The organism is Alteribacillus sp. JSM 102045, from assembly GCF_041949975.1.
GTDB lineage: Bacteria > Bacillota > Bacilli > Bacillales > Marinococcaceae > Alteribacillus.
Window position 1 is genome coordinate 115,147 of record NZ_JBHFQG010000002.1, and the last position, 57,465, is coordinate 172,611.

66 protein-coding genes (2 of these 66 cut by a window edge) are annotated in these 57,465 nt (G+C 40.5%); all 66 read left to right on the forward strand.

Going from position 1 to position 57,465, the window contains the following annotated elements:
- Positions 1-3,491 carry the 3' portion of a chromosome segregation protein SMC gene (gene smc / locus ACE1TI_RS02080; RefSeq protein ID WP_375005912.1) on the forward strand. The gene continues 82 nt to the left of window position 1, outside the view, so the window shows 3,491 of its 3,573 coding nt (coding positions 83-3,573); the start codon falls outside the window, past its left edge; the stop codon is at positions 3,489-3,491.
- A gap of 73 nt (positions 3,492-3,564) precedes the next feature.
- Entirely contained in the window at positions 3,565-4,590 is a 1,026-nt protein-coding gene (gene ftsY, locus ACE1TI_RS02085) for a signal recognition particle-docking protein FtsY (RefSeq protein ID WP_375005913.1), read from the forward strand.
- Between the two features lie 93 nt (positions 4,591-4,683).
- Positions 4,684-5,031 (forward strand): putative DNA-binding protein, encoded by a 348-nt coding sequence (locus tag ACE1TI_RS02090; RefSeq protein ID WP_375006035.1) that lies wholly within the window; start codon positions 4,684-4,686, stop codon positions 5,029-5,031.
- Positions 5,031-6,377, forward strand: coding sequence for a signal recognition particle protein (gene ffh / locus ACE1TI_RS02095; RefSeq protein ID WP_375005914.1), 1,347 nt, complete (start codon positions 5,031-5,033; stop codon positions 6,375-6,377). Before ACE1TI_RS02090 ends, ffh begins: the two co-directional genes overlap by 1 nt.
- Positions 6,378-6,476: 99 nt before the next feature.
- Positions 6,477-6,749, forward strand: coding sequence for a 30S ribosomal protein S16 (gene rpsP, locus ACE1TI_RS02100; RefSeq protein ID WP_375005915.1), 273 nt, complete (start codon positions 6,477-6,479; stop codon positions 6,747-6,749).
- Positions 6,750-6,805: 56 nt separating this feature from the next.
- Complete coding sequence (locus tag ACE1TI_RS02105) at positions 6,806-7,036, forward strand: KH domain-containing protein (RefSeq protein WP_375005916.1); 231 nt, start codon at positions 6,806-6,808, stop codon at positions 7,034-7,036.
- 207 nt (positions 7,037-7,243) lie between these two features.
- The gene (locus ACE1TI_RS02110; RefSeq protein WP_375005917.1) at positions 7,244-7,663 is read left to right on the forward strand and encodes a YlqD family protein; all 420 of its coding nucleotides are present in this window, start codon (positions 7,244-7,246) and stop codon (positions 7,661-7,663) included.
- Positions 7,647-8,168: a ribosome maturation factor RimM gene (gene rimM / locus ACE1TI_RS02115; protein WP_375006036.1), complete on the forward strand. Its 522-nt coding sequence runs from the start codon at positions 7,647-7,649 to the stop codon at positions 8,166-8,168. The genes ACE1TI_RS02110 and rimM overlap by 17 nt, the downstream gene beginning before the upstream one ends.
- Positions 8,168-8,905 carry a tRNA (guanosine(37)-N1)-methyltransferase TrmD gene (gene trmD, locus ACE1TI_RS02120; RefSeq protein WP_375006037.1) on the forward strand — a complete coding sequence of 246 codons (738 nt, stop codon included), beginning with the start codon at positions 8,168-8,170 and terminating at the stop codon, positions 8,903-8,905. The genes rimM and trmD overlap by 1 nt, the downstream gene beginning before the upstream one ends.
- 118 nt (positions 8,906-9,023) lie before the next feature.
- Entirely contained in the window at positions 9,024-9,368 is a 345-nt protein-coding gene (rplS, locus tag ACE1TI_RS02125; protein ID WP_375005918.1) for a 50S ribosomal protein L19, read from the forward strand.
- A 262-nt stretch (positions 9,369-9,630) separates the two neighbouring features.
- Positions 9,631-10,185, forward strand: a complete 555-nt coding sequence (gene lepB / locus ACE1TI_RS02130; RefSeq protein ID WP_375005919.1) for a signal peptidase I — start codon at positions 9,631-9,633, stop codon at positions 10,183-10,185.
- A 15-nt stretch (positions 10,186-10,200) separates the two neighbouring features.
- On the forward strand, positions 10,201-11,073 hold the full coding sequence (gene ylqF, locus ACE1TI_RS02135; protein ID WP_375005920.1) for a ribosome biogenesis GTPase YlqF: 873 nt from the start codon (positions 10,201-10,203) through the stop codon (positions 11,071-11,073).
- Between the two features lie 56 nt (positions 11,074-11,129).
- Positions 11,130-11,903 (forward strand): ribonuclease HII, encoded by a 774-nt coding sequence (locus ACE1TI_RS02140; RefSeq protein WP_375005921.1) that lies wholly within the window; start codon positions 11,130-11,132, stop codon positions 11,901-11,903.
- Between the two features lie 52 nt (positions 11,904-11,955).
- Complete coding sequence (locus tag ACE1TI_RS02145) at positions 11,956-12,126, forward strand: hypothetical protein (protein ID WP_375005922.1); 171 nt, start codon at positions 11,956-11,958, stop codon at positions 12,124-12,126.
- Between the two features lie 49 nt (positions 12,127-12,175).
- On the forward strand, positions 12,176-13,015 hold the full coding sequence (locus ACE1TI_RS02150; RefSeq protein ID WP_375005923.1) for a hypothetical protein: 840 nt from the start codon (positions 12,176-12,178) through the stop codon (positions 13,013-13,015).
- A 25-nt stretch (positions 13,016-13,040) separates the two neighbouring features.
- Complete coding sequence (locus ACE1TI_RS02155; RefSeq protein WP_375005924.1) at positions 13,041-13,178, forward strand: hypothetical protein; 138 nt, start codon at positions 13,041-13,043, stop codon at positions 13,176-13,178.
- Between the two features lie 240 nt (positions 13,179-13,418).
- Complete coding sequence (locus tag ACE1TI_RS02160; RefSeq protein WP_375005925.1) at positions 13,419-13,586, forward strand: hypothetical protein; 168 nt, start codon at positions 13,419-13,421, stop codon at positions 13,584-13,586.
- A gap of 88 nt (positions 13,587-13,674) precedes the next feature.
- Positions 13,675-13,950: an EscU/YscU/HrcU family type III secretion system export apparatus switch protein gene (locus ACE1TI_RS02165; RefSeq protein ID WP_375005926.1), complete on the forward strand. Its 276-nt coding sequence runs from the start codon at positions 13,675-13,677 to the stop codon at positions 13,948-13,950.
- A gap of 43 nt (positions 13,951-13,993) precedes the next feature.
- On the forward strand, positions 13,994-14,173 hold the full coding sequence (locus ACE1TI_RS02170) for a hypothetical protein (protein WP_375005927.1): 180 nt from the start codon (positions 13,994-13,996) through the stop codon (positions 14,171-14,173).
- 1,355 nt (positions 14,174-15,528) lie between these two features.
- Positions 15,529-16,689: an ADP-forming succinate--CoA ligase subunit beta gene (sucC, locus tag ACE1TI_RS02175; RefSeq protein WP_375005928.1), complete on the forward strand. Its 1,161-nt coding sequence runs from the start codon at positions 15,529-15,531 to the stop codon at positions 16,687-16,689.
- 19 nt (positions 16,690-16,708) lie between these two features.
- Complete coding sequence (sucD, locus tag ACE1TI_RS02180; protein WP_375005929.1) at positions 16,709-17,620, forward strand: succinate--CoA ligase subunit alpha; 912 nt, start codon at positions 16,709-16,711, stop codon at positions 17,618-17,620.
- Positions 17,621-17,650: 30 nt separating this feature from the next.
- Positions 17,651-18,580 carry a DNA-processing protein DprA gene (gene dprA / locus ACE1TI_RS02185; protein ID WP_375005930.1) on the forward strand — a complete coding sequence of 310 codons (930 nt, stop codon included), beginning with the start codon at positions 17,651-17,653 and terminating at the stop codon, positions 18,578-18,580.
- A 374-nt stretch (positions 18,581-18,954) separates the two neighbouring features.
- Positions 18,955-21,027: a type I DNA topoisomerase gene (gene topA, locus ACE1TI_RS02190; protein ID WP_375005931.1), complete on the forward strand. Its 2,073-nt coding sequence runs from the start codon at positions 18,955-18,957 to the stop codon at positions 21,025-21,027.
- A gap of 88 nt (positions 21,028-21,115) precedes the next feature.
- The gene (gene trmFO, locus ACE1TI_RS02195; protein ID WP_375005932.1) at positions 21,116-22,420 is read left to right on the forward strand and encodes an FADH(2)-oxidizing methylenetetrahydrofolate--tRNA-(uracil(54)-C(5))-methyltransferase TrmFO; all 1,305 of its coding nucleotides are present in this window, start codon (positions 21,116-21,118) and stop codon (positions 22,418-22,420) included.
- Positions 22,421-22,490: 70 nt separating this feature from the next.
- Positions 22,491-23,417: a tyrosine recombinase XerC gene (gene xerC / locus ACE1TI_RS02200; protein WP_375005933.1), complete on the forward strand. Its 927-nt coding sequence runs from the start codon at positions 22,491-22,493 to the stop codon at positions 23,415-23,417.
- Between the two features lie 3 nt (positions 23,418-23,420).
- Positions 23,421-23,969: an ATP-dependent protease subunit HslV gene (gene hslV, locus ACE1TI_RS02205; RefSeq protein WP_375005934.1), complete on the forward strand. Its 549-nt coding sequence runs from the start codon at positions 23,421-23,423 to the stop codon at positions 23,967-23,969.
- A gap of 36 nt (positions 23,970-24,005) precedes the next feature.
- Positions 24,006-25,394: an ATP-dependent protease ATPase subunit HslU gene (gene hslU, locus ACE1TI_RS02210; RefSeq protein WP_375005935.1), complete on the forward strand. Its 1,389-nt coding sequence runs from the start codon at positions 24,006-24,008 to the stop codon at positions 25,392-25,394.
- Between the two features lie 22 nt (positions 25,395-25,416).
- A complete protein-coding gene (gene codY, locus ACE1TI_RS02215; RefSeq protein WP_375005936.1) occupies positions 25,417-26,199 on the forward strand; it encodes a GTP-sensing pleiotropic transcriptional regulator CodY in 783 nt (260 codons plus the stop codon).
- Positions 26,200-26,961: 762 nt separating this feature from the next.
- Positions 26,962-27,357: a flagellar basal body rod protein FlgB gene (gene flgB / locus ACE1TI_RS02220; protein ID WP_375005937.1), complete on the forward strand. Its 396-nt coding sequence runs from the start codon at positions 26,962-26,964 to the stop codon at positions 27,355-27,357.
- Between the two features lie 6 nt (positions 27,358-27,363).
- On the forward strand, positions 27,364-27,825 hold the full coding sequence (flgC, locus tag ACE1TI_RS02225; protein WP_375005938.1) for a flagellar basal body rod protein FlgC: 462 nt from the start codon (positions 27,364-27,366) through the stop codon (positions 27,823-27,825).
- A gap of 18 nt (positions 27,826-27,843) precedes the next feature.
- A complete protein-coding gene (gene fliE, locus ACE1TI_RS02230; protein WP_375005939.1) occupies positions 27,844-28,158 on the forward strand; it encodes a flagellar hook-basal body complex protein FliE in 315 nt (104 codons plus the stop codon).
- Between the two features lie 41 nt (positions 28,159-28,199).
- Complete coding sequence (gene fliF / locus ACE1TI_RS02235) at positions 28,200-29,789, forward strand: flagellar basal-body MS-ring/collar protein FliF (protein WP_375005940.1); 1,590 nt, start codon at positions 28,200-28,202, stop codon at positions 29,787-29,789.
- A gap of 12 nt (positions 29,790-29,801) precedes the next feature.
- A complete protein-coding gene (fliG, locus tag ACE1TI_RS02240) occupies positions 29,802-30,815 on the forward strand; it encodes a flagellar motor switch protein FliG (protein WP_375005941.1) in 1,014 nt (337 codons plus the stop codon).
- Positions 30,808-31,653: a flagellar assembly protein FliH gene (gene fliH, locus ACE1TI_RS02245; protein ID WP_375005942.1), complete on the forward strand. Its 846-nt coding sequence runs from the start codon at positions 30,808-30,810 to the stop codon at positions 31,651-31,653. Before fliG ends, fliH begins: the two co-directional genes overlap by 8 nt.
- Positions 31,604-32,917, forward strand: coding sequence for a flagellar protein export ATPase FliI (fliI, locus tag ACE1TI_RS02250; RefSeq protein ID WP_375005943.1), 1,314 nt, complete (start codon positions 31,604-31,606; stop codon positions 32,915-32,917). The genes fliH and fliI overlap by 50 nt, the downstream gene beginning before the upstream one ends.
- 2 nt (positions 32,918-32,919) lie before the next feature.
- Positions 32,920-33,357 carry a flagellar export protein FliJ gene (fliJ, locus tag ACE1TI_RS02255; protein WP_375005944.1) on the forward strand — a complete coding sequence of 146 codons (438 nt, stop codon included), beginning with the start codon at positions 32,920-32,922 and terminating at the stop codon, positions 33,355-33,357.
- 40 nt (positions 33,358-33,397) lie between these two features.
- Positions 33,398-33,967, forward strand: coding sequence for a magnesium transporter MgtE N-terminal domain-containing protein (locus ACE1TI_RS02260; protein ID WP_375005945.1), 570 nt, complete (start codon positions 33,398-33,400; stop codon positions 33,965-33,967).
- 29 nt (positions 33,968-33,996) lie between these two features.
- A complete protein-coding gene (locus ACE1TI_RS02265) occupies positions 33,997-35,322 on the forward strand; it encodes a flagellar hook-length control protein FliK (RefSeq protein ID WP_375005946.1) in 1,326 nt (441 codons plus the stop codon).
- Between the two features lie 9 nt (positions 35,323-35,331).
- Complete coding sequence (gene flgD, locus ACE1TI_RS02270; protein ID WP_375005947.1) at positions 35,332-35,853, forward strand: flagellar hook assembly protein FlgD; 522 nt, start codon at positions 35,332-35,334, stop codon at positions 35,851-35,853.
- A 126-nt stretch (positions 35,854-35,979) separates the two neighbouring features.
- Entirely contained in the window at positions 35,980-36,369 is a 390-nt protein-coding gene (locus ACE1TI_RS02275) for a TIGR02530 family flagellar biosynthesis protein (RefSeq protein ID WP_375005948.1), read from the forward strand.
- An 87-nt stretch (positions 36,370-36,456) separates the two neighbouring features.
- Positions 36,457-37,416, forward strand: a complete 960-nt coding sequence (gene flgG, locus ACE1TI_RS02280; protein WP_375005949.1) for a flagellar basal body rod protein FlgG — start codon at positions 36,457-36,459, stop codon at positions 37,414-37,416.
- 57 nt (positions 37,417-37,473) lie between these two features.
- Positions 37,474-37,686 (forward strand): flagellar FlbD family protein, encoded by a 213-nt coding sequence (locus ACE1TI_RS02285; protein ID WP_375005950.1) that lies wholly within the window; start codon positions 37,474-37,476, stop codon positions 37,684-37,686.
- A gap of 2 nt (positions 37,687-37,688) precedes the next feature.
- Positions 37,689-38,117 (forward strand): flagellar basal body-associated protein FliL, encoded by a 429-nt coding sequence (fliL, locus tag ACE1TI_RS02290; RefSeq protein WP_375005951.1) that lies wholly within the window; start codon positions 37,689-37,691, stop codon positions 38,115-38,117.
- Between the two features lie 33 nt (positions 38,118-38,150).
- Complete coding sequence (fliM, locus tag ACE1TI_RS02295) at positions 38,151-39,134, forward strand: flagellar motor switch protein FliM (protein WP_375005952.1); 984 nt, start codon at positions 38,151-38,153, stop codon at positions 39,132-39,134.
- Position 39,135: 1 nt separating this feature from the next.
- Positions 39,136-40,389: a flagellar motor switch phosphatase FliY gene (gene fliY / locus ACE1TI_RS02300; protein WP_375005953.1), complete on the forward strand. Its 1,254-nt coding sequence runs from the start codon at positions 39,136-39,138 to the stop codon at positions 40,387-40,389.
- 25 nt (positions 40,390-40,414) lie between these two features.
- Positions 40,415-40,777 (forward strand): response regulator, encoded by a 363-nt coding sequence (locus ACE1TI_RS02305; protein ID WP_375005954.1) that lies wholly within the window; start codon positions 40,415-40,417, stop codon positions 40,775-40,777.
- An 18-nt stretch (positions 40,778-40,795) separates the two neighbouring features.
- Entirely contained in the window at positions 40,796-41,464 is a 669-nt protein-coding gene (gene fliO / locus ACE1TI_RS02310) for a flagellar biosynthetic protein FliO (protein ID WP_375005955.1), read from the forward strand.
- Positions 41,464-42,144 (forward strand): flagellar type III secretion system pore protein FliP, encoded by a 681-nt coding sequence (fliP, locus tag ACE1TI_RS02315; RefSeq protein WP_375005956.1) that lies wholly within the window; start codon positions 41,464-41,466, stop codon positions 42,142-42,144. The genes fliO and fliP overlap by 1 nt, the downstream gene beginning before the upstream one ends.
- A 31-nt stretch (positions 42,145-42,175) precedes the next feature.
- Positions 42,176-42,445: a flagellar biosynthesis protein FliQ gene (gene fliQ / locus ACE1TI_RS02320; RefSeq protein WP_375005957.1), complete on the forward strand. Its 270-nt coding sequence runs from the start codon at positions 42,176-42,178 to the stop codon at positions 42,443-42,445.
- Positions 42,446-42,450: 5 nt separating this feature from the next.
- Entirely contained in the window at positions 42,451-43,230 is a 780-nt protein-coding gene (gene fliR, locus ACE1TI_RS02325) for a flagellar biosynthetic protein FliR (protein ID WP_375005958.1), read from the forward strand.
- 1 nt (position 43,231) lies between these two features.
- Entirely contained in the window at positions 43,232-44,314 is a 1,083-nt protein-coding gene (gene flhB / locus ACE1TI_RS02330) for a flagellar biosynthesis protein FlhB (protein ID WP_375005959.1), read from the forward strand.
- Positions 44,315-44,344: 30 nt separating this feature from the next.
- Positions 44,345-46,381, forward strand: coding sequence for a flagellar biosynthesis protein FlhA (gene flhA, locus ACE1TI_RS02335; RefSeq protein WP_375005960.1), 2,037 nt, complete (start codon positions 44,345-44,347; stop codon positions 46,379-46,381).
- Positions 46,378-47,517 (forward strand): flagellar biosynthesis GTPase FlhF, encoded by a 1,140-nt coding sequence (gene flhF / locus ACE1TI_RS02340; RefSeq protein WP_375005961.1) that lies wholly within the window; start codon positions 46,378-46,380, stop codon positions 47,515-47,517. The genes flhA and flhF overlap by 4 nt, the downstream gene beginning before the upstream one ends.
- Positions 47,510-48,388, forward strand: coding sequence for a MinD/ParA family protein (locus ACE1TI_RS02345; protein ID WP_375005962.1), 879 nt, complete (start codon positions 47,510-47,512; stop codon positions 48,386-48,388). The genes flhF and ACE1TI_RS02345 overlap by 8 nt, the downstream gene beginning before the upstream one ends.
- Positions 48,385-49,434: a protein-glutamate methylesterase/protein-glutamine glutaminase gene (locus tag ACE1TI_RS02350; RefSeq protein ID WP_375005963.1), complete on the forward strand. Its 1,050-nt coding sequence runs from the start codon at positions 48,385-48,387 to the stop codon at positions 49,432-49,434. Before ACE1TI_RS02345 ends, ACE1TI_RS02350 begins: the two co-directional genes overlap by 4 nt.
- Positions 49,435-49,458: 24 nt before the next feature.
- The gene (locus ACE1TI_RS02355; RefSeq protein ID WP_375005964.1) at positions 49,459-50,091 is read left to right on the forward strand and encodes a chemotaxis protein CheC; all 633 of its coding nucleotides are present in this window, start codon (positions 49,459-49,461) and stop codon (positions 50,089-50,091) included.
- The gene (locus ACE1TI_RS02360) at positions 50,088-50,588 is read left to right on the forward strand and encodes a chemotaxis protein CheD (protein ID WP_375005965.1); all 501 of its coding nucleotides are present in this window, start codon (positions 50,088-50,090) and stop codon (positions 50,586-50,588) included. Before ACE1TI_RS02355 ends, ACE1TI_RS02360 begins: the two co-directional genes overlap by 4 nt.
- On the forward strand, positions 50,588-50,920 hold the full coding sequence (locus ACE1TI_RS02365; protein WP_375005966.1) for a hypothetical protein: 333 nt from the start codon (positions 50,588-50,590) through the stop codon (positions 50,918-50,920). Before ACE1TI_RS02360 ends, ACE1TI_RS02365 begins: the two co-directional genes overlap by 1 nt.
- Positions 50,921-50,933: 13 nt before the next feature.
- A complete protein-coding gene (locus ACE1TI_RS02370; protein WP_375005967.1) occupies positions 50,934-51,704 on the forward strand; it encodes a FliA/WhiG family RNA polymerase sigma factor in 771 nt (256 codons plus the stop codon).
- Between the two features lie 52 nt (positions 51,705-51,756).
- Entirely contained in the window at positions 51,757-53,130 is a 1,374-nt protein-coding gene (locus ACE1TI_RS02375) for a flagellar assembly protein A (protein WP_375005968.1), read from the forward strand.
- Positions 53,131-53,279: 149 nt separating this feature from the next.
- Positions 53,280-53,447: a hypothetical protein gene (locus tag ACE1TI_RS02380; RefSeq protein WP_375005969.1), complete on the forward strand. Its 168-nt coding sequence runs from the start codon at positions 53,280-53,282 to the stop codon at positions 53,445-53,447.
- A gap of 53 nt (positions 53,448-53,500) precedes the next feature.
- Positions 53,501-54,016 (forward strand): DUF6115 domain-containing protein, encoded by a 516-nt coding sequence (locus ACE1TI_RS02385; RefSeq protein ID WP_375005970.1) that lies wholly within the window; start codon positions 53,501-53,503, stop codon positions 54,014-54,016.
- Between the two features lie 153 nt (positions 54,017-54,169).
- A complete protein-coding gene (gene rpsB, locus ACE1TI_RS02390; protein ID WP_375005971.1) occupies positions 54,170-54,919 on the forward strand; it encodes a 30S ribosomal protein S2 in 750 nt (249 codons plus the stop codon).
- A 166-nt stretch (positions 54,920-55,085) separates the two neighbouring features.
- The gene (gene tsf / locus ACE1TI_RS02395; RefSeq protein ID WP_375005972.1) at positions 55,086-55,967 is read left to right on the forward strand and encodes a translation elongation factor Ts; all 882 of its coding nucleotides are present in this window, start codon (positions 55,086-55,088) and stop codon (positions 55,965-55,967) included.
- 316 nt (positions 55,968-56,283) lie between these two features.
- Positions 56,284-57,003 (forward strand): UMP kinase, encoded by a 720-nt coding sequence (gene pyrH / locus ACE1TI_RS02400; RefSeq protein WP_375005973.1) that lies wholly within the window; start codon positions 56,284-56,286, stop codon positions 57,001-57,003.
- On the forward strand, positions 57,003-57,465 hold the 5' portion of the coding sequence (gene frr, locus ACE1TI_RS02405; RefSeq protein WP_375005974.1) for a ribosome recycling factor. 95 nt of this gene lie beyond the right edge of the window; the window shows 463 of its 558 coding nt (coding positions 1-463); the start codon lies at positions 57,003-57,005; its stop codon lies beyond the right edge, outside the window. The genes pyrH and frr overlap by 1 nt, the downstream gene beginning before the upstream one ends.

Consider the following 57,465-nt stretch of genomic DNA (forward strand, 5'->3'; position numbering starts at 1 on the left):
CAGTTGTCGGACCGAATGGAAGCGGGAAAAGCAATATTTCAGACGGCATCCGCTGGGTTCTCGGGGAGCAGTCGGCACGATCGCTCAGAGGCTCGAAAATGGAAGATGTTATTTTTGCAGGTAGTGATACACGCCGCTCCTTAAACCAGGCAGAAGTAACACTTGTGTTAGATAATGAAGATGATGAGATAAAACTTGGCTATAGCGAAGTCAGCGTAACACGTAAATTATATCGCTCTGGTGAAAGTGAGTACTTACTTAATCAGCAGCCATGCCGGAGAAAAGATATCGTAGAGTTATTTATGGATTCCGGTATGGGAAAAGAAGCTTTTTCCATTATAGGACAAGGCCGGGTGGAAGAAGTGCTTTCAAGCAAACCCGAAGACCGCCGCGCCATTTTTGAAGAAGCGGCTGGTGTGGTGAAATATAAGCAGCGTAAACAGCAGGCTGAAAAAAAATTAACGGAAACACAGGATAACCTCAACCGTGTAGAAGATATTCTCCATGAACTCGAAGGGCAAGTAGAACCCTTAAAAATACAGGCTTCGATTGCGAAAGATTATCTTAATAAAAAAGAAGAACTGGAAGAAAAAGAAATTGCTCTTACCGTGTGGGAAATAGAAGATAAGCATAAAAAATGGACATCGCTTCAAAGTGAATTAGAACACATTGAAGAGAAGAAACAAAATCTTGAAAACAAGCTGCATAAGGATGAAGAAACATTAAAAACTGTACAGGATGAAGCTGAAAAACTTGATGAGTCTATTAACATATTACAGGATAAGCTTATAGACACTAGTGAACGGCTTGAAAAAGAAGAAGGACACCGCCGTCTTTTAGAAGAAAGAGGAAAAAATGCCGGTGAGAAAAAAGAAGAATGGGAAAACCGTTTACAGGAAACAAAATATAAGCATAAACAAACAAGTGAAGAGCTTGAATACCAGCGAAGCAAATTGCAGCACAGCATTAGCAGAGTAAAAGAGTTAGAAGAAAAACTGAAAAGTAATCAAAAGGAATGGAAGCAGTTTAAACATAGTAAAGAATCGGAAATTGAGTCGTTAAAAAGTGAATATATTGAGCGTTTAAACGAGCAGGCAGCTATTAGAAATGAAGAACGGCACGTCTCTGATCAACAAGCCCAATTGAATAATAAGTCCGGCTCCCTTCATAAAGATAACGAAATATATGTGAAAGAAAGACAGCAGGCTGAAAAAAACATGGCAGAATGGCAGGAGCATACAAGGCTCGCTCAAGAAAAATATGAAAACACGAAAAACTCGTTTAAACAGCTGCAAAAGGAATGGAATGCCCACGCAGAAGAAGCAGACAAAAAAGAGAAGAAATTGTATGAAGCTTATCGTTATTTAGATCAGACCAAGTCGCGCATTAACGTACTAGAAGAGATGGAAGCAGATTATTCTGGATTCTTTCAAGGTGTTAAAGAAGTATTGAAAGCTAGAAGTATGAATTTAAGCGGCATTGTCGGTGCTGTAGCGGAATTAATAGAGGTTCCAAAAAAGTATGTAACGGCGGTAGAGACGGCACTTGGAGGAGCTCTGCAGCACGTAGTAACGCAAACAGAAAAGGATGCCAGACAAGCAATCCAATTTCTAAAAAGCCAGCAAAAGGGAAGAGCAACCTTTTTGCCTGCTGATGTGGTCCGCGGAAGACATCTTTCTTCTTCTATGAAACAAAAACTAGAGGCGGCAGAAGGATTTATAACGATTGGCTCTGAAGCAGTGAAAATACAAGACTCTTATCAGCATATTGCAGAAAACCTGCTCGGGCAGGTAGTGTTCGCTGAGACATTAGAGGCAGCCAATTATATGGCCAGGCTTTCAGGTTATAAAGTCCGTATTGTTACACTTGACGGTGATGTGGTGAACCCAGGCGGCTCAATGAGCGGAGGAGCTGCGAAGCAGCAAAAAGGACAGCTTCTTGGACGACAGCAGGAGCTTGAGGAATTAAAGAACAAGTTTGCTGTCATGCAGGAAAAAACAGAAGGGTTAGAGTCTGCCGTTAAGAAGATAAAAGAAAAGCGTGACCAGCTTACAAGTCAATTAGAAACATGCCGTCAAGAAGGCGAAGCTGCAAGAGATGAGCTTCAGCACGCAAAAGAAGAACTTGCAAAAGCGGAAGCAGAGCTTTCTAGAGCGAATTCCCGTCTGTCCCTGTTTGATAAAGAATCAGCTTCACTTGAAGAAGAAAAAAGAAAGCTGGAGCAGCGCCAGAAAGTACTTGGAGAAAATAAAGAATTGGTCAAAACAAAATTAAACCAACTTGAACAAAAAATTGCTGATATTGAAACCGAAGAAAAAGAACGCGGCCAAAAACTAGAACGATTAAAAGAAGAAGAAACCACCTGGAAAGTGGAACTTGCAGCTGCCAAAGAAACGATGACGCATGATAAAGCGGAGAAAAAACGGTTAGAATCTCTACACGAACAAGAAAAAAATGAAATGGAAACCCTACAAAACGACATTGAAATTCTAGAAGAACAGTTATCTTCACTGGATGGCGGGGATGGTGAACTTCAAGTAGATATTGAAGAAATGAAAGCAAAGAAAGAACAATTAACGGAGGAAATGACCGCCCTACGCCGAGACAGAGTGGAAGGATATGAGAAAGCGGAGCGTTTAAAGGTTGGTATTCAACAGCTTTCTTATGACCATAATGAACATCAGAAAACGTATCACAGTAAACAAGTAGAATTAAACCGGCTTGATGTCGAGCTCGATACAAGGCTGACCAACCTGCAGGAAACCTATGAGCTTACGTTTGAACGGGCAAAAGAAAAATACCCTCTCACTATAGATCCTGCAGAAGCAAAAAAGAAAATTAAATTAATAAAAATGAGCATTGAAGAATTGGGAACGGTCAACCTTGGTGCCATCGATGAATATGAAAGAGTGTTTGAGCGGGTATCGTTTTTAACGGATCAAAGAAGTGATTTGCTTCAAGCCCAGCAGTCTCTGCGTGATGTCATTCATGAAATGGATGAAGAAATGAAACGGCGGTTTTCAGAAACGTTTACTGCGATTCGGCATCATTTTCAGGAAACGTATACAGAACTGTTTGGCGGAGGAGATGCAGACCTTCATTTGACAGACCCGGAAAACCTGCTTGAAACAGGAGTAGATATTATAGCAAGACCACCAGGGAAAAAACGTCAGCACCTCTCTTTATTATCAGGAGGTGAGAAAGCACTAACAGCTATTGCATTATTATTTTCCATCATTAAAGTAAAGCCAGTACCGTTTTGTGTGTTAGATGAAGTAGAAGCAGCCCTGGATGAAGCAAATGTTACACGCTTTGCAAGATACCTGCGCACATTCAGTAAAACAACGCAATTTATTGTGATCAGCCATAGAAAAGCTACAATGGAAGAAGCAGACGTATTATACGGTATTACGATGGAAGAGTCAGGTGTTTCCAAGATGGTTTCTGTCAAGCTGGAAGAAACGTCGGAACTTATAGAAACAGCCAATTAATAATAGAAAGAACAGTCTGTAAACGAAAAATCTAAATTTCCAGGGAGAAAAGAAAGGAGTACACATATTAATCATGGGTTTTTTTAAAAAGCTAAAAGAAAAATTTACGGAGCAGACAGAAACAGTAACAGAAAAGTTTAAGGAAGGGCTGACAAAAACAAGAGACTCCTTTGTCGGCCGTATGAACGAATTATTTGCTCAATACCGGACGGTCGACGAAGAGTTTTTTGAGGAGCTGGAGGAGATTTTAATAGGGGCAGATGTCGGTGTTTCAACTGTCATGGAGCTGATTGATGAATTAAAAGAGGAAGCTAAACTCCGCAACATTAAAGAATCCAAAGAGATCGCGCCTGTTATTAGTGAAAAACTGGAGGAAAAACTGGATAAAAGTGGAGAAGATGCAGATCTTAACATGCAGGACGATCAAATGACCGTGATTCTTTTTGTCGGCGTAAATGGTGTCGGAAAAACAACGACAATCGGGAAAATGGCTCATTCCTTTAAAGAAGAAGGGAAAACAGTAGTAATGGCAGCAGGAGATACTTTCCGTGCTGGTGCGATTGAACAGCTTGAAGTATGGGGAGAGCGCGTAGGAGTCGATGTTATCAAACAGCAGGCCGGGTCTGACCCAGCTGCAGTCATGTATGACGCTATCCAGTCAGCCCGCGCCAAAAAAGCAGATGTGCTTTTATGTGATACGGCAGGAAGACTTCAAAATAAAGTAAACCTGATGAAAGAACTTGAAAAAGTAAAAAGAGTTATATCCCGTGAAATACCGGATGCCCCTCATGAAGTCCTTCTTGTCCTTGATGCAACCACAGGTCAAAATGCTATGAGCCAGGCAAAAACGTTCGGTGAAGCTACTGAAGTTTCAGGGATTGTGTTAACAAAACTTGATGGAACAGCGAAAGGCGGCATTGTACTAGCGATTAGAAATGAATTGGATATACCTGTAAAACTAGTAGGCTTAGGGGAAGGCATGGATGATCTGCAGCCATTTGATGCAGAACAGTTTGTGTATGGTCTTTTTAAAGAGCTGGTGGAAGAGGAAACAGGCGAAGAAACGGAAGAAGAAATGGAAAATACTCGTGAAATTTGATAGCGCGTAAAGATATTTTCTTGACAGATAGTCATAATTTTAGTATCATCCTTGTTTGTAAAGGGATTTGACTTAACATTAAGAGGGTGAACGATCATGCTCGAAAAAACAGTACGCATGAACGCTTTATTTGATTTTTATCAGCCCTTGTTAACGTTAAAACAACAGAAGTATATGGAGCTTTACTTTCTTGATGATTTTTCGCTCGGAGAAATATCTGAAACCTTTGATGTAAGCCGTCAGGCCGTTTATGATAACATTAAGCGCACTGAGGCGATGTTAGAAGAATATGAAGAAAAACTAGGTCTCTATCGAAAATATAACGAGCGGATGAAACGATACCGGCAGTTGAGAAAGTATGCAGTAGACAGCTCTCCTTCCCCCGGTCTGATGAAAACGATTGAGGCGCTTGAAAAATTAGAGGAGGAGGGGACAAAATAATGGCTTTTGAAGGTTTGGCAGAAAGACTCCAGGCAACCTTTGACAAAATGAAAGGCAGAGGGAAAGTTTCAGAGACAGACGTCAAAGAGATGATGCGTGAAGTTCGTCTGGCGCTGCTTGAAGCGGACGTTAACTTTAAAGTGGTGAAAAAGTTCGTAAACGACGTGAAAGAACGGGCTGTCGGCCAGGAAGTAATGAAAAGCCTTACCCCCGGGCAGCAGGTTATCAAGGTAGTGAATGAAGAGCTGACAAAGCTTATGGGCGGTGAACAAAGTAAAATTGCGCAGGCGCAGAAGCCTCCTACCGTGGTGATGATGGTTGGTCTGCAAGGTGCAGGGAAAACAACCACGACAGCGAAGATTGCCAATTACCTTCGCAAAAACAACAATCGCAAGCCGTTAATGGCAGCTGCTGATATATATCGTCCGGCAGCGATTGATCAGCTGAACACGTTAGGAAAGCAGCTCGACATCCCTGTTTTTTCACTTGGAGATCAGGTGAATCCTGTGGACATTGCAACAGGTGCAGTGAATCAGGCCAAAGAAGAGCACCAAGACTATGTTCTGATCGATACAGCCGGCCGCCTGCATGTGGACGAAGAATTAATGGGAGAACTCCAGGAAATTAAAGAATCTGTTAAGCCAGATGAAATTCTTTTAGTCGTAGATGCAATGACAGGTCAGGATGCTGTGAACGTTGCGGAAAGTTTCAATGAGCAGCTGGGTCTAACCGGCGTGGTATTGACAAAGCTTGATGGTGATACCCGGGGCGGTGCAGCTTTATCCGTTAAAGCGGTAACCGACACGCCCATTAAGTTTGCCGGGATGGGAGAAAAAGTCGACCAGCTTGAACCATTTCACCCTGAACGGATGGCTTCTAGAATCCTGGGAATGGGAGACGTTCTTTCTCTCATTGAAAAAGCACAAACCAATGTAGACGAAGAGCGTGCCAAAGAGTTGGAGAAAAAGATTCGTTCAGCTGATCTTACCTTTGATGACTTTCTCGAACAGCTTGAACAAGTGCGCAGCATGGGCCCCCTTGACGAACTGTTGGCAATGATGCCTGGTGCAAACAAAAAGGCAATGAAAAACATCCAGGTTGATGAAAGCCAAATCGGCCGCGTGGAGGCGATTGTACGCTCTATGACAACGCATGAAAAACAGAATCCTTCTGTGATGAATGCAAGTCGTAAACGTCGTATTGCAAAAGGCAGCGGCACGTCAATTCAGGATGTCAACCGCCTTTTAAAACAGTTTGAAGACATGAAGAAAATGATGAAGCAGATGACGTCTATGCAAAAAGGTAAGAAAAAAGGCAAAGGCGGTTTTCAATTACCTTTTATGTAGTGAAAAGGAAAAAACCTTTACAGGGAATAAAATTCCTATTATAATGTGCTATTGTGTGAAATAATTTATTGTTTTAAATAATCTTGGAGGTGTCTATAAATGGCAGTTAAAATTAGACTTAAACGTATGGGATCAAAGAAAAAACCTTTTTATCGTGTGGTGGTAGCTGACTCCCGCGCGCCGCGTGACGGACGTTTCATCGAAGAAATCGGAACGTATAATCCGCTGAGAGAGCCTGCGGAAGTAAACATCAACGATGAAAAAGCAGTGAAGTGGATGCTCGATGGTGCTAAGCCATCTGATACCGTGCGCAACCTTTTCTCTAGAGAAGGTCTTATGGAAAAGCTTCACAACGCTAAAAACGAAAAGTAATCGCACCAACCTGCTAAAAAGAGTGCTCATTACTTTAAAGGAGGCGGGGGAGAGCTATGAGAGAGCTTGTTGAAACGATGGCCCGCGCGCTCGTGGATTATCCAGACAGTGTTGATGTAGAAGAACGTCAGCAGGAAAACACCCTCGTCTTAACGTTGTCTGTCCATGAGAGTGATATGGGAAAAGTGATTGGAAAACAAGGCAGAATCGCTAATGCGATACGTTCTGTTTTGTATGCATCCGCTTCTCATCAAAAAAAGCGTGTTCGCCTTGATATTGTAGAATAATAGCAGACAGAAAAGGTGAGGATTCCATCCTTGCCTTTTTTGCACTGTTAGAAAAATGTGAGAGGTAAACACTGTAAGACAGAAGCTGCTTTCCCTGCAAGTACTTGACGGCTTTTACTAACACTTTTAACATTTAATCTGAGCATTACAGTTGCCTTTGTTAAAAAAACGGAGACATAGTATGGATGACCTTAAATGAGGTGGATCATGCGAATAATTAAAAAAGTTACGGTAAAGCATGTCTTAACAGAGTCATTAAAAGAAAAAATGACAGAGGAGTTTAACGAAGATGTGCATCGTTTAGAAAAAGAAATCGAACAGCTTCGGTTTCAAATGCAAAAACAGTGGAGAGCAGAGGAAACGTCAAGGCGGAAAACGGAGATTAAAGGTAGATTTGAAAAAGAAGTAGAAAAAAGAAGAGAAAAAATCAACAGAGTAATCTTTCAGCGTTCTCAGCTTGAACAGCTTCCGCTTTTTTCGGAAATTACATCCGGGCATGTAGATGCCATAGAAGAAATAGAAACAGGAGATGACTGGCCTTTAGCCGAACAGGAAATCATAGTAGAAGACGGCAAAATAGTTTCCATTAGAAACAATGAGGCGGATGATAATAATGGAATGGTTTAACGTAGGAAAAATTGTTAATACACATGGTGTCAGAGGAGAAATCAAGGTTCTTCCGATCACTGATTTTGAAGAGGAACGCTTCGCTCTCGGAAAAGAGCTTTATCTTTCTCACGAAAGGCAGCAAGATAAAGAAAAAGTTACCGTAAAAAATGTTCGCACCCATAAACAATTTGTTTTATTAACGTTTGAGGAATATTCTACACTCGACGAAGTAGAAAGATGGAAAGGCGGCTTGATTCAAGTTCCTGAAGAAGACCTGCTCGAACTTGAGGAAGGAGAATTTTATTACCACGAAATCATTGGCTGTCAGGTATACTCCGAGGACGGCGAATTACTCGGAGAAGTTCGGGAAATTATATCTCCGGGGGCAAACGATGTGTGGGTCGTTAAGCCAAACAAAGGGAAAAAAGATATTATGATTCCATATATTGAAGACGTTGTAAAAAGTGTGGATAAAGATAATAAAAAGATTATCGTTCATGTGATAGAGGGGCTGCTTCCATGATGAGAATGGATTTTTTAACTCTTTTTCCGGATATGTTCCCAGGGGTGCTTGGTTCCTCTATTTTAAAACAAGCTGCTGAGAGAGAGGCGGTTTCCTACCATGTGCATAACATTCGCGATTTTTCTTCAAACAAGCACGGCAAAGTAGATGATTATCCATACGGCGGCGGAGCAGGAATGGTTCTTACCCCCCAGCCTATTTTTGACGCTGCTGACTTTGTGAAAAAACAGACAGAAGAAACGAATCCGCGTGTTATATTGCTTTGCCCGCAAGGAAAACCATTTACCCAAACGGAAGCAGAAAAACTTGCGTCTGAAGAACATCTGATTTATATTTGCGGCCATTATGAAGGATACGATGAGAGGATCCGAGAGCATTTAGTGACGGATGAGTATTCGATCGGAGATTTTGTACTCACTGGCGGAGAGCTGGGAGCGATGGTCATGGCAGACAGCATCACGAGGCTGTTGCCAGGTGTGCTGGGAAATGATGAATCGGCAAAGAAAGATTCTTTTTCTAATGGATTACTAGAACACCCTCATTACACGAGGCCAGCTGATTTCAAAGGCTGGAAGGTTCCTGATGTTTTATTGTCCGGACATCACGGCAATATTGACAAATGGAGAAAAAAGCAATCTTTAAAACGTACGTACGAAAGACGGCCAGATCTTTTAGAAGACAGGGAATGGACAGATGAAGAAAAAAAGTTGATGGAAACATGGAAAAGTAGTAACTAGACATTGATTACAATGCGTGCGTATGCTATTATTTACGTTGTGGCGAAAGCCGTTACTACGATGTTCCGCTGCCATGATCAACTGGGCAAGAGCATTTGGAGAGAAGGAGGCGAATACGATGCAAGACCTTATTCGCGAAATTACAAAAGAGCAGCTTAAAACAGATCTTCCAGAATTTCGTGCTGGAGACACTGTACGTGTTCACGTAAAAGTTGTGGAAGGTTCCCGTGAACGTATTCAGGTGTTTGAAGGTGTCGTTATTAAGCGTCGCGGAGGCGGAATAAGCGAAACATTCACGGTTCGTAAGGTATCTTACGGCATTGGTGTGGAGCGTACATTCCCTGTACATTCCCCGCGTATCGACAAGATCGAATTGAAGCGTCGTGGAAAAGTCCGTCAAGCGAAGCTATACTATCTTCGCAACCTGCGCGGAAAAGCAGCCCGCATCAAAGAAATTCGATAGTAACAAAAACAAGAAAGACTGTGGCGGCCCACCAGCCGTTACAGTCTTTTTTTACACCGATAACTATAGATTCATTGATAATTGGTTATCGTCATCAATTGACTTGGAGGCTGTTCGAGTTTTTCATGCTTTTTAGGCAGCTGGTGAGCAGCAGAAACATAAGCAGTAGAGAGAAAGAAAAACCATCAGGAAGAGACTCTTAAAGGAAATGATTCATGATATAATAATAGGTATCGTTGAACAACCCTAAGAGGAGATACATATGTACATAAAGCAAGAAAGCTGGAAAGAATGGATACGTTTGTTATTTTTTACAGTAACCGTAGCTATTATCGCTCGTACTTTCTTAATCGCTCCCATCATTGTAGATGGAGAGTCCATGGTTCCAACTTTAGCAGATAACGACCGAATGATCATTAACAAATCCAGTTATTGGTTTTCGGACCCGGAGCGTTTTGACGTGGTAGTATTTCATGCCTCAGAAGAGAAAGACTATATAAAACGAGTCATCGGGGTCCCAGGAGATACGCTTTATTATGACAATGATTCATTGTATGTAAATGATCAAAAAATTGCTGAGCCACACTTGCAAACATTAAAAGAAGCTAATAATGGAGAACCGATAACAGCTGATTTCAGCTTAAGAGACGCTGCAGGGGTGAAAACTATTCCAGAAGGACACGTATTTGTTCTAGGAGATAACCGAAAGCACAGCTTTGATTCCAGAAGCATCGGCCTGGTATCGATGGAAGACATCGTTGGAGAAGCGGAATTAACTTTCTGGCCCTTCTCACACCTCAATTGGCTGCGTAATTAGAAAGGATGTGCGCAAATGAGTATACAATGGTACCCAGGACATATGGCAAAAGCGAAACGTGAAGTAACCGAACAATTAAAAAAAGTAGACATGGTGATCGAACTTGCGGATGCAAGAATTCCTTATTCTTCGCGAAATCCTATGCTTGATTCTATCCTTCAGGAAAAACCGCGTTTATTAGTGCTGACAAAAAGCGATATGGCTGATTCTTCCATGACAAACGAATGGCTTCAAACCTTTCAAAAAGAAGACATAGAAGCTCTTTCTATTAATGCTTTAAAAAATCAAGGAGCTAAACCAATCATTGAAAAGTCAAAAAAACTAACCGCTCCCATTTTTGAAAAAATGGCGAGAAAAGGGATACGGCCGCGCGCCATACGAGCAATGATTGTAGGTATTCCAAACGTGGGGAAATCAACTGTTATTAATCGGCTTTTAGGCAAAAAAAGTGCAAAGACCGGTGATAAACCAGGCGTAACGAAAGCACAGCAATGGTTGAAAGTCGGCCGCGATATGGAACTGTTAGATACACCGGGCATTCTTTGGCCAAAATTCGAAGATCAGCTTATTGGCTACCGGCTCGCAGCAACTGGAGCTATCAAAGATGAACTGCTTGATTTTGAAGACATTGCTTTGTTTGTACTCAACATATTAAAAGAAAGATACCCTGAAGCATTAAAAGCCCGTTATAATCTGGAAGAACCATTACCAGAAGACGGTGTAGAACTGTTTGATGAAATAGGCAGAAAAAGAGGATGTTTGCAAGCAGGCGGCTACGTGGACTATGAAAAAGCAGCGGAAATTATTTTAAGAGATCTGCGCAATGAAAAGCTCGGGAAAATTACGCTCGAAACCCCTGAAGACAGAGAAAAAATAGAAGCGGAATAAAAAATATACTATTGCATCAATAAAACTTACCGATAATGATTAATGAGGAAGATAACATGAAACAAAAGAAGCACACCATCCTGGAAATAAAACAAATCTTAGCAAACGGTGCTATGGAAGATTGGCAGCGCGAAGAGCTGAAAAAAGATGAACGCAAGGGTGTTCAGAAGCTTATAACTCAGTATGAAAAAAAGCTCGCTTACAAAAAGCAATTAGAAGAAGAATATATGACCCTTCTTCGTTACGAAAAAGAATGGCAGTCGTCGGGATATCAGTATATTGCAGGCGTGGATGAAGTAGGAAGGGGCCCGCTTGCCGGACCAGTTACAGCAGGAGCAGCTATACTGCCAGACAATGCGGTTTTCCCTGGCTTGACAGACTCAAAAAAGCTAAGTGAAGAAAAAAGAGAATATTATTATCAACTTTTAAAAGAACAGGCCCTTGCTTTTCATGTTGTCCATATTCCAGCAGAGAAAATAGACAGCATCAATATTTATCAAGCATCCAAAGAAGCAATGAAACTAGCAGTTGCTGGGTTAAGTATTAAAGCGGATGCTTTATTTGTAGATGCCATGTCCCTGCCGCTTCCCATGAAACAGCTGTCTCTGACTAAAGGAGATGCCAAAAGTGCTTCCATTGCAGCTGCCTCTGTACTCGCAAAGGTTGAAAGAGACCGTTATATGAAAAAAATGGCTGGCGTTTATCCGGCCTACGGATTTGATAAACATATGGGGTATGGAACGAAAGGCCACCTGGAAGCTCTTCGTACATACGGACCTACCCCGGAACACCGTAAAAGTTTTTCACCAGTAAAAGCTTGCCTAATTTAAAACAGACTGCTTTTAAAATTATAAAAGTAAATGTTGGGAGGAATGCTCCCTCATGGTACGACCAGAAATGATATTACCTGCTGCGGTAACAAAAACACAGCGTAACAGTGGAAATATGCTTCAATTAAAGCCAGGTCAGGTATTTGAAGGAAAAGTACTAAAATTATTTCCAAATCAAACCGCAGCCCTTCGTCTAGGAACGATGAATGTGACTGCACGCTAATCAGCCGTCTTTAACAAACCATACCGGCCAAACAGAAGTCTCTAAGATTTTGAAAGCATTAGGTCTTTCAGATAACAAACTGCATTATACAATGCTTCGCATGCTGCTGACAGAACAGATGTCTTTTTCAAAAAGTATGATTGCACAAGGAGGAGCCATCCTTAAAAGTGCCGGCGCATTGAATCAAGAAGGAGTCCAGCTTCTCCAGATGATGAACCAAAAGCAGCTGCCTCTGACGCAGCAAACATTTCAAGCCCTTTTTCAGGCGGTAAACGGTCCTTCTCTATCTTCACACATACAGGAGCTCTCGAATGCACTTGATCAAACGGCGACCAGCACAGCTTCAGAAAAAGAAGCAGGTGCTGTGTTACAAAAAAACCTTGCAAAAGCTATAGAAATGGGAGCAATGAGCAGCTCAGTTAAAGGGGAGCAGGTGCTGCAGCTGCTTCGGTTATCCGTTTCATCCAATGTCCCTTCCTCTGTACAAGATGGAGCAGCTTCATTGATCCAGAAATTAAGCTTCATGCCAGAAGATTTTGGTTCTGAATCTTGGCTGCAATTTTTTAAAGATACTATACTTCATCCGAATAATCGTTCAGTTCTTCAGCAATTATGGCCAGGTATTAGCGAAGGAGGTCCTGTTTTACTTTCTAATATGGAGCCAAAAGAGTTGTTTAAAACATTAATGAGCCGTTTGGCATTAGCTGAAGGAGAAGCTGGTCTGCAGCAGAAAAAGCAGGTGGTTGCTTTGTTTCAGCAAGCGGCTGGACAAACAAAAACGGAGGTTAAAAGCGGCGATATTTCAAAAGAAATTCAAGGAATGCAGGAAATGGTTCTATCTTCCCGAGAAAAGGTAAGCATTTACTGTCATTTTGCAAGGCTCGTTTAATAATGAAAAAGCAGGTAGTGCAGAAATGTCACCAGTAGCGAATCAGCTTTCTAAACTGCTGCTGCAGCTTGGTCTGCAGCATGAATCTTTCCTGGGGCAAAAGAGCAGCAGTACAACTTTTGTATCAGCAAACAGTGAGAACTCGGCTGATCAATTAAAATAAGCGCTGCTTCTGCACCTTTCTCAACTTCCACCTTCCGTAAGAGACAGTGCTGAGGCTTTACTAAACAGATTAACCGGACAGCAGCTCTTAGCACAAGAACAGCAAGGCCCCCTCCAGCAAGTCGCTGTACAGCTTCCGTTAGTCCTCGGGAAGCATTACACGGATTTAACCCTACAGTGGGAAGGTAAAAAGCAGGAAAATGGAGAACTTCATCCTGATCATTGCCGAATTCTTTTTTATTTGGAAATGGAGCGCCTTGGGGAAACAATCGCTGACGTACATATTCAAAACCGATACGTCACGGTCAATATATTTAATGAAAAAGAAAAGCTTTCATTGTTAATGGAACTGCTGCAGCCTTTCTTAAAAGAAAAGTTAGAAGAGTATGATTATACACTGAGCTCTTAAATTGGAATCAGATGAAAGAAAATGCACCGAACAAAAATGTAGAAGCATATCAGCCATATACCGGATTGGAAGGAGTGGATGTCCGGATATGAAACATGAAAATAATGAACGAAAATCAGCAGTGGCTCTTGGTTTTCAGCCGCATTCTCAATCAGCTCCTGTCGTAAAAGCGAAAGGAAGAGGATACATTGCAGATGAGATTATAAAAAGAGCGAAAGATAATAATATTGCGATTCAAGAAGATCCTTCGCTAGTTGAACTGCTTTCACAGCTTGAAATGAACCAGACCATTCCTCCCGATCTTTATGAAGTCGTAGCCGAAGTGTTTGCGTTTTTGTATCGAGTCGACCAGCATACGAATTGAAAAGCCATATTCAGGCCATTCTAATACAAAAAGGAGTATTAGAATGAGCGATGAAAGAAAATTAATGGTGAAACGGGCAAGAAATGGGCAGTACATGGAAGAAGCAGGACATGAACTAGGATTTTTTAGAAACCTTGCAGAACTAAAAGCTCTTGCTTCTATAGGAAAATGGTGGAAAAAACATAAAAATGAGTCAGATGACAATGAAGATAATGATAATTAGTTTGAAAAGCAGCTGTTTCTTGTAATACTAGAGACAGCTGTTTTTAGCGTGTGTGCATGAATGGTAAATCATGTAAATAATAGATAACGTGTTTTAAATTAGGAAAGTTCATAATATAATTAATAATTGGGGTAGCTGTTTTAGCAGTTTTTCCCGAGTCAAGTGAAATAAAAGAGTGGATCAATGAAAAATTCCCAGGCCCGTTTCACAAACGATTTACCGAGAACGCCGACCAATAAACTAGAAAAAAATGGAAAGAAGAAATTTTAATGGAAACGAGAAACGAAACTTCACAGCCTAAATAAAAGTTTAAAAGGAGCTGGTATTATTTGCTATCATTATATATTACAAAAATAAATGGGAAGCTTATGCAGGGATAGAGCCAGCGAAAGTAGAGCAGTTATTTCCTGAAATTTTTAAAAAATAAAACATAAAACACAGCTTACTGTATTAAAAACAAACCTCCTCATCGGTCTATGATCCCCGCCATGGAACAGAGGGTTTTAGAATCTCAAGTATTGCTATTACTTGTATAAACGTTTCTACTGACCCTATTACCCGCATATTTTTATCATTGCTAGATACAGCTATTCCAGCGGAAGCTATCGCGGATTTGTCTATCAAACATAATAGAGAGATAATTACAGGTGTAAAAATTATTCTATACTTTTGTACAACCTTGTTCAGGTGCTCCGTGGAAAATAACGTCTCATCCACGTTTTCAGTTTGCTTTTTTTGCTGCAGTTTCTTAACAAAAGAAAATGGCAAAAGCTTTGTAAACAATTCCAAACAAAGGAGGCGGTGCGGTATGAATAAAAAGAACCAATGGTACTCTCTTCCAAAAGGTGAAAGCTTGTTTTTGATAGGAATGTTTCTGCACGCCTTTATTTTTTTTTACCGTGGAGCTATAACATCACCATCTTAAATGTCACACTGGTGGCTTGGGGAGCTAATTCCGAGATTTTAATAACTTTTCCGCTTTCGATTGTTTCTATGTTTCTCGTTTCGTCTCTAACAGAAAAGTCTTCGAAAGAAGAATTGGAAAAGATGGACGTTTATATACCGACCCGCCGTCTTCCACAACCAGATAACTTTTGATACGCCCTTATTCCAAAAATTGGATATAAGAGCGTTTTTTGATGAAGAAAACTATAAAATTAGGAAAAATTTATAATAAAGTTTAAAGATTTTCATAAACTTTTTGACGAATTGTTGAATTTGTCGCGGTTTTTTTATACGATAATTGGTGTGTGCGAAACAATGGCCGCAACACAAGCCAATGATTCCACCCGATCCTTGCCCGCAGAATATACTGCAGGGTATTCGTATCGAATCGTTAGGAGGATGGAGAGAACATGAATATTCATGAGTATCAAGGAAAAGAGCTCCTCAGAGAGTACGGTGTATCCGTACCAAACGGAAAAGTAGCTTTTTCTGTTAAGGAAGCTGTCGAAGCTGCAAAAGAACTCGGATCTGACGTTAGTGTTGTAAAAGCTCAGATTCACGCTGGCGGCCGTGGGAAAGCTGGCGGTGTAAAGGTTGCCAAGAACCTTGATGAAGTACGTACATATGCTGATGAGATTCTTGGTAAAACACTTGTAACGCATCAAACAGGCCCTGAAGGCAAAGAAGTTAAGCGTTTACTTATTGAGGAAGGCTGCGATATCAAAAAAGAGTATTACGTAGGGCTTGTACTCGACCGTGCTACTTCTAGAGTCGTCATGATGGCATCTGAAGAAGGCGGTACCGAGATCGAAGAAGTAGCCGAAAAAAACCCTGAGAAAATCTTCCGGGAATATATTGATCCTGCTGTTGGTATGCAAGGCTACCAAGCACGCCGTCTCGCATTTAACATCAATATCCCGAAAGAACTTGTAGGACAAGCTGTGAAGTTTATGCTTGGACTGTACAAAGTATTTACGGAAAAAGACTGCTCTATTGCAGAAATTAATCCGCTTGTTACTACAGGGGACGGCAATGTTATGGCGCTTGATGCCAAGTTGAATTTTGACTCCAATGCATTGTACCGTCAAAAAGATGTTTTAGAATTTAGAGATCTAGATGAAGAAGATCCAAAAGAAATCGAAGCATCAAAATATGATTTGAGCTATATCGCTCTTGACGGCAACATCGGCTGCATGGTTAACGGCGCCGGTTTGGCGATGGCAACAATGGATATTATCAAACATTATAATGGCGATCCTGCCAACTTCTTAGACGTAGGCGGCGGCGCTACTGCAGAAAAAGTAACAGAAGCCTTCAAAATTATTCTTTCCGATGAACATGTTAAAGGCATTTATGTCAACATCTTTGGAGGAATAATGAAATGTGATGTCATCGCGGAAGGCGTTGTAGAAGCGACAAAGCAAATCGGCCTTGAAATTCCGCTTGTTGTGCGCCTTGAAGGTACAAACGTAGGACGAGGCAAAGAAATTCTAGAACAGTCCGGACTAAATATTACAGCTGCTGATTCTATGGCAGATGGGGCACAAAAAATTGTATCTCTAGTGAAATAGAAAGGCGGGACGAAGACAAATGAGCATCTTTATTAATAAAGATACAAAGGTGATTGTACAGGGAATCACCGGTTCTACTGGTTTATTCCATACCCAGCAGGCCGTCGAATACGGCACGCAGATTGTCGGCGGTGTAACGCCTGGTAAAGGCGGGACTGAAGTAGAAGGCATTCCTGTATTTGATACAGTAACAGACGCAGTGAAAGAAACAGGTGCTAACGCCTCTGTTATTTACGTGCCGCCTGCTTTTGCCGCTGACGCAATTATGGAAGCGGTAGACGCAGAAATGGATCTGGCTATTTGTATCACAGAAGGTATTCCTGTTATCGATATGTTAAAAGTGAAACGCTTTATGGAAGGCAAGAAAACTCGTCTTGTTGGACCAAACTGCCCGGGTGTTATCACACCGGAAGAATGTAAAATCGGCATCATGCCTGGTTATATTCATAAAAAAGGCCATGTGGGAGTGGTTTCGCGCTCTGGAACACTTACCTATGAAGCGGTGCATCAGCTTTCCACAGCAGGCATCGGCCAGTCTACAGCTGTAGGTATCGGTGGTGACCCTGTAAATGGTACAGACTTTATTGATGTATTAAAGGCGTTCAATGATGACGATGATACCGAAGCTGTTATTATGATTGGTGAAATCGGCGGAACTGCAGAGGAAGAAGCAGCAGAGTGGATTAAGGCTAACATGAAAAAGCCGGTAGTTGGCTTTATCGGCGGTCGTACAGCACCACCAGGGAAAAGAATGGGACATGCAGGCGCAATTATTTCAGGCGGAAAAGGTACTGCCGATGAGAAAATTTCTACGCTTGAAAAATGCGGTGTAAGTGTAGCTGATACACCTGCAGTAATTGGGGAAACCCTTATTTCTTCCTTGAAAGATAACGGCATCTATGAAAAATGCAAAACCCACGATCCACAATAAATAATGAAGTTATAAGTGAAGGGACAGGGAATGTATCCTGTCCTTTCCTTTCCTTCTATTTATTCACGTAAGAAAGGAATGATAAAAACGGTTACTTTTAAAGAAAAACTTCTTCATCTGCACGAAGCCCCTTTCATTCATTGGAAAAGGCTGCAGTCTTTTTATCAAGCTGATCCTTCCCTAACTATTCCTTTTCAATGGAATGCTTCTGACCTATCTTCTTTTTTACAGATCTCATCTTCTCAAGCTTCTCTTTTACACCGGTATTTACAAACCCATTCTCCAACAGGAAAATTGGCAGGTTATAAAAAACTAGGAATTCATATCATCACCCCTTTTGACAAAGCATACCCGGACAGATTGACTCATATCTATGATCCTCCCTGGGTATTGTACACAAAAGGAAACCTTTCCTTGTTTCACTCTCCTTTAAGTCTTTCTGTAGTTGGCACACGAACTCCCACCCAATATGGAGAAAAAGCTCTCCACCATTTACTTCCACCTCTTATTAATAAGAAAGTAACTATCGTAAGCGGTTTAGCCAGAGGTACTGACACTTTAGCCCACAGGATCGCTCTTGGGCACAAGGGAGCAACAATAGCTGTGTTGGGCTCTGGATTTCAACATATTTATCCTCGTGAAAACTATCCTGTTGCCTCAGAAATAGCTAAGCAGAACCTTTTGATTAGTGAGTACTCTCCAGCTGTCCCTCCGAGAAAATGGCAGTTTCCCATGCGAAATCGTATAATAAGTGCATTGTCAGATATAACGTTCCTGTCCGAAGCCGGAGAGCGAAGCGGATCTCTCATTACTGCCTACCAGGCGCTTGAGCAGGGAAAGGAAGTAAGGGTACTTCCTGGATCTATTTTTTCCACTATGTCTAAAGGTACTAATCAATTGCTCGCAGAAGGAGCTGCCCCGGTTCTCAGCAGCAATGATTTATGGCATGAACGCTGGTGAAAAAAAGGAAGCAAAGCCTATGAATTTTTACACTGTTAATAATTATTTTTCTATAGAAAGAGTATAAGTATAACTCTGAGATTTGCCATAAGGACTGGGTGACAATCTGAGGGTTTCTAAATAAAATAGAGATAATAAGAGAAACATAGACATTTTGGGTAGACAGGGCACATAAACTGTGAAAAAATAATTGTGATTTGTTTCCCAAAATCGATGCGATTTTAACTTTTAGCGGAGTATTAGAAGTATGAGGTAAACGACACAAAAGGTTTGTAAATTTATTTTGATGATGTATACAATTTGACAAAGTACCTTAAACTGGTTGATAATATTTAAAATTTCTTAAGTTTAAAAAGGGGGAGGAAACAAGAGATATGGCAGATTATTTAGTAATCGTTGAATCTCCCGCTAAAGCAAAAACGATCGGTAAGTATCTTGGGAAGAAGTATGCTGTAAAAGCTTCTATGGGACACGTTCGGGATTTACCGAAAAGTCAAATGGGAGTAGATACAGAAAATAATTATGACCCTAAATATATAACTATTCGCGGAAAAGGCCCGGTATTAAAGGAATTAAAGGCAGCTGCGAAAAAAGTGAAAAAAGTTTATCTCGCAGCAGACCCTGATAGAGAAGGGGAAGCTATTGCCTGGCATTTGGCTTACAGCCTGGGGATAGATGAAAATTCAAAATGCAGGGTTGTTTTTAATGAAATTACAAAAAGTGCGATAAAAGATGCTTTTAAAGAACCAAGACCGATTAATATGGATTTAGTGGATGCCCAGCAAGCAAGGCGAATTTTAGACCGTCTGGTAGGTTACAATATTAGTCCGTTATTGTGGAAAAAAGTAAAAAAAGGTCTAAGCGCCGGACGTGTACAATCGATTGCGGTTAAAATGATCATAGACCGCGAAAAAGAAATCAAAGACTTTGTCCCGGAAGAATACTGGAGCATTGATGGCTCTTTTATACGAGGGGATGATTCCTTTGAAGCCAAATTTTATGGAATCGACGGAAAAAAGAAAGACATTCGTTCTAAAGAAGATGTGGAGGATGTTCTTTCTAGATTAAAAGGAAAGGACTTCACCATTCAAAAGGTTACAAAAAAAGAACGAAAAAGAAACCCTGTTCAGCCGTTTACCACTTCATCTCTGCAGCAGGAAGCGGCCCGGAAGTTAAACTTTCGAGCTAGAAAGACAATGATGATTGCCCAGCAGCTATATGAAGGCATTGATATTGGCAATGAAGGAACGGTCGGTTTAATAACCTACATGAGAACAGACTCCACTCGTATTTCCAATACAGCAAAAGAGGGTGCAAAAGTATACATTGAAGAAAAATACGGCAGCGAGTACACGAGAAAAGGGAAAAGAGAAGCGAAAAATAGCAATAATGCGCAGGACGCTCATGAAGCTATACGTCCTACTACCGTAGAAAAAGACCCTAAAACCATTAAGCAATATTTAAGCCGTGACCAATACAGGCTGTATAAATTGATTTGGGAACGGCTGGTGGCAAGTGAGATGGCCCCTGCTGTCATGGATACTATGTCTGTAGACATAGAAAACGGCGGTGTGACATTTCGTGCAAACGGCTCCAAAGTGAAGTTCCCGGGCTTTATGAAAGTATATATAGAAGGCAGAGACGACGGGAAAATGGAGCAGGATAAATTCCTTCCTGATTTAAAAGAAGGGGAAATAGTACAAAAGGAGGAGCTGAATGAAAACCAGCATTTTACTCAGCCGCCTCCTCGTTACACAGAAGCACGTCTCGTAAAAACAATGGAAGAAATGGGAATAGGCCGTCCGTCTACCTATGCACCTACCCTTGATACAATACAAAGAAGAAACTATGTAGCTTTAGAAGATAAACGTTTTGTTCCGACCGAACTTGGAGAGATCGTCCTTGACCTTATCGTGGAGTTTTTCCCGGAAATTCTGGACGTTGAATTCACTGCAAAAATGGAAAACGACCTTGACTATATTGAAGAAGGGCGTCAGAATTGGATTCAGATCATTGATGAGTTTTACCATGGTTTTGAAAAAAGGCTGAAAGTTGCCGAAGATGAAATGAAAGAAGTGGAGATCCGTGATGAGCCGGCTGGTGAGGATTGTGAAAAGTGCGGAAGCCCAATGGTTTATAAGATGGGCCGCTACGGAAAATTCATGGCCTGTTCCAACTTTCCGGACTGCCGTAACACAAAAGCAATTGTTAAAGAGATTGGTGTAAAATGTCCAAAATGTAAAGAAGGAAATATTGTGGAGCGAAAGAGCAAGAAGCAGCGTAAATTTTTTGGATGCGACCGCTATCCGGAATGTGACTTTGTTTCCTGGGACAAACCGATCGCCCGTCCTTGCCCAAAATGCGAATCACTTTTAGTGGAAAAGAAAACGAAGAAAGGTGTAACTGTACAATGCACCGAATGCGACTATAAAGAAGAACCAAACTAACAATAACAATAAAAAGGCAGATCCCCTTTCTTTTCAAAAGGGGGTTTTCCTATGTCCGGTCGTGAAACTTTCGAGGAGGAATAGACGTATGACTACAGAGAAAGTAAATGTAATTGGGGCAGGTTTAGCCGGCAGTGAGGCTGCCTGGCAGCTTGCAAAAAGAGGAGTACAAGTCAATCTCTATGAAATGAGACCAAATAAACAAACCCCTGCTCATCATACAGATAAATTTGCAGAACTTGTATGCAGCAACTCTTTAAGAGGAAACAGTTTAACAAATGCAGTTGGTGTATTAAAGGAAGAAATGCGTCAAATGGATTCTGTTATCATCCGCGCGGCAGATGAATGTTCGGTACCAGCCGGCGGAGCATTGGCGGTAGACCGGCACGAATTTGCCGCCAAAGTAACAGATCTTGTAAAAGGTCATGAAAATGTCACCGTTCATCAGGAAGATATTCAGGAAATACCTGAGGGACCTACGATTATTGCAACGGGGCCTTTGACGACAGAAGGTTTGTCAAAACAAATTAAAGAATTAAGCGGGGAAGAGTACCTGTATTTTTATGATGCAGCAGCCCCAATCATTGAAACAGACAGCATTGATATGGACAGAGCATATGTGAAATCGCGTTATGACAAAGGAGAAGCAGCGTATATCAACTGCCCGATGACAGAAGAAGAATTTAATCGTTTTTATGAGGCATTGACGTCTGCAGAAACCGTGCCGTTAAAGGAATTTGAAAAAGAAATATTTTTTGAAGGCTGCATGCCTTTAGAAGTTATGGCAGCCCGTGGGAAGAAGACCTTGTTATTTGGACCGATGAAACCAGTCGGACTAGAACATCCGGAGACAGGAGAGCGCCCTTTTGCAGTCGTACAGCTTCGGCAGGATAATCAGGCGGGTACGTTGTATAATATTGTTGGTTTCCAAACGCACTTAAAATGGGGTCCTCAAAAAGAAGTAATACGAATGATTCCAGGGTTGGAAAACGCAGAGATTGTAAGATACGGGGTGATGCACCGCAACACCTTTATTAATTCACCAAAGCTGCTTCATCCAACGTATCAATTTAAAAAGAGAGATGATTTGTTTTTTGCCGGCCAGATTACCGGAGTCGAAGGCTATGTAGAGTCAGCAGCAGCCGGACTTATTGCTGGAAGAAATGCTGCTCTTTTAAGCGAAAGCAAAGAACCCGAAGTGCTTCCTCAGGATACAGTTATCGGCAGCCTAGCCCAATATATAACAACAGCAAACCCGGACAATTTCCAGCCAATGAATGCGAACTTCGGTCTGCTGCCGAAACTTGACAAAAAAATTAAAAATAAAAAAGAAAGAAATGAACAGTTAGCAGAACGGGCACTGGGGTCCATTCAGAATTTTATGAAAAGATAATTAATTCCCTTGCCTGCTCTTTGCGACTATGATAAAATTTAGTAGCTTTTGTGCAAAGGATGACCAAGAAATGGCGGAAAAAACATTTGCGTATTATTTAAGCGGTTTTAAAAGGTACTTACAAGTAGAAAAAAACGCTTCTGATTTAACGTTGCATGCATATGAGAACGATATTTTAGATTTTTATGAATTTCTGCATTCAGAAGGGTTGGTAAGCCCTGTGGAAGCAGGTACGCAGACAGCACGGGTTTTTTTCAGCCGTTTATATGAAAAAAATTATAAACGTGCGACCGCAGCCAGAAAAATATCTGCTCTTCGTACGTTTTACAAGTTTCTAAAAAGAGAAGGCTATATGGAAATAAATCCTTTTTTGTCAGCCAGCATGCCAAAAAAGGAAACGAAACTGCCTCGATTTTTGTATGAAGAAGAATTAATCCATCTATTCGAATCCTTTGATATTACAAAAGATCTTGACCAACGTGACCTGGCAGTGTTTGAACTTTTATATGCAACAGGGATGCGGGTAAGCGAATGCTGCCGTGTAAAAACAGAGGACATTGATAAAGATTTAGGAACTTTACTTGTGAAAGGAAAAGGTCGGAAAGAGCGCTATGTTCCAGTTGGAAGCTTTGCTATAGAAGCAATTGAATATTATATATCTCATGCGAGAAAAAAGCTTCTTCAAAAGAATAAAGACGGCCGGCCGAATGCTTTGTTTTTAAATAATAGAGGCGGTCCTTTGACGGAACGAGGCGTATATTACATGGTAAACAAACGGGTAAAAACAGTTTCACAAACGCTGCACATTTCTCCTCATGATCTGCGGCATACTTTTGCCACCCACTTGCTGAACAATGGAGCAGATCTGCGCAGTGTGCAGGATTTATTAGGGCATGAGCATTTATCAACTACCCAGTTATATACACATGTGACAAAAGATCGATTAAAAACAGTCTATGAATATGCCCACCCGCGGGCAGAGAAGAAAGGTGGATGACGATTGGATACATCCTTTCACGCAACGACGATATTTGCGGTGCGCCATAATGGAAAAGGGGCTATGGCAGGTGACGGACAGGTCACATTCGGGCAGGCGGTCGTCATGAAGCATACCGCAAAAAAGGTCAGAAAGATTTATAACAATCAAGTGCTGGCCGGTTTTGCAGGCTCAGTTGCTGATGCATTTACGTTGTTTGATATGTTCGAGGGCAAGCTTGAACAATGGAACGGTAATCTGCAAAGAGCTGCTGTTGAGCTTGCCAAAGAATGGCGAAGCGACAAAATGCTGCGCAGGCTCGAAGCAATGCTGGTGGTCATGAATAAAGATACCCTTCTGCTAGTAGCAGGAACCGGCGAAGTTATTGAACCTGATGACGGCATTATTGCAATTGGTTCGGGAGGCAATTATGCCCTTGCTGCTGGCAGAGCTCTTAAACAACATGCAAGCCACCTTGAAGCGAAAGAAATAGCAGAAGCTTCATTAAAAACAGCGGGTGATATTTGTGTGTATACAAATGACCAGCTTGTTGTAGAAGAGCTTTCCGAATAACTTTAAATTTATTTTTCAGAAAGGGGATTGCAAAAAATGGAAACCCCGCTTACGCCTAAACAAATTGTAGAGAAGCTTGATCAATACATTATCGGGCAGAAAGAAGCAAAAAGATCTGTTGCTGTTGCTCTTCGCAATAGATACCGGCGCAGTAAATTAGATGAAAGCCTTCGAGAGGAAATCACGCCGAAAAATATTTTGATGATAGGTCCTACAGGTGTCGGTAAAACAGAGATTGCAAGACGACTTGCAAAATTAACAGGTGCGCCATTTACAAAAGTAGAAGCGACAAAATTCACAGAAGTCGGTTATGTCGGACGTGATGTAGAATCCATGGTGCGTGACCTGGTTGATACATCTGTACGTCTTGTAAAAGAAGAAAAAATGCAGGACGTCCAAAAAGAAGCAGAAAGAGAAGCGAACAAAAAACTGGTTAAGCTGCTTGTCCCGGAAAGAAAGAAACAGCAAAATTATAAAAACCCATTTGAGATGATTTTTCAGCAGCAAAATCACGACGAAGAGGAGCAGCCGCAAGAAGATCAAAACCTTGCCCAAAAACGAAGACAAATGGAACATCAGCTTGCTCTTGGTGAGCTTGAGGATCATTTGGTAACGATTGAGGTGGAAGAGCAAGCGGCTAATATGATGGATATGTTCCAAGGCTCAGGTATGGAGCAGATGGGTATGAATATGCAGGAAATGCTCGGCAATATGATGCCCAAAAAGAAAAAAAAGCGCAGACTTCCTGTGAAAGATGCAAGGAAAGTACTAACGGAACAAGAAGCGCAAAAACTAATAGATATGGATGAAGTGGGACAACTGGCTGTTTCAAAAGCAGAGCAGTTGGGTATCATTTTTATAGATGAAATCGACAAAGTAACAGGGAAACAGCAAAACAGTGCGGATGTATCAAGAGAAGGAGTGCAGCGCGATATCCTGCCGATTGTCGAAGGATCTACGATTACGACAAAGCACGGCCCTGTCAAGACAGATCATATTTTATTTATAGCGGCTGGAGCGTTTCACATGTCTAAACCGTCAGATTTAATTCCAGAACTGCAGGGGCGGTTTCCGATACGAGTAGAGCTTAACAGCCTTGGGCCTGAAGAATTTAAACAAATATTAAAAGAGCCGGACCAGGCCTTATTAAAGCAATATGAAGCTTTATTGCAAACGGAAGGTATAAATGTGGAATTTTCTGACGATGCTGTGCATAAAATCGCTGAAATTGCTGAAGACGTCAACCAGCATACAGAAAACATCGGAGCACGCAGGCTTCACACATTATTAGAGCGGCTGCTCGAGGATCTTTCATTTGAAGCACCTGATATCACCATGGAAAAGATAACAATCACCCCAGAATATGTAGAAGAAAAGTTAGCAACCATTGCAAAAAATCGAGACATGAGCCGATATATTTTATAAGGAAACAGGAGGAGACATAAAAATGGATTTATTATCAAAAAGCCGAAAAATCAATGACATGCTTCAAAAAACTGCAGGAGATCACGTGAATTTCAAGGATATGGCTGAAACGTTACGTGATGTTATTTCTGCGAATGTGTTCGTAGTGAGCCGTAGAGGAAAGTTACTTGGTTATGCAATTAAACAAGAAATTGAAAACGACCGAATGAAAAAAATGCTAGAAGAAAGACAGTTTCCAGAAGAATACACTTCCGGATTGTTTAAAATCGAAGAAACATCTCCTAATCTAAGTATTGAAAGTGAATATACTGCATTTCCTGTAGAAAGCAAAGAGCTTTTCAGTTCCGGTTTAACGACAGTAGTACCGATTATTGGGGGAGGACAGCGCCTAGGAACTCTCGTTCTAGCAAGGCTGAATGATTCCTTCGATAATGATGATCTCATTCTAGCAGAGTATGGCGCTACCGTTGTTGGAATGGAAATCCTGCATGAAAAAACGCAGGAAATTGAAGAGGAAGCAAGAAGTAAAGCAGTTGTTCAAATGGCGATCAGCTCTCTTTCCTACAGCGAATTAGAAGCAGTGGAGCATATTTTCGAAGAGCTGGAAGGAAAAGAAGGATTATTAGTAGCTAGTAAAATTGCTGACCGTGTAGGCATTACGAGATCTGTTATCGTAAACGCACTAAGAAAACTGGAAAGTGCCGGGGTTATAGAATCTCGTTCTCTAGGAATGAAAGGAACATACATTAAGGTACTTAATGATAAATTCCTTTATGAACTTGAAAAAATAAAAACAAGCGGCTGAATAAAATATGAAGAAAAACGGGTTGTCTCTGAAGTAGAGACAACCTTTTTTTCTTAACACCCGATGGTAATTCAGGAAGGCTCTTGGCACACAGAAGTAGAGGAAGAAAGATGGAACGTATAACCAAGGATTTGGTTTGAAGACCGAAGTTGGAGGAAGAGAGGAAATGCGACAGACCGGGTTGAAAAAGAATCACATATACACCACTGCCAACTTTCTAAATAAGGCTAAATAGGCACCGCCTGTAATGAAAAGAGAAAATCAAGCAAAACAGCCGGTTGTGAAAATAAATGCGATCGGCTGTTTACTATCCAAGGACTTTTAAATAGCTCAATTTTTAATACTACTAGGGTTTTTTAAATAAAAAAGAAGAAAATACAAGAAGAAAGACCTATTAAAATTTTTTGTGAACATTACGAATAGAGAGTACTCCTAATCGTTATGATAGATAATCAAGGGGTATCTTTATAGAACAATAGAATGAACCTTGCCAAAAACAATGAAAATACAATTAGTTCAACAGAACTATATAGTTAAAAAGAATTAGTATTTATGAAAATTTCAGGGTAGTACTATGTTAATAAATTAAAAAAGTGTTTAGACAAGGTTAGACAAATGTCGCATATTTTTATACAATTTGGGTAGTAATGGCTAAATATTTGTAGAATTAGGAAGTAACTGCCCAAATGTAATACATATTTAGTATCAACGACTAAAGTTTAATGTCTAAAGTCGCACAAAAGGGGAGAGGAGGATACAAATTTGGGATTATTTGATTCTAGTAATTTTCAAAACCTGGAGAACGGGATGAAAGGTGCTGCTCTAGAACAAAAAGCAATATCGCAAAACATTGCGAATATCGACACACCTAACTATAAGGCTAAACGTTCTCACTTTCAGCATACCCTTAATGAAGCCATTCAAAACCAGCAACTTCAAGCAAATCGCATGAATAATAAACATCTTCCATTTGGTAGTCAGCAGGAGGCGGCGTATGTAAGCGAGGATAATTCGACAATGTACAACCATAATGGAAATAACGTCGACATTGACAAAGAAATGTCGAATCTTGCAAAAAATCAAATCTATTATAATGCACTCATAGATCGGTTAAGTGGAAAGTTCAACAGTTTAAAAACAGCGGTGAGAGGTGGATAAAACAGTATGGGGATTTTTAATGGTATTAATGCTTCATCTTCTGCCCTTACAGCACAAAGGCTGCGCATGGATGTTACTTCATCTAATTTAGCTAATGCAGATTCTACCAGAGGCCGACTCGTCGACGGAGAATGGGAGCCTTACCGTAGGAAAATGGTCAGTATGTCTCCTAATCAATCAGAGTTTTCTTCTTTTTTACAGCAGGCAAAAGCGAAAAGTTCTTCAACAGCCGGAGAGGGCGTGAAAATAGATGGAATTATTGAGGATCAATCGCCATTTAAACAGGTATACGAGCCCGATCATCCAGAGGCAGATGAGGATGGCTTTGTTGAAATGCCAAATGTTGATCCCTTAAAAGAAATGGTCAACATGATGAGCGCAACCCGTTCCTATGAAGCAAACATTACCAGTATGAATGCTTCCAAAAATATGATGCTGAAAGCTCTGGAAATCGGAAGAGGGCAATAAAAACAGGGAGGTTAGCCTATGAGTAATCATCTAATAAACTCTTCATATGCCAATACATTAAACCAAGAACCATTGCGAACAAGTGAGAATCAAAAAACACCTGCAGAGGTGCAGGAAAATTTTAAAAATGCATTAAATAAGGCGCTTTCGGATATGAACGAATCACTGTTAGATTCAGATGAAATGACATCTAAGCTTGCGAGCGGAGAAGTGGAAGATCTACATGAAGTGATGGTTACAGCGGAAAAAGCAAGTGTATCACTTCAAACAACAGTAGAAATAAGAAATAAAGCATTAGAAGCCTACCGGGAGATTATGCGGATGCAAGTTTGATAGTGCATACCTGGTTTTGAGTTCAGCAGTCGGGAGGACCCATGAAAGAGAAGTTTATCACAATTAAAAATAAGACAATGGAATATTGGCGCAATCGAACAAAGGGGCAGAAAACTCTGATCATCGGATTTATTATACTTTTTCTTCTCGTTATATTTTTAACTGTCTTTTTTGGAACCCGTACTAATTATGCCCCTTTATATTCAGATCTTTCACCGGAAGAAACCGGCCAGATTAAGGAAACTCTTGACACTAGAGGCGTGCCATCTCAATTAATAGATGATGGCTTAACGATTCAAGTACCGGAAACACAAGTGGATGCTTTAAAAGTTGAACTAGCATCAGAAGGCATTCCCGAAAGCGGTTCGATTGATTATACATTTATTGAAGATCAGATGGGCTTTGGAATGACAGATAATGAATTTGATGTGTTGGAGCGTGCTGCTATGCAGACCGAGCTTGAAGGTCTCATACAGAACATAGAAGGGGTAGATGGGGCAAATGTCATGATCACGCTCCCTCAAGAATCAACATGGGTAGCTGAAGAAGATGAAGGAGCTTCTGCCTCTGTTGTTATTGATACCGGCGGAAGAAGCAGCATGGACCAGGTTCAGGTGAAAGCATTATATCACCTGGTTTCTAAAAGTGTGCCAGATCTATCTGTAGATAATATCGTCATCATGAATGAAAGGTTTGAGCATTTTGATTACGAAAATCAAGATTCCTCTCATTCGACATTAAACGCCTATGAGGAGCAGCGAAGCATTCAAGACGATATTGAAAAAGATATACAGTCTCAGATCCAGCAAATGCTTGGCACTATAATGGGCCCTGACAAAGTAGTCGTTTCAGTAACAACAGATATTGATTTTACTCAAGAAAATCGAGAAGAAGCTTTGGTGGAGCCCGTAGACGAAGAAAATATGGAAGGCATTGAAATCAGTGCCGAACGGATTACAGAAACGTATGAAGGTGCTTTCCCAGAAGAAGGCGGCGTCCCAGGAGCTGGAGAGGAAGGCGTAGCCAATTACCCTGCTGGCTTCGCAGCAGGAGATGGTGATTATGAACGAACCGAAGACAGAATTAACCATGAAGTGAATCGAATTCACCGGGAAATTGTCGAAAGCCCTTATAAAATTCGAGATTTAGGCATTCAGGTTATGGTAGAACCGCCTGACCCGGAAGATCCTGATTCATTAGCCCCGGAAAGCATTAATGACATCGAACAAATTTTAAGCACGGTGGTCAGCACTAGTATTGATGACTCATACTTAGATGAAGTTACAGAAGATCAGATTAATGACAAGATCTTCGTATCGGCTCAAGAATTTGCTGGGAAAATAGTTCTTGATTCTGAAGAAGGTACATCGATTCCGTTATGGATGTATATTTTGGCAGGGGTTATGGCTGCTGCAGTAATTGTACTGCTTATTCTTCTGCTTAGAAGAAGAAAAGACACAGAAGAAGACGATTTTTATATGGAGCAGATGACTGCAGAAGAAGAAGTCCCTAATTTACCAGAAGGTGAAGATTCAGAACAGACAACAAGACGAAAACAGCTGGAAAAGCTTGCAAAGGACAAACCAGAAGAATTTTCAAAATTATTACGGACCTGGCTGTCCGATGATTAGGAGGTTATCGTATTGCCAAAAGCTAGAGATACATTAAGCGGAAAACAGAAGGCTGCGATGCTCCTGATTTCCCTTGGTCCAGATGTTTCTGCTCAAGTATATAAGCACCTGAGCGAAGATGAGATCGAAAAACTGACTCTTGAAATCGCAAATGTGAGAAAGGTAGACAGCAGCACCAAAGAGAGTGTACTCGAAGAATTTTATCAAATTGCCGTAGCTCAAGATTATATAGATCAGGGCGGTATCGGTTATGCAAAAAGCGTGCTCGAAAAAGCCCTGGGCGAAAATGAAGCGATGCAGGTTATAAATAGACTCACTTCTACTTTGCAGGTAAAACCTTTTGATTTCGCCAGGAAGGCTGACCCGTCTCAAATATTAAACTTTATACAAAACGAACATCCGCAAACAATCGCCCTCATTTTATCTTATTTGGAATCAGTACAGGCTGGACAAATTTTATCTGAACTGCCCCAGGAGGTGCAGGCAGATGTGGCGAAGCGTATTGCGGTCATGGACAGTACCTCGCCTGAAATTGTGAATGAAGTAGAAAATATTTTAGAACAGAAGTTGTCAGCAACGGTAACTCAGGATTATACAGAAGCGGGCGGCATTGAGTCAGTGGTTGAAGTTTTAAACAGTGTAGACCGCAGTACAGAGCGAACAATATTAGATTCTCTTGAAATACAGGACCCTGAATTGGCAGAGGAAATTAAAAAGAGAATGTTTGTATTTGAAGATATTGTTACACTCGATAATCGTTCCATCCAAAGAGTCATCCGTGATGTAGAAAATGAAGACTTGCAGCTTGCATTAAAAGTCGCCAGTGAGGAAGTGCAAGATTTAGTATTTAATAATATGTCTCAGCGTATGGCTGATACCTTTAAAGAAGAAATGGAATTTATGGGACCGGTCCGCCTTCGCGATGTGGAAGAGTCTCAAACTAGAATTGTTGCTGTCATCCGAAAGCTTGAAGAATCCGGAGAAATCGTCATTGCCCGCGGCGGAGGGGATGATATTATTGTCTAGACTTATTAAGGCTCCCAATGCTTCTTCAGAGGTTTCAGCGAAACGTTCCATTCAATTAAGACCGGTAACTTCTCGTTTTAAAGCAGGGGAAGATAACGCTATTCATACAGAATACAGCGTAGAAGAGGTCAGGCAGCACGAATTAGAAGAGCAAACAGAAAAAGCAAAAGAAGAAAAAAAAGCTGCAGAAAAGCTGAAAGAACAAGCAGAAAGAGAATTAGAGCAAGCCAGAAAACAGATCAGTGATGAGGAAGAAGAATCTAAACAACGAATCGAACAAGCTTTTTCAGAAGCCCGGGACAATGGGTATAAAGAGGGGTTTGCGCAGGGTGTAAAAGACGGAAATGCGTCCTTAGAAGCAGCAGTAGAAGAAGTGCAGTACATTATTACTTCGGCAAAAGAAGAATATAAAAATTACCTTGAAAAAGCAGAACCAGTGATATTAGAGCTTGCTCTTGCAGTAGCCAACCGGGTCATCTATAAATCTTTAAACGATGAAGATGGTACTTGGCTTGAAATTGTAAAAAATGCAGTTCAAGAAGTAAAAGAGCATGAGGAAATTGCAATACATGTACCCGTATCTCGTTATGAAGAAACAAATCAACTGCGGCAGGAAATAGAAAATTTGCTGACTCACTCTGAAGACTTACTCCTTTTACCAGATAGTCAGTTAGAGGATGGCCAGTGTATTATTGAAACTTCTTACGGACGAGTAGATGCATCACTAGACAGTCAGCTGCAAGAATTAAAAACGAAGCTACAAGAAAGATTGAAAGAAGGCAATGAAAATGAAAGCAGTACATTTAACGGAGCTGGTACCCAGCATCAATCCATATAAACAATATGGAAAAGTGACGAGAGTAGTAGGTCTTACTATTGAATCCAAAGGTCCTAAAACATCTGTTGGGGATATTTGTCTTATTCATTCTCATGAAAAAAACAAACCAGTTACAGCTGAAGTTGTCGGGTTTAAAGATAAAAATGTTTTATTAATGCCTTTAAAACAAACGATGGATATTGGTCCTGGGTGCCTGGTAGAAGCAACAAGAAATCCTCTTCAAATTAAAGCCGGCAACGGCATTATTGGCAAAGTAATTGACGGCACCGGACAGCCGCTTGATGGTTCAGCTCTCCCAGAAGGGCTGGTTCGGGTAGGAACGGAAGCAGATCCACCGAACCCAATGCTAAGACCCAGAATAAAAAACCAGCTGTCATTGGGCGTTAAAGCCATTGACGGACTTCTCACCGTCGGGAAAGGACAGCGGGTTGGGATATTCGCAGGAAGCGGTGTTGGAAAAAGTACCCTTCTTTCCATGATTACCAGGCATTCCGAGGCGGATGTCAATGTTATCGCTCTTATTGGAGAAAGAGGGCGTGAAGTAAAAGATTTTATAGAGCGCGACCTTGGAGAAGAAGGTATGAAAAATTCAGTCCTGGTAGTAGCTACATCGGATCAGCCAGCTCTCATGAGGATAAAAGGAGCAATGACTGCTACGGCTGTTGCGGAATACTTTAGGGACCAAGGAAAACACGTCAATTTAATGATGGATTCGGTGACAAGATTTGCGATGGCACAGCGTGAAATTGGTTTGGCCATAGGAGAGCCTCCGACTACAAAAGGGTACACTCCATCTGTTTTTGCCCTTTTGCCAAGGCTGTTAGAACGCTCAGGCACGAGTGAAAAAGGTTCTATTACTGCGTTTTATACAGTTTTAGTAGATGGGGACGATATGAACGAGCCAATAGCAGACGCAGTAAGAGGGATACTCGACGGTCATCTTGTATTAGATCGAAAGTTAGCAGATAAAGGTCATTATCCAGCGATTAATGTCTTAAAAAGCGTCAGCAGAGTAATGAGTGAAATAGTAAGTGAAAAACACCGTCAGGCTGCAGAAAACTTTCGCCGGTATTTAGCAACATATTACGAATCAGAAGATCTCATAAGCATAGGAGCGTATAAAAAAGGTTCCTCAAAAGAAATTGACAAATCCTTAAAATTATACCCGGTTATGAAACGTTTTCTACAGCAAAACACCGATCACAGTCTTTCTTTTCAAGAAACCAATCAACTGCTGCAGGAGCAATTTTACAAAGGAGAATAAATATGGCCTTCCAATATTCTTTTCAAAAAATCTTGGAAATCAAAGAACGAGAAAAAGAAGAAAAAGAACAAGAATATCAACAATCTGTAGAGCAGTTTGAGAGTATGGCTACCGCTCTTTATGAACTTTTAAAACAAAAAGAACAAATGGAAGCTGTGTATCAAGAACGGATGAACAAAGGAATCTTAGTCAAAGAGCTTCAGATGAACGAAAAATTGGTGTTTCAGCTGCAGCAGGAAATACAACAAGTAAAATATAAAACGGACCAGGCAAGAGACGTTATGTACCAAAAAGAAAAAGAAATGCAGCAAGCTTCTATTGAATGGAAAAAATATAAAAAAGTAAAAGAATGGAAAAAAGAAGAATACGAACACCTTGTTAAAAAAGAAGAAGAAAAACAGATGGATGAAATTTCCAAAAGGCGATTCGCTAATATATAAAACATTATCATTAAGCTAGAGCTTGAAAATAGGTGAAGGTATGCCGAAAAAAACAACTGAAAAAAAGAGTGGAAAACTGCAATGGTTTTTTCTGATCATTTTTATTCCTACATTGTTTGCTGCCATTATTGCGGGTGTCCTTTTATCTATTTTAGGAGTAAATGTATTGGATTTAGGAAAGAATGCAGCATCTGACCTGCCGGTTGTATCATCCTTTTTTGAAGAAGAAGAGAACGAGACGGAAAATGAAATGTCAAGCAGGCCGACAGAAAAAGTTCTAAACGAAAAAGATCAGGAAATAACAGAGTTAGAGCAAGAGTTAGAAGATAAAGAAGAAGAGATTAGAAGTTTGGAAGAAACGTTAGAAGACCTGCAAATCGAAATGGAAACGGAAGAAGAGAATACAGAACAAACAAATATGGAATTAAAAGAGCTTGCTCAAGTCTATGAAAATATGTCAGCTGGAAAAGCGGCTGATATATTAGCTGAATTGGAAACAGAACAAATTTTGAGGCACATGGCTGAAATGAATACAGAAAGCAGAGCAGCAATTATTTCAAAGATGGAAGCAGAGCGGGCTGCTGAACTAATAGATGCGTTAGATGAATAAAATCTACGCTTTGAAAGGAAGTGAGATAGATGCAAATGATGCTTCAGGGGTTGTTGTCGCATAAATTAACAGAATCACAAGCTGCTTTACCGCAGAAGAGTGCCTCTAAAAACAATGATGGTGATGCTTTTTTGAAAGTGTTAGGAGATGTTATGCATCCGGAGATGAAAGAAAGATTTCTTGATGTGACAGCTGTGGAGGAATTAACTGTTGAAGATTTGCTTGCTGCATTATTTCAGAATGGAGAAGCACTGATTGAAGAATTTAAACAAGAATTAAATACTTTGTTTAAAAAAGAGTCGTTTGAATGGAGTGGCGAACTAGCAGCTCTTCTTAATAATTTCCCGAAAGAAGTACAAGATGCAGCAGAATCTTTGAACGATTTAAGCGGGGATGAAGCGTTGCAGCAAATTGAAAATTGGCTTTCGGGTGACATTGAAATATTACCTGCTGAAACGAAAGAACAGGAAAAGCTCTTTGCTGAATCCATAGCTGGCCTGTTTGGGGTTTTAAACCAGGTGCAAAACAATAAAAATCTCAGCTCAGCAGATAATCAAAAAGCAGTACCGCCTGAATTAAACCGAGCTATTACTTCCCTTGCCAATACCATTTTTCAAGGAAAGACAGGAGAGTTTACAGATATTAAAAAAGCAGTTGAGCAGCTGACCCGCTGGACAGAAAATCAAATGAATTCAAGCAGTAAACAGTCAGTTGAGCAATTTGTTCAGCAATTAAATAAGATCTCAGAAGCTGAAAGCTCCAATAAATCGAATTTTTTGCAGCAGCTGCTGCAAAGAGGAATCCCCTCTTCCGAAAGCAGCCTTAATAATACTCTCTCCGCTGCGTCTTCCCAGGATAACAGTGGAATGATGACAAAAGTTAAGATGATGGTAATGCACTTAGGAGAAAACAAAACAGAACATGCAAGAGGACAGGAATTTGTAAAGCAGCTGCAAAATTTGCTGGGGAAAAGCAGTTTGCAGTCTTTCAAAAATGGTACCCAAGAGCTTTCATTAAAGCTGCATCCTGAACATCTTGGCCGTGTGGACATTAAATTAGTCCAGCAAAATGGGCAGATCAATGCTCAGCTGTTGACTACGACAAAGACAGCAAGAGACATAGTAGAAAGTCAAATTCAGCAGCTACGCCATACATTGACACAGCAAAACATTCAAGTGGACAAAATAGAAATTACGCAGCAGCAGCCTTCTTATTTACAGCAGGAAGACCAGCAAAAAAAACAGCGTAACCATGAACCTCCTTTATATGAACAGGAAGAAGATCAATCAGAGGGGGAAAATAACCATTCTTTTGCTGAAATGTTAGAAGAGATGACTATTAATGAACAAGCGTAGGTGATAAATATGTCGAACACCATTCAAGAGACATATGCACTTCCATCAAAGGAAGAGTCTTTAATGAAGGAAAAACAAGACAGCAATATCTTGGGAAAAGATGATTTTCTTAAGATTTTAATGGCTCAGCTTCAAAATCAGGATCCGCTCAATCCAATGGAAGATAAAGAATTTGTTGCTCAAATGGCTCAATTTTCTTCCCTTGAACAAATGACGAATATGACATCAGCCATTGACAAGTTTGTAAAAGCACATGAAAGCGGCTCTCTTGTTCAACATAGCGAACTGATTGGAAAAAATGTAATATGGGAGCGTCAAGTGGAGAAAAACGGACAGCCGGCTGGAACGGAAGATGTTGAAAACATTGTAAAATCTGTAAAGCGCGATGGTGACGGAAATATTCGTTTACTTTTAGATGATGATCGATGGATTAATAGTGAACAGCTTGTACAAGTCGGAGATGTCCCATCTAGCGGAGGCAGGGAAGAAGACTTTGTGGATGAAGAGGAGAATGTACAAGATCCCCAGTAGATGACGGGATAAACGGCTCCCGTACAAGATATGGAAGAAGCGCAGTCTTCCCAAATAAATGAAACCGAAGAAGAGTTTTTGGGTTGATAAAAGTGAGAAAGGTTTGGAACACGGGAGGCGAAACATATGAATTCAACCATTCATACGAACGGCCTTCATCAATTGCCTCATCCTGGAACCTCACACCAAAAGCCAAAGACTGCAAACGATCAGACCTCCTTTAAAGATGTTTTGCAAAAGCAGCTTCAGACAAATGGAGAGCTGAAAATTAGTAAACATGCAGAAAAAAGGCTCCATAACCGAGATGTGGAGGTTACCAATGCAGAATGGAAGAAAATTTTTGAGAAAGTGGAAGAAGCAAAAAGCAAAGGAGTTACAGATTCGATTGTAATAACAAATAACGCTGCATTGGTGGTGAGCGCCAAAAATAATACGGTCATTACAGCGATGAACCGTGATGAGGCTTCTCGGCATATTTTTACAAACATTAATGGAACTATTGTGATAAAAGAATAACCGGCTCGACCTGATAAAGGAAGCCGCGGTACGGCTGAAGGAAAGACGCTGTACAAATGATTTTGATTAAAAGGGAGGATAAGGCACATGCTTCGTTCCATGTACTCCGGTATTTCCGGTATGAAAAACTTTCAACAAAAATTAGATGTTACAGCCAACAACATTTCTAACGTGAACACGTTCGGCTTTAAAAAAGGCAGAGCAACCTTTAAAGATATGGTCAGTCAGCAAATAGCAGGGGCAACTGGTCCAACTGACACGAGCGGCGGTTCCAATCCAAGACAAGTCGGTCTCGGCACTCAGCTGGGAAGTATTGATACGATCCACACCCAGGGAAGTCTGCAAAATACTAACCGGGAACTAGACCTCGGAGTTTCTGGAGATGGATTCTTTATGGTAGGGGAACACGCTGAAGGTTGGCCCGATGGTGATTTAGAAGATATTAATCTAGCAAATGAGGGAGCCAATGATGTAGAGGAGGCCTATGAAGGATTAAATATTAATTACACTAGAGCCGGTAATTTTTATTTGGATGAAGAAGGATATATTGTCAATGGTGATGGCAGGTATTTAATAGGGAAAACTAGTACTGAAACTGCCGATTTAGATGACGATGGTGAAGATGAATTAGTTGGAGTTGAAGATGTTGATGATTTAAATGAAGAGGAAATTGGGAGAATCCAGATTCTAACAAATGCTGAAAGCTTTAGTATAGGCGGAGATGGAAGTGTCAGCTTTGTTAATGCTGAAGGTGATTTACGAGTGGCCGGTCAAATCCAGTTGGCACAATTTCCTAACGCAGAAGGCCTTGAGAAAATAGGGGACAATCTTTATCAGGAAACAGATAACTCTGGAGAAAGATTAGAAAGCAACCCTGGAGAAGATGGGTCGGGTGAACTGGTAGCTGGTACGCTTGAAATGTCAAACGTAGACCTCTCGGAAGAATTCACCGAAATGATCACAGCCCAGCGCGGTTTCCAGGCCAATACACGCGGTATCACGACAGCAGATGAAGTACTTCAAGAGCTCATGAATTTGAAACGGTAAGCTTGCCATCAAAAGGAGGTTTGAGCCGGGACCGTCCTCCCGGCTCATCCAATATATATGATTCAACTTACTAAGTTAAATGATCAGACATTTTTGCTTAATATTCCGCTGATCGAACAGGTCGAAGCATTGCCGGATACGACGATTACCTTGATAAATGGGAAAAAGCTGGTCGTAAAAAAAAGCTTAAAAGAAGTAAACGACCTCGCAAGTGAATTTTACCGTCGAATCGGGTTAATGGGGGTATCAGCCAGGGAGGAGGATGATTAATATTGTTTCAAAATAGATTAGTGAACATTATGCTCATTATGATTATATCTATTACTCTTATTGGAGTAGTAACACTGGTGCTTTTCAATTATTTTTCCACACCGGAAGCTGGAGCTGAACCTACGATAGATGAAATTATTGAAAACTCATGGGGAACAGAAGAAATAACTACCAATCTTGATGACAAAACCTTTTTAAAAACTCAGTTCCGCATTCACGTAGACTCTGCCAAAGCAAAAGACGAACTGGAAAAACGCGATTTTCAAGTTAATAACCTAATTATTCATCAACTGGCGGGGATGAATTCTTCGGATATAAAAAGCCAGGAAGGGCTCGAGGAATTAGAATCTACTCTTCGTTTAAAGATAAACGACATTATGAAAGAAGGCAAAGTCATTCGCATCTATACAACAGAACGAATGATACAGTAATTTGCGCATGAAGGGGAAGGGAGGTGAAAAAGAGTGGCAGATGTTCTTTCACAAGGTGAAATAGATTCCTTATTATCCGCCCTGTCAACAGGGGAAATGGATGCGGATGAATTAAAAAAGGAAGAGTCCGAGAAAAAAGTAAAATCCTATGACTTTAAAAGAGCCCTTCGTTTTTCCAAAGACCAGATTCGGAGTCTATCCCGTATTCATGAAAATTTTGCTAGGCTCTTAACGACAACTTTTTCCGCACAATTGAGGACATTTGTACAGATTTCCGTTGCATCGGTTGATCAGCTTCCTTATGACGAATTCATTCGTTCGATCCCAAAAATGACATTACTTAACGTATATGAAGCTTATCCCCTGGATGGACGTCTGCTTATGGAAGTAAATCCAAACATAGGTTATGCCATGCTGGACAGGCTTCTCGGCGGAAAGGGCACAAGCATTAATAAAGTAGATAATTTAACAGAAATAGAAACGAAAATAATGACCCAGATGTTTCAGCGAATGCTTGAAACGTTTCAGAGCGCCTGGGAATCTGTTTTAGAAATTGACCCGGTTATGCAGGATATCGAAGTAAACCCCCAGTTTTTGCAAATGGTATCCCCAAACGAAACGGTGGTGGTTATTTCTTTATCAACTACAATTGGAGAAACAACCGGAATGGTGAATATATGCCTTCCTCACGTTGTTTTAGAAGAAATACTGCCAAAATTGTCAGTACATTACTGGATGCAGACAAAGAAAAAACAACGAGATGAAACCGAAGTAGTGGCACTCGAACATACGGTTAAATCTGCACCGTTAACTTTGCAGGCCATCCTTGGGAGTTCCGAGATCACCATTGAAGAGTTTTTACATTTAAACGAAGGAGATGTCATTGAACTCGACCAAAATATTCACGATCCGCTGCTTCTTACAGCTGGTGGAGAGCCAAAGTATTACGGACAACCAGGACAATTAAACCGCCATATGGCGATGCAGATCACTGAAGAATTGGAGGAGGGGGATTAGCATGAATGATGATATGCTCTCTCAGGAAGAAATTAATGAATTACTAAAAAGTGTCGGCGGAGATGACGATGATGATACAAATCAAGAAGAGCCGCAGTCTGCTGAGGCAGCAACACCCTCGCAAAGCAGCAATCAATTGAACATTGAAGATTATTTGAATTCTATTGAACAAGATGCACTGGGGGAAATAGGAAATATTTCTTTTGGCAGTGCAGCAACCGCACTATCTCAGCTTTTAAATCAAAAAGTTGATATCACGACACCAAGAGTATCACTCGTGCAGCAGGAAGAGCTCGATGAAGAATTCCCACAGCCGCATGTAGCCGTTCATGTCCAGTACACAGATGGATTTGAAGGTACTAATCTGTTAGTTATTAACACAACAGATGCAGCAATTATTGCAGACTTAATGCTTGGAGGAGACGGAACCAATCCATCAGGGGATATGGGTGAAATGCATATTAGTGCTGTGCAGGAAGCAATGAATCAAATGATGGGATCCGCCTCCACGTCCATGTCTACGATATTCAATAAGAGAGTAGATATTTCACCGCCCGGCATTGATCTTATGGATGTAAAAGAATCACGAGGTACAAGCAACATTCCAAATGATGATATGCTTGCCAAAATTTCGTTTCATTTGAAAATCGGCGACCTTATTGATTCATCTATTATGCAGCTTGTTACCATTCCATTTGCAAAGCAGATGGTTGATGATTTAATGAATCCCCCTTCTGAAAAAGAAGAAGGACAAATAGAGGAAAAGCCAGCGTCCGAAAAACCTTCCCCTTCTGATAGAGAGAATGTACGCCATGCTTCTTCACCTGCGCCTTCCAAGATAGGACCAGCTGCAACTTATCCGTATGAACAGCATAAAGAAAGGCAGCAGGATCAGCAGTTTTTAGGCGGCGGCAGTACAGAACAGCAGCGTATGAAAAATATTCAATCAGCCGAATTTTCTTCATTTGATGCACCTTCTTTAAACGAACCTGAATCAAAAAATCTTAATATGCTGCTCGATATTCCGCTTGACGTAACAGTTGAACTAGGGAGAACACAACGTTCTATTAAAGATATTTTAGAATTTTCTCAGGGCTCTATTATCGAGCTGGACAAACTTGCTGGAGAGCCTGTCGATATTCTTGTTAATCAAAAATTAGTGGCAAATGGCGAAGTCGTTGTCATCGATGAAAACTTTGGAGTTCGGGTTACCGACATTGTCAGCCAGGCAGACCGAATCAAAAAATTAAAATAAACAATTACTCAAGGAGGAACGAAACGTGGCACATTCTGTGTTAATTGTTGATGATGCATCATTTATGCGAATGATGATTAAAGATATCCTTGTAAAAAATAACTATGAAATAGCCGCTGAGGCGAAAGACGGTCAGGAAGCGGTAGAGTTATATAAAGAATTGTCTCCTAACCTCGTAACGATGGATATCACTATGCCGGAAAAGGATGGAATTGCTGCTTTAAAAGAAATAAAATCATTTGATCCAAATGCAAAAATCATTATGTGTTCAGCGATGGGCCAGCAGGCAATGGTGATTGATGCCATTCAAGCAGGGGCCAAAGATTTCATTGTGAAACCTTTTCAGGCAAACCGGGTGCTTGAAGCAATAAATAAAACGCTGGGTTGATTAGCGGAGGGTATGAAGGTGAAGAGGAAAACATCACGATGGAAAATCTTAATTGCTATTGGGATTTTGATATGGGCTGGTTTGGGGCAATCTACAGCAGCAGAAGAAGAGGATCGAACGATAAGCGAGGCACTGCAGCAAGATAATGAAGCAGAAGGTACCACTAACACCGAAGCAGAAGCCGCTAATAATGAAGACAGAGCTTTAAATGAAGACACACAGCTGGTAGAGGACCGAAGTGCATTTGCTATACTACTTCAATTAGTTCTTGCTCTCGGAGCAGTAATAGCTATTATGTATTTTCTCTTAAAGTTTATAAACAAAAGAACACAGAGGTTTCAATCTAATCAAACGATGCAGAATCTCGGAGGTGTTCCGCTTGGGCAAAACAAATCGGTTCAGCTCATTAAAGTAGGAGATCGTCTTTTAGTAGTTGGTGTAGGCGACTCTATTCAACTATTAAAAGAAATAGAAAACGAAGAACTAGAAGAGCTGCTTTCTTCGTATGACGGTTCGGAGCCATCCTGGGGAGAAAAAGGAGCATCTTACTTAAGCAGACTGCTAAAGAAATCTCCTTCTCATGATGAATCAGAAACTTCTTCGTTTCAGAAAGTGTTTAAGGACCAGCTTGGCGAAATGAAGCAAACAAGAAAGAAAGCTCGTCACCGTTTAAAGGAGTATGACTAATGATTTTTTTTATACCTGGTGTGGACTTTGGCAATTTCATAAGTGAGGATCCATCTGATCTTGCTACAACACTGCAATTAGTACTACTGATCACTGTCCTTTCCCTTGCGCCAGCCATTTTAGTATTAATGACGAGCTTTACTAGAATTGTTATTGTTCTATCGTTTGTACGAATGGGGCTTGCCACCCAACAAATGCCACCCAATCAAGTATTAATCAGCTTAGCACTATTTATGACCTTTTTTATTATGGCTCCTGTTTTTTCCGAAGTGAATGAAGAGGCGCTGACACCAATGCTTGAGGGGGAAATGAACCAGGAGGAAGCGTTTGATGAAGCAGCCCGTCCAATGAAAGAATTCATGTCCGATCATACTCGGGAGAAAGATTTGGCATTATTTATGGGATACGCTGGAATGGAGAGACCTGAAACCCTTGAGGACATTCCATTAACAGCTTTAATTCCGGCATTTGCTATTAGTGAATTGAAAACGGCCTTTCAAATTGGGTTCTTAATTTTCGTGCCTTTTCTTGTAATTGATATGATCGTGGCAAGTGTGCTTATGTCCATGGGGATGATGATGCTCCCGCCGGTTATGATTTCGCTTCCTTTTAAAATATTATTGTTTGTGCTTGTGGATGGATGGTATTTAATTGTCGAGTCGCTCTTAATAAGTTATTAGCGATGTAATTTTTCTAGTAGGTGATTTATAAATGACAGCAGAAACAGTCATTAATCTGGCAGAAAATGGGGTGTGGACCGTCTTTTTTGTAGCGGGGCCTCTTCTTGTTGTTGCGCTCGTGCTCGGGTTTGGTGTAGCCATTTTTCAAGCAACCACCCAAATCCAGGAACAGACACTTGCGTTTATACCGAAAATATTAGGAGTGCTTGCTTCATTAGTTATTTTTGGGCCATGGATGTTATCTCAGCTTATTAATTTTACGTATCAGATATTAAATAATCTTCATGAATTTATAGGGTAGTAATGATGACTTTAGAATGGATGAACCAATTACCAGTATTCTTACTGGTTTTAATCAGGGTACTGGCGTTTTTTACTAGCATGCCTCTCTTTTCCTATCGGACAATACCTGCTTCTTTTAAAGTAGGACTTGGTGTTTTTTTTGCATTTATTATTGTTTTTACGATTGAAACGCCAGACATGGAAGTAGACAGCACTTATATTTTATTAATTTTTAAAGAATTGCTTGTAGGCCTAAGCATTGGTCTTTTAGCAGGAATGATCATTTATGCGGTGCAAGTGGCTGGTATGTTTTTAGATATTGCTTTTGGTTTTTTAATGGCAAACGTGATTGATCCGCAAACAGGAGCCCAAAGTCCTCTTATGGGCGGGTATTTGTACAATTTTACATTACTGTTTTTGCTGGCGGTAGATGGCCATCATCTCATTTTGGACGGGATTTATTATAGTTACGAATTTATTCCATTAGATCAGCTTGCACTCCCTTTTGGGGAAGAGGCAGTTGCATATCATATCCTTACCTCTTTTAGCACAATGTTTATGATAGCTTTTCAAATGAGTTTTCCGATTATAGGCTCTCTTTTTCTTGTGGATGTAGCTCTTGGCATGATGTCGAGAGCAGTTCCGCAAATGAATATATTTGTTGTCGGTCTTCCACTTAAAATATTTGCCGGACTGCCGATTTTAGCCATTACTATGCCGGCTTTTTTCATGGCAGCGGACCGGCTTTTTGATGAAATGTTCACGGCCATGCGTACGTTAATGGAAATGCTTGGAGGAGCATAATATGAAGCTTAGATTAAACCTCCAGTTTTTTGCTCAGGAAAAAACGGAAAAAGCTACACCAAAAAAGAAACAGGAAACGCGAAAGAAAGGACAGGTGCCAAAGAGCACAGATGTTAATACGGCGCTGATATTGCTGGCAATCTTTCTGTTTATGTTTCTCTACGCTGGTGTACTAGGAACTCACATATTTACTATGATGGAGCATGTTTTTCAAGAATATATACAATGGGATATCAATGAGAGCACGATTCCTGCCATTTTTAAACAACTAAGCATGGAAACGGCTATCGTGATACTTCCGATTATGCTTGTGGCACTGGTGGTCGGTATGGGGGCTTCTATGCTCCAGGTCGGCTTTATGTTTACTCCTGAAGCCATCAAATTTAAATTGGAAAAGATCAACCCTTTAAGCGGGTTTAAACGAATTTTTTCTTTAAGAGCACTGGTAGAATTCCTGAAATCGATGTTAAAAATATCTTTTGTTGGCGTGCTTGTCTTCACGATCATTTGGCTGAGCTTGGACTCATTAATGTTTTTATCTCAAAAAAGCGTGTCAGATGGTTTTGGACAAATAGCAAGACTGACCGGGATTATCGGGGTGTCGGTGGCACTTCTTCTCCTTTTTTTGTCTATCCCGGATTATATCTATCAAAGGTACGATCATGAAAAACAAATCCGGATGTCCAAGCAGGATGTAAAAGATGAACACAAAAAAATGGAAGGCGATCCTCTCATTAAGTCCAAACGCCGAAAAAAACAAATGGATATGGCGATGCAGCGCATGATGCAGGAAGTGCCAAAAGCAGATGTAGTCATTACAAATCCTACGCATTTTGCGATTGCTCTTACATACGAAGAAGAAAAAATGGCAGCCCCTAAAATTACGGCCAAAGGAGCAGATTTCATTGCTCTTCGGATGAAGACCATTGCAAAAAACAACGATGTGATCATGGTTGAAAATAAACCACTGGCTAGAGCTCTGTATCAGCAGACAGATTTAGGGGACGAAGTACCGGAAGAGTTATTTAAAGCAGTAGCCGAAGTACTCGCTTATGTCTACCGGTTAAAAAATGAACTTATATGAAAATAGGAAGAAATAAAAGGAGTATTATTTATGGGAGCAAGAGAGTTTTCTGTATTACTAGGTGTTATCTTAATCGTTATTATGCTTATTATACCGCTGCCAACGGTGATGCTGGATATTTTGATTATTATTAATATTTCTCTTGCTCTTGTTATCATTTTAGTTTCGATGAACACCAAAGAGCCTTTGGAATTTTCGATTTTTCCAACATTGCTTTTGCTTGTTACCTTGTTTCGTTTAGGTCTTAATGTTTCGACTACTCGGTCCATTCTAGGAAATGCCGAAGCAGGCAATGTTATTGACACCTTTGGTAATTTTGTTATTGGCGGCAGTGCATTAGTCGGTTTTGTCGTATTTTTAATTTTAATTATTATTCAATTTGTCGTTATTGTAAAAGGTGCTGAACGTGTTTCTGAAGTTGGGGCGCGTTTTACATTAGACGCCATGCCCGGTAAGCAAATGAGTATTGATGCGGATTTAAATGCCGGCATGATATCAGAGCAGGAAGCAAAAGGACGACGCGAAAAAATTGAACAAGAAGCTGATTTTTATGGTTCTATGGACGGCGCTAGTAAGTTTGTAAAAGGGGATGCGATAGCAGGAATTGTTATCGTCATTATAAATATGATTTTTGGCCTTGTGATCGGAATGGTAGAACATGGCATGGGGGTTGGAGAGGCAGCGAATACATACACTCTGCTCACAGTCGGTGACGGCCTTGTCAGTCAAATACCTGCCTTACTCGTCTCAACGGCAACAGGGATTGTCGTTACCCGGGCAGCATCAGAAGGCAACCTCGGTCATGACGTAACCAAACAGCTTTTTGCTTATCCGACGATGATTTTTGTTGCAGCAGGAGTTATTTTTCTGCTCGGTGTTTTTACGCCTATTCAGATTTTGTTAACAACTGCTATAGCAGCTGCACTTGTATTAATAGGGTATGTCCTTAAACAAGCGGAACAAAAAGCAGTACGCGAAGAAAAAGAGCCCGAAGAAGAATTGGAAGAAGATGATATGAAATCGCCTGAAAATGTGGTTAATTTGTTAACGATAGATCCGATAGAATTTGAGTTTGGCTACGGATTGATTCCATTAGCTGATGCAAATCAGGGCGGTGACCTGCTTGACAGAGTTGTCATGATCAGACGTCAGCTTGCTCTTGAAATGGGGATGGTGGTCCCGGTCATCCGTATACGAGATAACATTCAGCTGCAGCCAAATGAGTATGTCATTAAAATGAGGGGAAATGAAGTAGCTGCCGGTGAATTACTGCTTGATCATTATATGGCAATGAGTCCTGGTGTAGAAGATGAAAATATAACCGGTATTGAAACAACGGAACCTGCCTTTGGCTTGCCGGCTTTGTGGATTGGAGAAGAAATGAAAGAGCAGGCAGAGCTTGTGGGCTATACGGTGGTAGATCCTCCGTCTGTTGTCTCTACTCATTTAACCGAAATTATAAAAGCAAACGCTCATGAACTCCTTGGCCGGGAAGAAACGAAGCAGCTTGTTGATCATTTAAAAGAAAGCTATCCGACCCTCGTGGAAGAAGTCACCCCGAATCCGCTTGGATTGGGAGATATTCAAAAAGTATTATCGAACCTTTTAAAAGAAAAGGTATCCATTCGAAATTTGCCGACTATTTTTGAGACGCTGGCTGAATATGGTCCTTTAACAAAAGACATGACCCTGATTACGGAGTATGTACGTCAAGCTCAATCAAGACAGATTACAAAGCAGTATTCTTCCCCTGGAGAACCATTATATGTCGTAACGATGAGCGGCAATGCAGAGAAGAAAATAGCTGACGCTGTACAGCAAACAGAGCACGGCAATTATTTAGCAATGAATCCGGAGGACTCTCAGTCCTTAGTAGAAAAAATCGGTAAAGAAGCAGAAAGGCTAACAGAAATGGGACAATCACCTATACTGCTCTGTTCACCAGCGGTGAGAATGTATATCCATCAGATGATTGAACGGTTTTTTCCGCAAGTTCCTGTGCTGTCTTACAATGAGCTTGAGCCGAATGTGGAAGTCCAAAGCGTGGGAGTGGTGAATGCAGAATGAAAGTAAAAAAATTTACTGCTAAAGATATGCCGGAAGCTATGAAAAAAATTAGAACAGAATTAGGTGAAGAGGCAGTTATCTTAAACTCTAAAAACGTAAATTCTGGCGGTGTTTTCGGCTTTTTTAAAAAGAAAAGTATAGAGGTTATTGCAGCAATGGATGATACAACGCGATCACCAGCAAAAAACCCTAAGCATTATCGTCCAGATAATACGTGGTCTCAAGAACATCCTAGTTCTTCGCCATTAAAGCCAAAAGAAGATTTAAAACAGGAAGTTCAGGAATTAAAACAAATGATCGCTTCGTTGCAAAATCAAGAAACGATAGCTAGCAAAGAGGGTTATCCTGCTCCTGTTCAGGCGATGGACAACGCATTGAAAGAACAGGAAATAAATGAAAATGTTAGATACCAACTAATAAAAGATTTATTGTCTGAGTGGTACCGTACCGATAACCCTGATAACTATTTGGTGAAGGAATGGACGAAAGCTTTTCTTAAGAGACTATTACAGCAAGTTAAATGCGGTCCGTCTCATCAAACAAAAAAGATTATTAATCTAGTAGGCCCAACCGGTGTAGGCAAGACAACAACTATTGCAAAAATTGCAGCTTATTATCATTTAGAACAAAAAAATTCTGTCGCTTTTATAACTACGGATACATACCGCATCGGCGCAGTAGAACAGCTGAAAACTTATGCCAAAATATTGGATGTTCCTATTGAGGTAGCTTATTCTTTAGACGATTTTCAGACAGCAAAAGAAAGATTCCGAGATAAAGATTTTATACTTGTGGATTCAGCAGGGCGTAATTTCAGAAATCCTGCTTATGTAAAAGAGCTGCGAAAATTAATTGACTTTGATGAAGATATGTCTACATATCTTGTATTAGCTCTAACATCAAAATATAAAGATATGAAGCATATTTATGAGCAGTTTTCCCTTATTCCAATCGATAAGTTTATTTTCACCAAAAAAGATGAAACATCTTATGTTGGAGCGATGGTCAATATGATGGCTGAGACACATAAGGGGGCTGCCTATATTACCCATGGTCAAAGTGTTCCTGATGATATGGAAGCGGCTGAACCAGAGAAAATCACAGACTGGATTGTAGAGGGGGATGGCCATGTATGACCAAGCTCAGCATTTAAGAAGAGTGATGGAGCATAAAAATGAAGGCACGGCCAGAAATACGAAAGTCATTTCAGTTATCAGCGGAAAGGGCGGAGTAGGGAAATCAAACATTTCTTTAAGTTTCTCCCTTTCTCTGGCAGAACTAGAAAAAAAAGTATTATTATTTGATCTTGATATTGGGATGGCAAACATTGATATTTTAATGGGAATGTCGCCTTCCTCTCATATAGTGGATGTCATTGAACAAGACCGCACTATTTGGGACATTATGGAAGAAGGACCGGGGGGCATCCAATTGGTGGCAGGAGGATCAGGCTTAACTAACATTTTTGAAATGACAGCTGCGAAACAAGAACGCTTTTCGCAGCAAATGAGTCTTTTAGATGGGTATTTTGATTACATTATTTTTGATATGGGTGCAGGTGCAAGTGATGACAGTTTAAATTTTATTTTATCTTCTAATGAAACAATTATTATTACAACCCCTGAACCTACTTCTATTACTGATGCGTATGCGATGGTGAAATACATTTATTCCAAAGAGCCGTCATTGCCGGGCTCCATCCTTGTTAATCGGACGGAATCAAAAAAAGAAGGACAGCAGACAGCAGAGAACCTCAAAAGAGCAGCAATGCGTTTTTTAGGGAAAGAGTTAGCTGTTCTTGGAAGTGTACCGTATGACAAGCAAGTGTTAAAGGCCGTAAAAAAGCAAACTCCGTTCAGCCTAAAATATCCTGCTTCCCCGGCTTCTCAGGCTATAAAAACTTGTGCAAAGGCGTATTTAGGAAAGAATAACGTTGATGAGAAACCAGCATACCGCCATTTTTTAAATCAGATTAAAGGCTTTTTGAAAAAGGGGGCTGGGAAGTGATTGATGTATTAGTCGTAGATGATTCCGCCTTTATGAGGAAGCTCCTATCTGATTTTATTAATGAACAATCTAATATGAAGGTAAAAGATATTGCTCGCAACGGAAAAGACGCCTTACTAAAATTAAAACACCGCAGCTATGATGTTATTACTCTTGATATTGAAATGCCTGAAATGAATGGGTTAGAAGCGTTAAGAAAAATTATGTCAGAGCATCCTTATCCGGTGGTAATGGTTAGTTCTTTAACACAAGAAGGTGCCAAACAGACCATTCAGGCCATGGAAGAAGGAGCGGTGGATTTTGTTGCCAAACCTTCAGGGGCGATCTCCTTAGATTTGCACCTCGTCAAAAATGAACTAGTTTATAAGATTAAAGCAGCTGCGAATGTAAACATAAGTGCTCATATTGCCTCGAACAAAATCAGGCAGCACTCATCTTTACAAGAAACGCTGCAATATAAGTCTGGAGATAAAAATTTTTTAGCTATCGGGACATCTACAGGAGGACCTAAAGCATTGCAGAAAGTTCTTCCGCATCTAAAAGCAGATTTTCCAGCACCGATTTTTATTGTTCAACATATGCCCCCAGCTTTTACTCGTTCATTAGCAGATCGACTTGATCAATTAAGCAATATAACAATAAAAGAAGCAGACGATGGTGAAATTGTTAAAAAAGGAAAAGCTTACATTGCTCCAGGAGGAAAGCATTTAACTGTAAGAAAAATGGGCCGGTCTCTTATTACTGAAGTGACAAGTGCTCCTCCGCAAAATAGCCATCGTCCTTCTGTAGATGTGCTTTTTTCTTCATTAGCAGAGTTAGAGGATTATAGTGGAGCTGCTCTCATTATGACTGGGATGGGCAGTGACGGTGCTAAAGGATTAGTAGAAATGAAAAAAAGACAGTCCTGCGTTGCTTTGACAGAATCACAAAATACAGCCATCGTTTATGGAATGCCAAAAGCAGCAGCAGAAACGGCAGGAGCCGACTATATTTTAGACCTTCATGAAATTGCTCCATTTTTAAATCAATCATTTTGCAATAAGTAAAATACATGTAAAGGCGGGAGAGAAATGGACGTTGTTCAACAAATAAAACCGTTTCATCTAGATGTACTAAAAGAAGCGGGAAACATCGGAGCTGGAAACGCAGCCACTGCGTTATCACAGTTATTAAACAAAAAAATAGATATGAAAGTGCCTTCTGTCCGAGTTGCTGGTTTTCAGGAAATGCAAGCGTTAGCAGGAGGGGAAGAAACCGTAGTGGCAGGTACGTTTCTTCGCATAACAGGTGAAGCTCCCGGCAGCATGTTTCTGATATTGCAAAAAGAAGAAGCAGAAGAATTATCTTATTATCTTACAGGCAAAGAAGTAGATATTGCAGGGGAATCATTTGATGAAATAGCTGCTTCTGCTTTGCAGGAATTAGGAAATATTCTTGCTGGTTCCTATTTGTCTGCTCTATCTGATTTTACATCGATTAATATGCAGCCTTCTGTCCCTTCATTGGCTGTGGATATGGCAGGAGCACTAATGAGCGCAGGATTAGTTGAAATTTCTCAAGCTGGAGATTACGCCATCGTTATTGATACCGTTATGGAGGAAGCGGAAAATACATCCATGTCCTCAACAGGCCAGTTTTTTCTTCTGCCTGATCCTCTTGCATTTGAGAAAATTTTTAAAGCCTTAGGAGTAGAACTGTTATGAAGCTTGGAGAAAAGAAGGTAGTCAAAGTAGGAATGGCTGATTGGAAAGAAGTACAGCCACCAGATATTATTCGTACTTCCGGGCTTGGCTCTTGTGTCGGTGTTGTTATTTATGATGTGAGAAAAAAACATGCAGCCTTGGCTCATATTATGCTGCCTGATTCAACGATGGCGCAAAATAAAGACATTAATCGAGCAAAGTTTGCAGATACAGCTTTAAGCGATGCCTTATCTCTTTTACAGAAAAAAGGCTGTACTCTTCAAAATATCAAAGCAAAAATAGCAGGAGGTGCCCAAATGTTCTCCTTCTCTTCCATTAACGATATTATGAGAATTGGCCCAAGAAATGCCGAAGCAGTAAAAAGTATCCTGCAGAACTATCACATAACGGTTACCGCAGAAGACACAGGCGGAAACAAAGGAAGGACGATTGAATTTGATCCAGACCTGCAAACTCTTCATATACGTACGGTCAATCAAGGAGAGGCCGTGATTTAATGAAATTTGATACGTGGAAAACCAATGTTTTAACAGCTTTCATAGGATTTTTAATCTTTTTTCTATTATCTTTTCAAGTAAATCTATTAACCACATCATTGATAAGAGCAGGGTTTGCTGGCTTAACGTTCTTTATCATTACCTTTTTGTTTCGGTATATGCTAAAAAAAATTCAAGCTGAAACAGAGGAAAAAAACAAACCAGAAATGGACATCGACAACTCTGAAGAAAAGGAGAGCAGAGAACCAGAGGAAATACAAAACAACAGTGCTCTCTCAGAAGAAGACATCGAAACAGCTTCTCGTCTAATTAAAGAAAAACTGAACGAATGAAAGGAGGCTCATTATGTCACGTTCAACAACGCACGCTCATCAAGAAATATGGGATAAATGGATGAAAGATGGTGATGAAGATGCTGCTGATCAATTGGTGGAAGCCTATATGCCGCTTGTTCATTACCATGTGCAGCGAATTGGATCAGGGCTTCCTAAAAATGTAGCGAAAGAAGAATTGATCAGTCATGGGTTAGCAGGATTATATGATGCTATGAAAAAATTTGATTTCGCCAGGGATTTGAAGTTCGATACATATGCCTCATTCCGCATCCGCGGAGCCATCATTGATGGCTTGCGTCAAGAAGACTGGATGCCCAGATCTTTAAGAGAAAAAGCAAAAAAAGTAGAGGAAACAATGGAGAATCTTGAACAGGAATATAGCCGTTATGTGTCAGAAGAAGAAGTAGGCAGGGTTTTAAACATGACCGGAGATGAAGTAAGAAAAATTACAGCAGAGAGCTTTTTTGCAAATACCCTGTCTATTGATGAAGAAACACCGGAAGGCGAACGAGAAGAAACCTATAGAGCGTCGATTGAAGACAGAGCTTCTCCTTCCCCGGAAGAAACATTAGTCAAGTCCGCTGCACTGCATGAACTTGCTGATGTTATTCAGGACTTATCGGAAAAAGAAAAAACGGTCATCGGTTTATTTTATCAAGATGAGATGACATTAACAGAAATCGGAGAGATTATGAGTCTTTCCACGTCCCGTATATCTCAAATTCATTCTAAAGCTCTTTTTCGTTTGAAGCAGGCCCTTCAAAAGCGATGGAAGGACTAAATTCTATATCTATCCTTTACTGCAGTTTATTTTGTGACAAAGAAGGCATGATATGATGAGGGTACAAGACTTTTTTAAAGTTAGAATTTCAGAAGATAAGCTCTCAGCTGCTGTTATGGTTGCAGCTCCTCTTAAAGAGGATACGATTTGGCCTCGTGAAGAATGGGAAGTTTTTTTAAAAGAGGAAGGAGTGACCTTTGGGCAGATTGAAGAAAATATAGAAGCACTGGTGAATGATCCGGCTTCTGTTGATTTTCCACTTGAAATTGCCAGAGGCATTCCAGCAAAAGATGGGGCACCGGCCTATATTAAACCCGCATTGCAAAGAGAGAATACACCAATAAATGAGTCAAATGGAACAGTGAATTTAAAAAACGTATTTAATATTCCGATGGTTGAACAAGGCGATCTTGTTGGAGTGAAAGCAGCAGCCGAAAAAGGAACGTATGGAAGAACAGTAGATAATGAGAAGGTAAGTGCAAAAGACGGCCATGATTTTGTCCTTCGGCCGGGAAAGAATACAAGAATTAAAGGCAGCTCTATCTATGCGGTTTCCTCTGGCCAAGTCAGTGTTCAAAAAAAGACCATTCATGTGTATCCCTTGTATGAAATAAACGGCGACCTTGATATGAAAACGGGAAACATAGATTTCACCGGAAATGTGAAGGTCCGCGGCAATATACCTGCCGGCTTTGAAGTGAAGGCAAAAGGAGATATTAATGTACAAGGAACCGTAGAAGGCGCCACCCTTGAAGCGGAAGGTTCAATATTTATTGCTGCAGGAGTAACAGCTCAAAATAAAGGGTACATAAAAGCAGGGAAAGATGTTGAAACAACCTATTTAAACGAAGCAAAAGTACAAGCAGGCGGAAGCATCACTGTGAAACAAGCCATTATGCATAGTGATTGTGAAGCAGGAGGAAGCATTTATTGCAATCAAAGCAAAGGGCAGGTTATAGGTGGTAAAATATCAGCTGTTACTTCTATTGAAGTAAAAGAAGCCGGGAATGTAATGAATACGCCCACCTCTTTTTTCATCGGGCTTCCCCATAACTTGTTAAAAAAGCAGCGTGAATATGAAAGTACATTAATAGAAGCAAAAGAAGAAAGTCAAAAAATAAATCAGCTTATAAAAGCGTTGGAGAAAAAAGAAGAACACGAAGAATCTTTATCACCTAAAGAAACGGTAATGAAGCTAAGGGCTAGAAATACGCTAAAGGCCTGGAAAGAAAAAGCTAAAGATGCTGCTGAGGAATTAGAAGAAATGCAGGGGGTCCTTCAACAGGAAAATAACGGGAAAGTTGTCATTGAAGATAAGCTTCACCCCAATGTTGATTGTCATTTTGGTAAATACCGCAGAAAAATAAACACTACCTATTCGAGTATAAATATTCTCTTTGAAGCAGGAGAAATCATCTTGAGATAGTATAGACTATTTAATAAGCTTCGACCCAGAATAGGAGGCAAACTGATGAGTTGGAAAGCGGTTGAATTGCAGGTTGGGATTCCAAGAACTCAGGATGCCGGCAAAATTCAGAACAGCTTCAGCAGCGGGAGCAGGCGGCACAAGATAAAATGGCTTCAGAACAAGAGAAAGATCACGAAAAGAAACGAACCCAGGTTTCAAATAAAGAAGAAAGCAGTAAAAACCAATTTGAAAAACAAAAGCACGGACAGTCAAAAAAAGGAGCATATTTTACTTTTAGCAGAAAAAAATCAAAAGCGCAGAAGAAGAAAAAATAATAGATCATCCTTATAAAAGAAAAAAAGTTGACATAACAGGGTAGGAATTAAATATGACGATTTTTTTGTTAATCATCAGTATGGCTTTTCATTTGCTTACGTTTTTTCTGCTGATCCTATTTTTTCATCAGCAGCAAAGATTGAAAGAAGAACGGCGTGATCTCTATGGAATGCGAGAAGATATGGAGGAACTTTTAGAAAGCTATACGAAAGATATAAAAAAAGAAAACGAGGAGCTAAAGAGTCTTTTGGATAAAAGCAGCTCTTTTGGGGTTGACTCAGACCGCAATCCTTTTGCTGAGCAAACAAACCTGACCTCCCAAGCTGATCTGCAGGCAGAAGATAACGGTCAAAAGCCATCAAAAAAAGAATATATCTCTTCATCTCCTCCCAGGCCGGAAGAATACGTACCTCCCGTGCCGGAAAAGGGAAAAGAAAAGATAGAGCAATCAACTCAAGCACAAGTGTTATCGCTAGCTTCTCAAGGATACAGGAGAGATGAAATAGCAAAAAAACTGAATATGGGAAAAGGCGAAGTCGATTTACTTTTAAAATTTTATAATAAATAACGACAACAATCTTGCGTTGGGTTTTGTCGTATGGTATATTAATCCACGGTGTTATTACACACGCCTGGCTGATTTAAGCAAGCGGTGCCCAGTGAGAGGTTTTTGCTTGAATATGAAGCAGGCGGAGGAAAAAAACCTAAGGAGGAATAAAACATGGCTGTTATTTCCATGAAACAACTGCTAGAAGCAGGGGTTCACTTCGGTCATCAAACTCGCCGTTGGAACCCGAAAATGAGCCGTTATATCTTCACAGAAAGAAACGGCATTTACATCATCGACTTGCAAAAAACGGTTAAGAAAGTAGAAGAAGCATACAAGTATGTCCGCGATCTCGCTGCGGACGGCGGCAAAATTTTGTTTGTCGGAACAAAAAAGCAAGCGCAGGATTCTGTACGTGAAGAAGCTTTGCGTTCTGGAATGTATTACATTAACCAGCGCTGGCTCGGCGGAACGCTTACAAACTTTGCGACCATCCGCAAACGTATTGCGCGTTTAAAAGATATTGAGAAAATGCAGGAAGATGGAACGTTTGACGTTCTTCCTAAAAAAGAAGTAATGCTTTTGAAAAAAGAAATGGATCGTCTCGAGAAATTTCTCGGCGGTATTAAAGAAATGAATGAACTTCCGGACGCTATTTTCATCATCGACCCTCGTAAAGAGCGTATCGCGGTGGCGGAAGCTCATAAATTGAACATTCCAATCATTTCTATTGTGGACACAAACTGTGATCCTGATGAAATTGATAAAGTGATTCCTGGTAACGATGACGCTATTCGCGCTGTACGCCTGCTTACTTCTAAAATGGCAGACGCTGTTATCGAAGCTACTCAAGGAGCAGAAGAAACTGTTGCTGAGGAGCCTAAAGAAGAAACAGAAGAGAAGGAAGAAGAAACCCTTTCCTAATCTTCACAACATCCCTGCTTATGAGCAGGCAGCTATATGCTTAACCATAAAAGGGTGATAAAAGGGGCATGCCCTTTGTCACCCTTTTTCCTTGCATAAGTAAAATAGTTTTGAAAAGTTAAAACGGTACAAAGCAACCTTATAACAATTGGAGGAGGAATATTTCATGGCAATTTCGGCTAGTATGGTAAAAGAACTTCGTGAAAAAACAGGCGCAGGTATGATGGACTGCAAAAAAGCATTAACAGAAACGGATGGTAACATGGAAGAAGCAGTGAATTACCTTCGCGAAAAAGGAATCTCTAAAGCAGCTAAAAAAGCTGACCGCGTAGCAGCTGAAGGTCTTACTTATGTAACAAACGAAGGAAACAAAGCAGTAATTGTAGAAGTAAACGCAGAAACAGACTTCGTTGCTAAAAATGAAAACTTTCAAAACCTCGTACAAAAAATCGCAGGTTATTTGCTTGCAAAGGAACCAGCAGATGTTGAAACCGCTCTTTCTGGTGAGATTGAAAACGGTACGACGCTTGAAGGTTATATTAATGACCAAATTGCTAAAATTGGTGAAAAGATCTCTCTTCGCCGTTTTGAAGTTGTCCAAAAAGACGATAATGCAGCGTTTGGTGCTTACTTGCACATGGGCGGCCGTATTGGTGTTCTTACTGTATTAGACGGCACAACAGATGAAGATGTAGCAAAAGATATTGCAATGCACGTTGCAGCTATCAATCCAAGCTACGTTTCCCGCGACGAAGTACCAGCTGAAGAAACAGAAAGAGAACGTGAAGTGTTGAAACAGCAAGCTCTAAATGAAGGAAAGCCTGAAAACATTGTAGAAAAAATGGTAGAAGGCCGCTTAAATAAATTTTTTGAACAAATTTGCCTGCTTGATCAAGAATTCGTAAAAGATTCTGATCAAAAAGTTGATAAATATGTAAAAAGCAAAGGTGCTGCTGTTAAAACCTTCATTCGTTATGAAGTAGGAGAAGGAATGGAAAAACGAGAAGACAACTTCGCTGAAGAAGTTATGTCACAAGTGAAAAAATAAAAAACACATGACAGGGGCTTGAAGGCATAGCTGTCTCAAATGATATACAGCGGCGGTCTGGTGGCAGCATCAGGCTCCCACTTCTATTGAGAAGGACTGCCTTGGCCCCTTCTTTGTGCATGAAAAGGGACTGCTTTGGGTTTTGCAAAAGCAGCCCCTCTTTTTCATAGCGCCGGGAACTGATAAGCTTATCGAAAAGTCAACCGTATTCAATCTAGAAGTTGGCGATTAAACAAGCAACATAGTGTCTGGAAAGCATCACATTGGTTGAAGTGTTAACCATGAGCGTTGCGCTTAAGGAAAACGGGGGTTGAACATGGGTAAATATAACAGGGTAGTATTAAAATTAAGCGGAGAGGCATTAGCAGGACAGCAAGGATATGGTATTGACCCGGATGTTATCCAATCCATTGCCTCACAGATAAAAGAAATTGTAAAATTAGATGTAGAAGTAGCTGTAGTTGTCGGAGGAGGCAATATTTGGCGCGGTATGGCAGGAAGTTCGAAAGGGATGGACCGGGCAACAGCAGATTACATGGGGATGCTTGCAACAGTAATGAATTCTTTGGCTCTGCAAGACAGTTTAGAAGACAATGATGTGGAAACGAGAGTACAGACATCGATTGAAATGAGACAGGTTGCAGAACCTTACATACGCCGCAAAGCCATCCGGCACCTCGAAAAAAAACGCGTCGTTATTTTTGCCGCTGGTACAGGAAATCCATACTTTTCTACAGATACCACTGCAGCACTTCGTGCGGCGGAAATAGAAGCAGAAGTAATCTTAATGGCGAAAAATAAAGTGGATGGTGTGTATGATGCGGATCCATCTGTTGATGCCAACGCCAAAAAATACCAAGAATTAACGTATTTAGATTTATTAAACGGCGGATTGGGAGTGATGGACTCTACAGCTTCTACTTTATGCATGGATAACAATATTCCGCTGCTGGTTTTCTCTATTATGGAAGAAGGAAATATTAAAAAAGCGGTTCTAGGAGAAGATATTGGAACCGTAGTCAGGGGGAATGAATAATGGCGAAAGAAAAAATTCAAGAAGCAAATGAAAAAATGGGGAAATCTGTAGATGCCCTTTACAGAGAGCTGGCTACATTGAGAGCAGGTCGTGCCAATCCATCTATGCTCGACAAGGTAATGGTTAATTACTATGGTGCGGACACGCCTTTAAACCAGCTAGCTACTATTTCTGTTCCAGAAGCAAGACTTCTCATTGTTACTCCATTTGACAAATCCTCTATTGGTGACATTGAAAAAGGTATACAAAAAGCAGATCTTGGTTTATCACCAAATAATGATGGGGATGTTATTCGTATTAATATTCCGTCATTGACGGAGGAGCGTAGAAAAGAATTAAGCAAACTGGTTAAAAAGTATGCTGAAGATGCCCGTGTTGCTATACGAAATATCCGCCGCGATGCTAATGATGAATTGAAAAAACAGCAAAAAGAGGGCGAAATTACAGAAGATGAACTCCGCA

Excerpts from the sequence above, each read along its gene's own strand:
- fliR (WP_375005958.1), top strand. The coding sequence starts at position 42,451 with ATGACTTTAGAATGGATGAACCAATTACCAGTATTCTTACTGGTTTTA.
- tsf (WP_375005972.1), top strand. The coding sequence starts at position 55,086 with ATGGCAATTTCGGCTAGTATGGTAAAAGAACTTCGTGAAAAAACAGGC.
- codY (WP_375005936.1), top strand. The coding sequence starts at position 25,417 with ATGGATTTATTATCAAAAAGCCGAAAAATCAATGACATGCTTCAAAAA.
- ACE1TI_RS02155 (WP_375005924.1), top strand. The coding sequence starts at position 13,041 with ATGTCACCAGTAGCGAATCAGCTTTCTAAACTGCTGCTGCAGCTTGGT.
- ACE1TI_RS02265 (WP_375005946.1), top strand. The coding sequence starts at position 33,997 with ATGCAAATGATGCTTCAGGGGTTGTTGTCGCATAAATTAACAGAATCA.
- fliP (WP_375005956.1), top strand. The coding sequence starts at position 41,464 with ATGATTTTTTTTATACCTGGTGTGGACTTTGGCAATTTCATAAGTGAG.
- ACE1TI_RS02170 (WP_375005927.1), top strand. The coding sequence starts at position 13,994 with ATGAGCGATGAAAGAAAATTAATGGTGAAACGGGCAAGAAATGGGCAG.
- flhB (WP_375005959.1), top strand. The coding sequence starts at position 43,232 with ATGAAGCTTAGATTAAACCTCCAGTTTTTTGCTCAGGAAAAAACGGAA.
- rpsB (WP_375005971.1), top strand. The coding sequence starts at position 54,170 with ATGGCTGTTATTTCCATGAAACAACTGCTAGAAGCAGGGGTTCACTTC.
- pyrH (WP_375005973.1), top strand. The coding sequence starts at position 56,284 with ATGGGTAAATATAACAGGGTAGTATTAAAATTAAGCGGAGAGGCATTA.
- trmFO (WP_375005932.1), top strand. The coding sequence starts at position 21,116 with ATGACTACAGAGAAAGTAAATGTAATTGGGGCAGGTTTAGCCGGCAGT.
- ftsY (WP_375005913.1), top strand. The coding sequence starts at position 3,565 with ATGGGTTTTTTTAAAAAGCTAAAAGAAAAATTTACGGAGCAGACAGAA.
- ACE1TI_RS02110 (WP_375005917.1), top strand. The coding sequence starts at position 7,244 with ATGCGAATAATTAAAAAAGTTACGGTAAAGCATGTCTTAACAGAGTCA.
- sucC (WP_375005928.1), top strand. The coding sequence starts at position 15,529 with ATGAATATTCATGAGTATCAAGGAAAAGAGCTCCTCAGAGAGTACGGT.
- flgG (WP_375005949.1), top strand. The coding sequence starts at position 36,457 with ATGCTTCGTTCCATGTACTCCGGTATTTCCGGTATGAAAAACTTTCAA.
- fliQ (WP_375005957.1), top strand. The coding sequence starts at position 42,176 with ATGACAGCAGAAACAGTCATTAATCTGGCAGAAAATGGGGTGTGGACC.
- fliI (WP_375005943.1), top strand. The coding sequence starts at position 31,604 with ATGAAAGCAGTACATTTAACGGAGCTGGTACCCAGCATCAATCCATAT.
- rpsP (WP_375005915.1), top strand. The coding sequence starts at position 6,477 with ATGGCAGTTAAAATTAGACTTAAACGTATGGGATCAAAGAAAAAACCT.
- ACE1TI_RS02360 (WP_375005965.1), top strand. The coding sequence starts at position 50,088 with ATGAAGCTTGGAGAAAAGAAGGTAGTCAAAGTAGGAATGGCTGATTGG.
- ffh (WP_375005914.1), top strand. The coding sequence starts at position 5,031 with ATGGCTTTTGAAGGTTTGGCAGAAAGACTCCAGGCAACCTTTGACAAA.
- dprA (WP_375005930.1), top strand. The coding sequence starts at position 17,651 with ATGTATCCTGTCCTTTCCTTTCCTTCTATTTATTCACGTAAGAAAGGA.
- ylqF (WP_375005920.1), top strand. The coding sequence starts at position 10,201 with ATGAGTATACAATGGTACCCAGGACATATGGCAAAAGCGAAACGTGAA.
- lepB (WP_375005919.1), top strand. The coding sequence starts at position 9,631 with ATGTACATAAAGCAAGAAAGCTGGAAAGAATGGATACGTTTGTTATTT.
- ACE1TI_RS02385 (WP_375005970.1), top strand. The coding sequence starts at position 53,501 with ATGACGATTTTTTTGTTAATCATCAGTATGGCTTTTCATTTGCTTACG.
- ACE1TI_RS02365 (WP_375005966.1), top strand. The coding sequence starts at position 50,588 with ATGAAATTTGATACGTGGAAAACCAATGTTTTAACAGCTTTCATAGGA.
- ACE1TI_RS02165 (WP_375005926.1), top strand. The coding sequence starts at position 13,675 with ATGAAACATGAAAATAATGAACGAAAATCAGCAGTGGCTCTTGGTTTT.
- flgD (WP_375005947.1), top strand. The coding sequence starts at position 35,332 with ATGTCGAACACCATTCAAGAGACATATGCACTTCCATCAAAGGAAGAG.
- ACE1TI_RS02145 (WP_375005922.1), top strand. The coding sequence starts at position 11,956 with ATGGTACGACCAGAAATGATATTACCTGCTGCGGTAACAAAAACACAG.
- trmD (WP_375006037.1), top strand. The coding sequence starts at position 8,168 with ATGAGAATGGATTTTTTAACTCTTTTTCCGGATATGTTCCCAGGGGTG.
- ACE1TI_RS02355 (WP_375005964.1), top strand. The coding sequence starts at position 49,459 with ATGGACGTTGTTCAACAAATAAAACCGTTTCATCTAGATGTACTAAAA.
- ACE1TI_RS02345 (WP_375005962.1), top strand. The coding sequence starts at position 47,510 with ATGTATGACCAAGCTCAGCATTTAAGAAGAGTGATGGAGCATAAAAAT.
- topA (WP_375005931.1), top strand. The coding sequence starts at position 18,955 with ATGGCAGATTATTTAGTAATCGTTGAATCTCCCGCTAAAGCAAAAACG.
- sucD (WP_375005929.1), top strand. The coding sequence starts at position 16,709 with ATGAGCATCTTTATTAATAAAGATACAAAGGTGATTGTACAGGGAATC.
- flhA (WP_375005960.1), top strand. The coding sequence starts at position 44,345 with ATGGGAGCAAGAGAGTTTTCTGTATTACTAGGTGTTATCTTAATCGTT.
- ACE1TI_RS02260 (WP_375005945.1), top strand. The coding sequence starts at position 33,398 with ATGCCGAAAAAAACAACTGAAAAAAAGAGTGGAAAACTGCAATGGTTT.
- flhF (WP_375005961.1), top strand. The coding sequence starts at position 46,378 with ATGAAAGTAAAAAAATTTACTGCTAAAGATATGCCGGAAGCTATGAAA.
- hslU (WP_375005935.1), top strand. The coding sequence starts at position 24,006 with ATGGAAACCCCGCTTACGCCTAAACAAATTGTAGAGAAGCTTGATCAA.
- ACE1TI_RS02275 (WP_375005948.1), top strand. The coding sequence starts at position 35,980 with ATGAATTCAACCATTCATACGAACGGCCTTCATCAATTGCCTCATCCT.
- ACE1TI_RS02375 (WP_375005968.1), top strand. The coding sequence starts at position 51,757 with ATGATGAGGGTACAAGACTTTTTTAAAGTTAGAATTTCAGAAGATAAG.
- fliJ (WP_375005944.1), top strand. The coding sequence starts at position 32,920 with ATGGCCTTCCAATATTCTTTTCAAAAAATCTTGGAAATCAAAGAACGA.
- ACE1TI_RS02370 (WP_375005967.1), top strand. The coding sequence starts at position 50,934 with ATGTCACGTTCAACAACGCACGCTCATCAAGAAATATGGGATAAATGG.
- ACE1TI_RS02285 (WP_375005950.1), top strand. The coding sequence starts at position 37,474 with ATGATTCAACTTACTAAGTTAAATGATCAGACATTTTTGCTTAATATT.
- xerC (WP_375005933.1), top strand. The coding sequence starts at position 22,491 with ATGGCGGAAAAAACATTTGCGTATTATTTAAGCGGTTTTAAAAGGTAC.
- ACE1TI_RS02105 (WP_375005916.1), top strand. The coding sequence starts at position 6,806 with ATGAGAGAGCTTGTTGAAACGATGGCCCGCGCGCTCGTGGATTATCCA.
- fliF (WP_375005940.1), top strand. The coding sequence starts at position 28,200 with ATGAAAGAGAAGTTTATCACAATTAAAAATAAGACAATGGAATATTGG.
- fliY (WP_375005953.1), top strand. The coding sequence starts at position 39,136 with ATGAATGATGATATGCTCTCTCAGGAAGAAATTAATGAATTACTAAAA.
- rplS (WP_375005918.1), top strand. The coding sequence starts at position 9,024 with ATGCAAGACCTTATTCGCGAAATTACAAAAGAGCAGCTTAAAACAGAT.
- flgC (WP_375005938.1), top strand. The coding sequence starts at position 27,364 with ATGGGGATTTTTAATGGTATTAATGCTTCATCTTCTGCCCTTACAGCA.
- fliE (WP_375005939.1), top strand. The coding sequence starts at position 27,844 with ATGAGTAATCATCTAATAAACTCTTCATATGCCAATACATTAAACCAA.
- ACE1TI_RS02380 (WP_375005969.1), top strand. The coding sequence starts at position 53,280 with ATGGCTTCAGAACAAGAGAAAGATCACGAAAAGAAACGAACCCAGGTT.
- ACE1TI_RS02140 (WP_375005921.1), top strand. The coding sequence starts at position 11,130 with ATGAAACAAAAGAAGCACACCATCCTGGAAATAAAACAAATCTTAGCA.